The organism is Parabacteroides sp. PFB2-10, from assembly GCF_029893085.1.
GTDB lineage: Bacteria > Bacteroidota > Bacteroidia > Bacteroidales > Tannerellaceae > QVMG01.
Map to the genome: position 1 here is coordinate 173,015 of NZ_JARXWI010000005.1, position 57,671 is coordinate 230,685.

A 57,671-nucleotide genomic window follows, 5' to 3' on the forward strand; every position below is an offset into this window, starting at 1 on the left:
ATGCTGAAAGGCATCTATCTCTACAACGATAAGAACTCGACGGCTAAAGTATCTATCCTCTATGGAGAAACTACTCCCGGCTTCTCTCTGCCTAAAGAGGATTACAGTCTGAAGGCTGAAGACTACGATTCGATGGGGAAAGGAGCCGGACAACCCGGTGAACACGACTACTTCGATGCCTCAATGGACATTAACGGCTACTTAATTGACTTTGTCGCCAAGAAATATGCCTCCTTAAAAGAAGGAGATATCGTGACCCTCTATTACCTCTTTAATGAGGCAGACGGCAAGAAAGAAACCCTTACTACAAGCTTTAAAAAAGAGGCGTACGGCTGGGACAAAACGGAACTAAACAGTTTTATTGCCAGTTATTACTACACGCTTATCGCCGACGACTACAAAGAGATGGGTAATGGCACGAATGAACCGGGAGAAAAGAATTATTTCACCTCAGCCATGAATATAGATGGCTACCTGGGTTCCTTCCTGCGTATGCAGTATCCGTATGCAATTGCGGAAAAAACGGCAGTCGTTGTCTATAATTATTTAGAGAAAGGTGCGGTAATTACCAAAACATCTGTGTATGAATTCGACGGCACGAACTGGAACAGTTACGACCCATACGCTCCGATTATGACGGTTACAACCAAGATTGCCGATATGAAATACGACGGTTCCAATTGGAGTCTGAATCTGTTGATCGGTGGTAGTGTAGAGGTAACCATTAAAAAAGATGAACTGCTCTACTTGGTTGAGTGGGTAAAGAACAACAAATATGCTTATTGGGTTGACGATCTGAATGAATTCTATTACGGATCTGCCGCTAAATGGGGTGAGGTTAACAACAACTATACGAACTGGAAGGCAAACGACCCGAACAATGAGTATGCCTCCTTGTCGGACGATCAGCTTCAGGCTCTGATGGATAAGAGAATATCCGAAGGTTTTGCCTCTCATGTATTGCCGGCTCTTTATTCCGATCCTAACCCGGAATTGAGCTATGATGTTTCCTATAATGTGTACAGAGGCAACAGAGCCGGATGGAATATCGTTTCATTTATGTACGATAAAGACAAGAAGGTATTCTACGAAATCGCGGCACCTGCCAAGAGAAGATAGGCTTGTAAGCCATACGATAAACCCAAAAAGGGAGAAAACTTGTTCAGTTTTCTCCCTTTTTGGGTTTCTATTGGGTCACCCTCAGGCGAAAAGAATACGGAAACGAGTCAACCCATCGGGATAGGTACGTAGGGAGAAGGAGCAATTCAATTTTTGCAAAATCTCGCGGATAACAGTCAGGCCGATGCCCTGCCCATGCGGTTTGGTGGAGAAAAACGGGGTAAACAGTTTCGCTTCCGTCTCTTTATCAATTCCTTTTCCATTATCGATCACCTCCAGGCTGACCGGAGAAGAGGTGGTTCGTATCTCGATCATTCCGTCCGCTTCGATCGATTCCGCCGCATTTTTGATGATATTCAATAACACCTGATCGAACAGAGTTTTATCTAAAAAGACCATCGGGCAACCCTCCGCCAAGCTCATCCGGATATCGATGTTGGTATTGCGGCAGATCGTCTCCATAAAACGCTTGCTACTCATCACCACCTCGTTCAGATCATACGACTGGCATTGCGGCTCAGGTATGCGAACGACATCCGCAAAATTGGTAATGAAGTCGCTCATCCGGTAGCAACGTTCGATCGAAACGCGCAACACCTCGTTTACATCTTCCATATCTTTCATCTCACGAAACGTACTGGCGAGCGTATCCAATGTAGAGGTAATGCCGGCTGTGGTATTGTTCACCTCGTGCGCAATCATGCGGATCACCTTTTCATACGCCTTCTTTTCCGCCTTAAACACCTCCTGGGTCAGCGGCTCTATCAAATAGAAAGAGCGATGAAATCCCCGGTCTATAAAAGAAGAATGAGTACACCTGTAAATATTGGCATCATTCAATCGGATGGTTTCCGCCCCGTACAGGGGTAGTTCCATCAGTTCCGCCGCCAGCGGAGAGTCCAGATCCGTCAGGCTTTTCCCTATGAGTGTCTCCTCCTGTTGGCTATGCAATATAACCCCAGCCGCCGGATTGAGCGATTGTATCTTTCCATCCAGATCGAAGATAACAACCCCTAAAGGCGAGGCATTGATCAGGAGATCCAGAAAATGGTTCTGTTCGCGAAGGTGCAACCGCTCGTTCTTGAGTTGCTCCATCATTTTATTGAATACCTCCACCACCCTGTCGGCTTCGGTCTGCCCCACGAGGCTAAGCCGCGAACTGAAGTCTTGCTCGCGCAACAAGTCCATTCCGTTTCCGATGATGTGTAAAGGTTTGATGATTCGCCGATAGAAAACGATCAGATAAACGACGGTTAACAAGATAGCCCCCTCTACCACAAAGAAGAGCCAGCGGGTGGAGGAGTAAAAAGAGAAATAGGCTAATACGCCCAACACCGCCAATAGTAGCCCGGTCAATATCCAGAATAGTCCTTTTATCCTCATTTATTTTAGTATTGTTAGAGCTTGTCGGTCGACAGGCCATATTTCTCCATGCGTCGGTATAAGGCAGCCCGGCTGATACCCAAGGCAGAGGCTACATGCGAGAGATTCCCTTTGTAATCGTCTAATGCCTGGAGAATGGTCTGTTTCTCTATTTCGTCCAGGGTCATGCCGCTTAAGGTATTGGCTGCCGACTTTGCCTTCTCGCCACCGGCACCCTGCTGCGCCTTTAAATCGCTTGCCTGCAACAGCGTCTTTCCCGAAACAAGTATCGTACGCTCGACCAGGTTCTTTAGTTCACGGATATTGCCCGGATAGGGCTGTTGTTGCAGCCACGACAAGGCTTCCGCAGAGAATTCCACCGGCGGAAGACCGTTCAGGGCGGCTTGCTGACCGGCAAAATAGCGAGCCAACAGCGGAATATCCTCCTTCCGCTCGCGAAGAGGCGGAAGATGAATCGTAATCAGATTGATCCGATAGAAGAGATCTTCGCGGAAGCTACGCGCGGAGACCATCTCACGCAAGTCCCGGTTTGTCGCGCTCACCACCCGTATATCAACCTTCCGTGGCCGGCTGTCGCCCAACACTTCGAAGGTCTGATCCTGCAATACCCGGAGCAGCTTCACCTGACTCGACAGCTCCAGATCGCCGATCTCATCCAAAAAGATCGTGCCCTTATCCGCCATTTCAAAGCGTCCTTTCCGATCCATATAGGCATCGGTAAAGGCTCCTTTCTTATGACCGAACATTTCGCTTTCGAACAGGCTATGGGAAAGTCCTCCCAGGTTGACCTTCACAAAAGGATTCTCTTTGCGGAGGCTATGGGTATGGATCGCTTCGGCAATCAATTCTTTGCCCGTACCGCTTTCCCCGGTAATCAGAACCGACGCATTGGTTGGGGCAATCCGGGAGACAGTGCCCAATATATCCTGCAACACCGGGCTCTTTCCGATAATCTTCTCAAAAGAAATCGACGCCTCGTTTTCCATCTCTTCGGAAGAGACAGCCCGGGCATTTTTCTGCGCACTCAATTCCAATGCCGTACGAATGGTGTTGAGAAGCACCAGGTTGTTCCATGGCTTGGCAATAAAATCAAAGGCACCCGCCCGCATGCCCTGCACGGCCAGCGTGATCGAGCCCCAGGCCGTCATCAGAATAACGGGCACATCCGGATGGAATATCTTGATTTGTCGCAACAGTTGAATCCCCTCTTCCCCTGTGGTGGTCAGCGTGAAATTCATATCCAAAAGAATGAGATCCGGCCTACACGCACGAATCGCATCCAACGCCTCCTGCGGATCCGAAACCGCTTCCGGTTGATAACCGGCACGTTTCAATAAAAAAGTCAGCGAGGAGCGGACTACTGTATCGTCGTCAACAATTAGTATCATAGATTGAAATAAGTGATTCAAAGATAGAGAATTCTTTCTACCCGACGGTATTAGTGCAAAATAATCTCTTCAAAGTCAGCATCCAGCGACCTGTCGTTCAGAAAGTCATACAACGTAACGCTCCGGAGATTATAGTAATAACTCCAATAGGCATAGAGCTCCTGAATATGATTCAACCGCGCATTGTCTTTGGAATTTTGCGCGTCGTTCAGGTCCAGGATATTGATCTGCCCGATCAGAAAAGTCTCGATCGATGTGTTGTAACGCTTTTCCGCCAGGACATCCACCTGGGCAGCAATCTCCAACTGGGTCGCCTGATTATTGAAGTTTTCTACTAACAGGTATATATCCTGATTGAAATTCATTTGTTGTTGGCGTGTGCGCGACAGGACGACCTCCCGGTTCGACTCGGCCACTTTCACCTTCCCTTTGCGTTTTCCCCAATCCAATAGCGGGACAGAGACACCCACCTCTAAGATCTGGTTGTCGGTAAGCCCCCGATAGGCGTCGGCCATCATCTTGTCTTTCCCGGTATATCCGATAGAGGCAAACAGACTGATATTTCGCTGGTTGCCTTTCGCCGCCGCCACGGCATAATCCGCCTCTAAGTGTTGCCGCAGAATCCTTTTCGCCAATTTATTGTTCTCCTGCGCCTTTTCCAATACCTTTTGATACTCTATATGTACGGCAGGAGCCGTCTCGGGTAACAGAGGTTCTATCATCTCCTGTTCGCTCAACCCCAGAAAAGCGCGCAACTGAAACATCGCCGCGTTCCATGCCGACTGTGCGTCGGTACGGTTGGCTTTTGCCTGGAGCGCAGCCTGTTGCAATCGCATAAGCTCCGTTTCCGAAATATGGCCGATCTCACGGCGAGCAACAGCAATATCATACAGCTTATCGGCATTCTCCAGGTTTTGCTGTGCATTGCGCAGGCTTTCGCGCGCCCGCAACAGGGTGAAGAAATAGTCAATCGTATAAAGCGTGACCATCTCGACGCTTTCGATATAAGCGGCTTTGGCCTCCTGGTAGCGCACCGGCTCGATTTTTCGTTTCCACTTCTGGTTGTTCACCCCAAAGAGTGGCTGTTTCAAGGTCAGCCCGACCGGAACACTCATATACTCATTGTAGGCACCTCCCCCCAGTTGCCGGGTGAAGTCTAAGGAGGAATTCAGGGAGATCTGCCCTCCGGTCAGCGCAATATTCTGCGTCACAGAGAGTTCGCCAAACAAGCCCATGGAATTGTCGCGCACAAAGGTGTACGATCCGTCCGGTTGTTGGTATTTATTGAATCGCTGGTAATAACTGGGTAAACTACCCGTGAAGGTAACTTCCGGCAACTGATCAGCCTTATGCGTGCGGTATTCCCAGTAGGCTGTTTTCAATTCATTTAGCGCCACGGCCGCATCGACCGACTGCATCTGAGCCAACAGAATGGCATCCTGCAAAGTCAACTGCACCCGTTTTTCCGCTTCTTGCGCCACGAGCAAACAGCTCCAAAGCAGCAAATTCGCTATTATACCTGTTTTCTTCATTTCCTCTGTCGTTTTCCCGGCTATGGGCAAAACCTATGCCAAAAGACTAATGCATTGATAATGCAACATATAGCACTTTTTCAATTGTCCGATAATGAACACTTTGTCCGCTTTCAGAAGGCCTTAAAAGAATGAAAGAACAGAAAGGGAAGGGATGATGCCGGATAGTTTCAATCGCATTTTCATTGTTTAACGAATGTTAAAACAGCCGTTTTCGGAGAAGGCCTCAACTTACGATTTGTAATTTCGGCGGGACTTTGCGCGCAAAAAGGCGGGACTTTGGAGACAAACTCCCGGGAGAAACACTTTTTAACGTATGGATTTGTAAGTAAAACGACCTTTTTACTTACAATCGACATTTTAACATTTGGGATCGTGGGGTTTTTAGATAACATGAACACAATACTTCAGAGAAACAACAAAACCGGATTTTCCCTAAGAGTTTCAAAAGCTATATAAAAACGAAACGCCCAGACTTATCACAAGTCCGGACGTTTAACTTTTTCCTTTTTATTATGAAAAAACTATTACTCGGTACAAAGGTAGTAATTATTCTGTAAAATGAAATAGTGATGTTAGTTTTTTTAGGAAAAAGATGTTGCTCCTTTCCAAAAGAAGTACTATTATTGTGGGCATAATCAAAAAGATTGTTTATGAAACGTTTACTTTTTATTAGTTTAGCAGCTTGGATCAGCGTCTCTTCTTCCATAGCTCAGATAGTGACAGAACCTCAATATCTACTCTCCTCTTTTCAACCCGGGTTGGTGTATTATAAAAGTGGACAGGTATTTAACGTAAAGATGAATTTCAGCTTAGTCACCAATAAGTTTGTCTTTATTGATGCCTCCGATCACGACATAATAAAAGAGTTTGCCGAACCCGATAATGTCGCCACTGTGAAGGTGAATGGTCGCACCTTTGTTATCGATAATAACGGCGGCGGAGATGAGATTTTAAAAGGTGAAAACCCGCGCATCCTGGTGCGATACAAGGGAAAATTGCACGACCGCGGACAGAAATCGGCCTATGGTGGACGCTCACAGACCTCTTCCATCGAATCGATGTCTTCTTTCCAGCAGGGAGGCGCAATCTATCACTTGGAAGGCGACGACCGTTGGGTGATTCAAGGGATAGAGAAACGATACAAGGTGGAGAAAGACAAAAAAATGAAAGAATTCATAAATGAAAAGCAGTTCCTCAAAATATTCCCCAAACAAAAGGCGAAAATACAGGAATATATCCAAACCAATCAAGTCGACTTCGACAACGTAGATCAGGTTATTACGCTTTGCTTATTCGCTGACGGCCTGGAATAAGAGATCCTATTTTCCTCTTTTATCAGAGGACAAAAAAAAGAAAGACAAGCAACTTCTCAACTAAAGAGGAGTTGCTTTTGTTTTATAGTCGAATGCGTGTCAAAGACCGAAAGAACAAAAAGAGAAATATATTATATATCATTTATGGAATGGATCATTAAAACATTACAGGACTCGCCGGAACTGGCCATCTTCCTGACACTGGCCGTTGGTTTTGCTATCGGCATGATCAAGGTGAAGGGATTCGGATTGGGTGCCGTCACCAGCGTCTTATTGGTGGGTGTGTTAGTGGGGCAATTGGATATCACCATTTCCCCCGTCGTAAAATCAACCTTCTTTTTGCTCTTCCTCTTTGCGGTGGGGTATAGTGTAGGCCCTCAGTTCGTGCAAGGTCTGCGCAAAGAAGGACTGCCTCAGATTGCTTTTGCGGCGCTTGTCTGTGTAGCCTGTCTGGTGGTAGCCTGGGTAGCGGCTTTGATTGCAGGATTCGACGTGGGTAATGCCGCCGGTTTATTAGCCGGAGGAAGCACCATCTCCGCAGTGATCGGCGTGGCGACAGACACGATCAACCAACTGGCTATCGGTGCCGAACAGAAACAAACCTATATCAACCAGATCCCGGTGGCCTATGCGGTGACCTATATCTTCGGAACAGCCGGAACAGCCTGGTTCCTGGCATCGGTAGGTCCTAAACTATTAGGTAAAAATGTCGTACAACAAACCAAAGAATACGAAGCCTCTTTAGGGGGATCGATCAGTGAAACGGATGAAAGCATGGAATATGCTTATGACGGTACGACCTTCCGGGTGATCAAAGCCACCAGTGACTTCTTTCAACAGGAACGCACGGTCGGTGAGGTCGAGAAGATGTTATTGAAAAAAGGCTGGCCTGTCTATATCGAGCGTATACGCCCGGCAGACGGTGGAGAAGTTATCCAGGAGCCGCAGGCAGACACCAAAATAAACAAAGGAGATAACCTGGTATTAAACGGTCCGTTGGATACATTATTAGAAGATGAAGAGAGTATTGGTGTAGAGGTTGCCGATGTGGAACTGCTTGATTTCCGGGCAGAGGCATTGCGGGTGATGGTTGCCTCCAAAGAGGCGGTCGGCATGAGCCTGTTGCGCCTCAAAACAACGAAAGAACGCCATGGCGTTATTATCCGAAAGATTCACCGCGGCAAAGCCAATCTTCCGCTGTTGAAGAATGTGAAGTTAGAACGTGGTGATATCGTAGAAATAGAAGGTCGCAAAGCCGATGTAGATCGTTTTGCCTCTTACCTGGGCTATGCCGAACGCGCCACGAATGTAACGGATATCCTCTACGTTGCCTTAGGCATTTTCCTGGGAGGACTATTGGGTTCCTTAGTGGTGAAGGTAGGCAATGTACCATTGAGCCTGAGCGCCAGCGGGGGTGTATTGATTATGGGGATCCTTTTCGGATGGCTTCGCTCGCGACGCCCGACGTTCGGAGCGGTTCCCGAACCGGCCATCTGGCTGATGAACAACCTGGGCTTGAATGTCTTTATCGCTATTGTAGGTATTAATGCAGGACCCGACTTTATTGAAGGGTTAAAGGCCTCCGGCGTCAGCTTGTTTATTGCCGGTGTATTTGTCAGCATCGTGCCTATGTTTATCGGGCTTATGCTCGGACGTTACGTCTTCAAATTCCATCCGGCCATTACCCTGGGGGCTTGCGCCGGAGCCAGAACGACAACCGCCGCCCTCGGCGCCCTGGAAGAATCGTTGCATAGCCGTGTACCTGCCCTCTCCTACACAACCACCTATGCCATTGGCAATACCCTGTTGATTATCTGGGGGGTGGTTATTGTGTTATTGATGGGATAGGGAAGAGAATGATGAATGATGAATGATGAATTGAAAACAGCTATCTAAGCTCCCCTCCTGCCCGAGGAGGGGGTGGACCGTTGCTTGCAACGGTGGGGTGGTGGGAGAGTAAGGCGTAAAGCAATAAAGAATTAGTAATTAACAATTAATAATTAAAACCGTGAACATTGAAAAATTAAAGACCTCACGTCGTCGTGAGCAACAACTGGAACAACTGAGTCCTTTCGAACTGAAAGACAACCTGATGAAGCTGGCATCCGACCAGCAGAAAGCACCTGTACGCACTATGTTGAATGCAGGTCGTGGTAACCCAAACTGGACGGCTACCGTTCCACGCGAAGCCTTTTTCGCCTTGGGACAGTTTGCCATCGAAGAGTGTAAATTGCCGATGTATATCTCCAGCGGTCTGGCAGGTATTCCTCAAAAAGAGGGCATCGCCAAACGATTTGAAGCATTTATCAAAAAGAACCAAGGCAATGCCGGTATCGCTCTATTGGATGGTCTCTATAAATATGGTATAGAGAAACATGGATTTGATCCCGAAGCATGGGTATTTGAACTGGCCGAAGGAGTAATCGGCGACCAATATCCCAGCCCGGTCAGAATGCTGAAGCATACGGAAGTAATCGTACACGACTACCTGATTCAGGAGATGTGTGGCAACGACCCGATGCGCAGTGGCCGCTATGATATCTTTGCCACAGAGGGCGGAACGGCTGCCATGTGTTATGTATTTGACTCCCTGATCGAGAACCGCCTGTTACACAAAGGCGACAAGATTGCGATAGGCATACCTGCCTTTACGCCTTACCTGGAGATTCCCCAGCTCGAACGTTACCAATTTAAGGTAACCTACATCCGCGGATCGGCCAAAGACGAAGAGGGTGACTCTACCTTCCAGTATCCCGAGTCGGAACTCGACAAACTGGGCGATAAGTCGATCAAAGCCTTCTTTATCATCAACCCGAGCAACCCCACATCGGTAGAGGTTAGCGACAAGAGCCGAAAATACTTAGTGAAGGTGGTTAAAAACCTGAACCCGAACCTGATGATCCTCACGGATGATGTGTACGGAACGTTTGTGCCCGGCTTTAATTCGTTGATGAATGAACTGCCGCGCAATACGCTCTGTGTCTATTCTTTCTCCAAATATTTCGGAGCCACCGGCTGGCGCCTGGGAGTGATTGCCCTGTATGAAGACAATATTTACGACGATATGCTTTCGGCTATTCCCGAAAAAGAGAAAAAACACCTGGCGAAACTGTACGAAAGCCTGACACTCTATCCCGAAAAGCTGAAATTCATCGACCGCTTAGTGGCCGACAGCCGACAAGTTGCCCTCAACCATACCGCCGGTCTCTCCTTGCCGCAACAAATGCAGATGTTGCTTTTTGCCGCCTTTGCGTTGCTCGACAAAGAGAACAACTATAAAACAGACTGTAACAAATTGGTGCATCACCGATACGACCTGTTGTGGGAAGGCTTGAACATCGAGGTGAAGCCCGACCCGAACCGCGCCGGATATTATAGTGAGATCGATATCGAAGAGTGGGCCATGAAGAACTATGGGAAAGACTTTGTCGCTTTCCTGCAGAAAAACTTCGAACCGGTAGATATCGTATTCCGTCTGGCTGAAAAGTCGTCGATCGTGCTGTTGAACGGTGGTGGATTCGCCGGTCCGGAATGGTCGGTGCGGGTCTCCTTAGCCAACCTGAACGATGAAGATTACAGTGTGATCGGGAAAGAACTGGCAGAGACAATGCAAGACTATGTGGATGCCTGGAAGAGTACGCTTTAAATTTTAAAGACTTCAAAGTCCTTAAGACCCTTAAGGACTTTGAAAAAACATATAAAACAGTAAATGAACAGTCTAAATAAAAAGAATATGAAAACAATAAACATAAAAAATGCAGCCATCTTATGTATGCTGGCGCTGATTATGAGTTTTTCAGCCTATGCGGCAGAGAAACCGACCGTTTACATCCTGGCCACAGGTGGTACCATCGCCGGACAGGGAGAATCGAGTGTAACGGCAGGATATAAAGCAGGTGTGATTACGGTCGACCAACTACTCGGCGCCGTTCCCGGCTTGAGTGATATCGCAACAATAAAAGCAGAGCAGGTAGCCAATATCGGTAGCCAGGACATGAACGACCAGGTGTGGCTGACATTAGCCAAACGGGCAAACGAACTATTGAAGCGCGACGATGTGGATGCGATCGTGATTACCCACGGAACCGACACACAGGAAGAGACAGCCTATTTCCTCAACCTGACCATCAACAGCCCGAAACCGGTGATTCTGGTAGGCTCAATGCGTCCTTCGACAGCGATCGGCGCCGATGGCCCGCGCAATATTTATACGGCGGTGGCCTGTGCTATCGATCCGCAATCCAGAGATCGCGGTGTGATGGTGGTGATGGACGATAAGATCTTGGGCGCTGACGACCTGAGTAAGACCAACACCCTCTATGTGGAAACGTTCCAGAACCCGAACTACGGGCCTTTAGGCATTGTGTATAATGGTAAGCCTATCTACAGCCGGCAGTCGGTGAAACGTCATACCAGTCATTCGGAATTCGACGTAACCAACCTCACCACCCTGCCGAGAGTAGAGATTATCCTGAGCTATTCCAATGCGAGCAAACTGTTTGTTGACGCAGCCGTCTATGCCGGAGCGAAAGGAATTGTTGTCGCAGGTGTGGGTAATGGTAATATGACCACCGAGATCATGACCGCCCTGGCGAAAGCCGTCAAAGAAAAAGGGGTAGCTGTGGTAAGGTCTTCACGCATTATGACGGGACCGACGGCACAGTGGGACGAGGTCGACGACGATGCCAATGGTTTTGCTGCCTCCTGGTTTATCAATCCCTACCGGGCACGCGTACTGTTGATGCTTGCCTTGACCAAAACGAACGACTACCAGGAGATACAACGTATGTTCTCGGAATATTAATCCTCAAAACAAAACAACATGAAAAAATTATATTTTTTGCTGGGTACTTTGATATTCAGCTTAGGAAGTTACGCCCAACATCGGGATAGCGAAACAGTCTTAGAGCGCTTGATCTGGGACGACAAGATGCTGAATATCATGGTAGACACCCGTGTAGACTACCAAATGGATTTCAATAAAAGTGATTTGGAGAATGCCTTTTTCCATGGGCAAACCCTGAAGATCTGGGTAGCCGGTGAGATTATCCCGGGCATTCGTTACCGGGTGCGCCATCGGTTGAACAAACCGCAAACGCCGCTACGCGAAGGGTATTCGGGAGCGACCGACCACGCCTGGCTGGCTTTCGACGCGGGAAGTCGCTGGACATTCACCGTAGGAAAGCAATCGGTGCAATTGGGGACATTCGAATACGACTACAACCCCGCGGATATCTATGTTCCGACTATGATCTACAACGACTTCGACGGGTATAAATTGGGACTGGATGTAGCCTATAAATTCGCGAATCAAGCCCTGCACCTGCAGTTTGCCAACTCAGATACGCCTCAGTTTGCTTCCGAAGCATACAAAAACAAATCGCTGGCCATCAGCACCCTGTGGGAAGGGAATCTCTTCCAGGGCGCCTTGAAAACACGCTGGGGATACAGTGCTTTCCAGCATGAGAAGAGCAAGTTCTATCACTGGTTGACGCTCGGTACGCAACTGAATGTGGGCAAATTCACAACAGAGCTTGACTATTATCGTGGAAACCGTCATATGGATTATGGGGCAGATGTAAACAATGCGGAACTGGGTGTGCGCTATGTAGCCGACCAATCGGCTTCGCTCAACCTAAAATATGACTTCGGCAAATGGAAACCTTTTCTGAAAGGGACCTGGAACCTGCGTCACGACAAAGAATCCGACAAGGATGCGTACGAAAGCTGGGGCGTGCAGGCGGTGATGGAGTTTTATCCGTTCACCAATAAGTATGTGAAGGATCTGCGTTTCCACGCTATGTATGCCTATTCGTCCACCGAATTCGAAGAAGACTTCGCCCTATTGCCTACCAAACATAGCCATTCGCTCTTGTTAGGTACGCGTTGGTTATTCAAAGCGAAATAAAATAGAGCTACCGATACCCCCTTTTTTTCAGGTCGCCCCAACTTACGATTTGTAATTTCCGCGGGACTTTGCGCGCAAAAAGGCAGGACTTTTTTGACAAACTCCCGGGAGAAACATTTTTTAACGTACGAGATTGTAAGCAAAAGTCCTTTTTTGCTTACAATCGCTTTTTTGAGACAATCTGAAAAAGGGGGGCTAATTAGATAAAATCGGAAGATTTTACGGTCAAAATTTCTCCTCCTTAGCAAAGGAGGAGTACCCGAACGAAGAGAGGGGGAGGTGGTTTGATCTATTTATACATAAACTCCTAAGCAGAAAGAGCAAGAACTCAAACAAACCGTAAAACCACACATCAAACCTGCTCAACCCACACCAAAGGCAGGAAGAGGGATATAGCAAATGTAATTGAGTGTTATTTCTCAATTATTTGCTAACTTTACAACCAACAAGCAATTTATACAATTTATAAGTGATTATTTCTGCGCATTGTGCATTTTGAGAGTTATTGGCAAGTAGTGAAAGTACATGAAATTGAAACGTTGTTGCAAATATAGAATAGTATGAATAAAAAGAAAAAAATCATTGTCTGGTCTATTGCCATATTTCTACTAATCAACATTATTATTTTTTCTATAATACCATTTAATATAATGGGAAATATGACCGGAAAACATGTTGATTTCAAAAAAACATGGACACCAGAAGAATTTGGACTTGACGCAAAACATTTTTTCACAACAACAGAAGATGGACTTAATATTTCAACTTATGAAGTTGCTGTTGATACCCCCAAAGTCGTTATTATTTGTTTATCAGGCATTCAAAGCCCTTCTGTAACAGCATATTTTGGTCATGCAAAGCTATTTAAGGAACAAGGCTATTCTACTATACTTATTGATATGCGGGCTCATGGCAAAAGTGACGGAGATAAAATTTGCTTAGGCTATAAAGAACATCTTGATGTTAAAGCAGTGGTGCAATATATACAAGAACAACCTTTATACACAAATGTTCCTATTGTTGTAATGGGTTTTTCAATGGGTGCAGCAACAGCAATAAATTCGATTGGTAAAATTCAGGAAATTGATGGACTTATAAGTTTATCTGCATTCTCTTCTTGGGAAGAGGTTTTTTATGAAAATATGCAAAAATCCGCACCAGCTATTATATCGAAGATAGAATACCCTTTTGTCTATTTAACAACTCTCTTAAAATATGGAACAAGCTCACTCATAAAACCAAAGAATGAAATTAAAAAATTGGGGAGTCGTCCAGCTTTGTTGATGCATAGCAAAGAGGACTCACAAGTATCTTATGCAAACTATGAAAGACTGTTGAAATATGCACCTGATAATGTTGAGGAATTTGTAAGAGAGGGAAATACACATAGCATAACAGAATATTTTACAGAGCCTGAAAAGGATGAAGAATATTCTGATAAATTACTCCATTTTATTAAGAAATATTTTGTTGAAAACAGGTAAAAGCTGGTAACTGAAGGTGTCAGGCTTGTAGAAGTGCAGTTTGGAGCTTTATCTCTCCTGCGTAAGCATTCGCCTAATATCTATCTGCTGTGAAAATAAATAATCGAATCCACAAAGAAATTACTCACCTTTACACCCAGGTTATTTAGTACCTGAACTTCCTGAAATTCATTTAACAGATGAAATAAATTGAAGAAGCTACTGATTATAACCACAAACTTCTTTTTAGTGACAAAAATGAAGCAAATTATTAAAATAAACGATACATTTGCAACTGAAAATCAAGATTTGCTCACAAGATAACATAAAATAGCATGAATTACTGGCAAAAAGACATCGAGACCATGGGTCGCGATAGCCTGGAAAAGTTGCAAGTGGAACGTTTGAAAAAGACCATAGCCCAAGCAGCCAATTCCCCATTCTACCAAAAGCGGTTTGCGGAGAAAGGCATAACCCCTGATTCGATCCAGTCATTGGACGACCTGAAGAAACTACCTTTCACCACCAAAGACGACCTGCGCAACAATTACCCCTTCGGCCTGGCGGCTATCCCCCTGAAGGAATGTGTACGCTTGCATTCATCCAGCGGAACGACCGGCAACCCGACCGTGGTGCTTCATTCCGCCAAAGACCTGGAGGAGTGGGCTAATCAGGTGGCTCGTTGTATGTATATGGTGGGCTTGCGCGATACGGATGTGTTCCAGAACACCTCGGGTTATGGTATGTTTACCGGAGGATTGGGCTTCCAGTATGGCGCCGAGAAATTGGGAGCGCTGACCGTTCCTGCCGCGGCCGGGAACTCCAAACGCCAGATAAAATTCATCAAAGATTTCGGAACGACCTGCTTGCATATCATCCCCAGCTACGCCTCGCGCCTGGCAGAGATCATGTATGAAGAGGGAATCGATCCCAAACGCGATACCCAACTGAAAACCATCTGCATCGGTGCGGAGCCACATTCGGAAGAACAACGGTTGCGCATCGAACAGCTATTGGGCGTCAAGGCATACAACTGCTTCGGTATGTCAGAAATGAACGGACCGGGCGTTGCTTTTGAATGCCAGGAACAGAAAGGTCTGCATATATGGGAAGACTACGTGATTGTAGAACTGGTGAATCCCGATACCCTGGAACCCGTTGCGGAAGGTGAGACCGGCGAATTGGTATTGACAACAATCAACCGGGAAGCCATGCCGCTTATCCGTTACCGCACGCGCGACCTTACCTCGCTGATCCCGGGCGCTTGTGCCTGCGGACGGACCCACAAACGCATCACCCGCTTCAAAGGACGTAGCGATGATATGATCATTCTCAAAGGGGTGAACCTCTTCCCGATCCAGATCGAAACGATCCTGATGCAATTCCCTGAGTTAGGAGGTAATTATCTGATCACATTAGAAACAATCAAAAACAGTGACGAGATGCTTATCGAAGTGGAACTGAGCGACCTCTTCACCGATGATTATAGTGTATTGCAACGTCTGACCAAGACGATCACCCGTCAATTGAAAGACGAACTACTTCTCACACCACGTCTGAAGCTGGTTGCCAAAGGCTCTCTCCCTGTACAGGAAGGCAAAGCGGTACGAGTGAAAGACCTACGGAAGTTAAACTAAACAACAATTATGAATTATGAATTATGAATTATGAGAAAGAACTCAGGAATTCATAATTCATAATTCATAATTCATAATTCATAATCAACATGACAGTCCATCAGATCTCCATCTTCTTAGAAAACAAATACGGGAAACTAACAGAGGCGCTTGCCCTGTTGGGAAAGGACAATATCCGTATTATTGCCTCCACGATTGCCGACACAACGGAGTATGGCATCATGCGTATGATCGTGAGTGATCCGCAAAAGGCCTACACGATCTTCAAAGAAAACAACGTATCGGCCAACCTGACAGATGTATTGGCTATTGCGACCGATTCACACGCGGGCAGCTTTGCCGAAACGATTTGCCACTTCACCCAGGCGGGATTGAGCATCGAATATATGTATAGCTTCTCGGTGAAAGAGCAGGCGATACTGGTGTTGCGCACCAACAACCGGGAGACGGCACGTGAAGTGATCCGCCGGCAGAACCTCGGTTATATCTGTGAAAGCGATTTGATTAACCTTTAACACAAGTAAAATATGTTTGGCATAAATGATCCGGGCATTTGGATCGCCTACCTGATGGCGATCGGTTGCGTGGTGTTTTCCGTTTGGTTCGGAATAACCCATTGGAATAAAGAGAGTGATGAGAATGATAACCCTGAAGAACCGGAAGTATGAGTAATTTAGTATTAGGCATTATTGTCATCATTTATATGTTCCTGATCGCCTTGTTTGGCTATATCGGGTATAAACGCACCAAAGACGCGAGCGACTTCCTGTTGGGAGGCCGCAAAACCAATCCGATCATTATGGCTTTGTCCTACGGGGCCACCTTTATCTCCGCTTCCGCTATTGTCGGGTTCGGGGGCTATTCGGCCACCTTCGGGATGGGTATACAATGGTTATGTATGCTGAACATGCTGATGGGGGTGATTGTCGCCTTCATCTTCTTCGGACGTCGCACCCGGAAACTGGGCGCGAAGCATGGCGCCCGCACCTTTGCGCAGTTATTGGGATTGCATTATAAGTCGCGCACCATACAGGTATTTATCGCGGCGATCATCTTTATCGGTATGCCATTGTATGCCGCCGTGGTGATGAAAGGGGGCGCTGTCTTTATCGAACAGATCTTTCAGATCGATTTGGATCTGGCATTGCTTATATTCACCTTGATTGTAGCCGCATACGTGATTACCGGCGGCTTAAAGGGAGTGATGTACACCGATGCGATGCAGGCATTGATTATGTTTTCCTGCATGGCCTTTATGCTCTTATGGTTCTACCACACATTGGATATGGGCTTCACCGAAGCCAACCGCGAACTGACCGCCCTGGCGCCTCATGTGCCGGAGCGCTTCAAGGCGTTGGGACATCAGGGATGGACCGCCATGCCGATGGCGGGATCTCCGCAATGGTACACCTTGGTTAGCTCATTGATCCTGGGGGTTGGTATCGGATGCCTGGCGCAGCCGCAATTGGTGGTTCGCTTTATGACGGTAGAAAGCACCAAGCAATTGAACCGCGGCGTGATGATCGGCTGCCTGTTTATCTTCTTTGTCGTAGGCGTTATCTATCATATCGGGCCTCTTTCCAACCTTTATTTCTGGGAACACGACGGCAAGGTGGCGGCAGATATGGTGAACGATATGGATAAGATCATCCCGTTGTTTATCGACCGAGCCATGCCCGACTGGTTTGGGGCGGTCTTTATGCTCTGCATCCTGTCGGCAAGTATGTCAACCCTAAGCGCGCAATTCCATACGATGGGAGGTGCTTTTGGCGCCGATATATTCCCGAAACTGGGACGCCGCAAAGGAGAGAACTCCTCGATTGGCGTACGTACCGGTGTGCTTTTTGCTATCCTATTGAGTTATATCATCTGTTATGTGCTTAGCGCTAACATCATTGCCCGTGGGACAGCGCTCTTTATGGGTGTCTGCGCGGCTACCTTCCTGCCGGCCTACTTCTGCGCCCTTTATTGGAAAAAGGCTACCCGTCAGGGGGCTTTAGCCAGTTTAGGTGTCGGAGCGTTTGCCAGTATCTTCTGCATGGTCTTCCTGCATAAGGCGGAAGCTGCACCGATCGGCCTGTGCAACTGGCTGTTTGGCAAAGAGGTATTGATCGATGTCTACCCTTGGTTCGCCATCGACCCGATTGTCTTCGCCCTGCCTTTATCGGTTCTTACGATTATTATCGTCAGCCTCACAACGCAAAGAAAATGATGAATTATGAATTATGAATTATGAGATTGCAGATCAAATCATAATTCATCATTCATAATTCATAATTTATTTAAGAAAATTATCCATCTCCTCCGCATGCTCTTCCAGGCTTTGGAGCAATTTGAATTGCGCTTTGGTGCGTACGAGGTTATGCTCCGGGTAATGGATTTTGTAATAGGTATCGCCGTTGATGTAGTCGGTCAGGAAACGAACCGTCTGCATATAGGTGAGCAAACGTCCGCCATAAGCCAACAAGGATATTTCCAACGGAGTCAGGAATGATCTTGCTTTCTCCAGATATCCCTTCGCGTATGCCTCGAAAACAGGCAGGTTCACCCCTACCCGATCCAGATCCTTGTCGTCTTCCGCTCCGGTATTCGCACCCGTACGGATGAAATCCCCAATATCAGAAAGCACGAATCCCGGCATCACGGTATCCAGATCGATCACGCAAAGCACTTTCCCATCCTCGTCGAACAGGATATTATTCACCTTCGTATCGCAATGGTTCACCCGTTTCTTCAGTTTACCCTCGCGATAAAGCTCTTCCTGGATGCACATAGCCTTGGCACGTTTCTCGATCTCTTCGATCAACTCCTGCACCTCTGCCACTCGGCCGGCGGCATCCGCTGCAACGGCATCGCGGAATTGCTGCAGGCGAAACTCCATATTGTGGAAATTGGGAATGGTTTCCCCTAAGGTGCCTTCAGGGATATCAGCCAGCATCGACTGGAAATCGCCGAAAGCCAAACCCGCCTCGTACGACTTCTCCGGCGTTACCTCTTCATAGCTCTTGCTATTGGCAATCAGCAGACAAACACGCCAGTAGCTATCACCATCGAAATAATACAGTTTATTGTCTTTGGTCGGCAGGAAGGTCAACACCTTACGATCGATATCCGTCTCCCCTCTCTCCTCCAGCTTCCGGCGGATATGGGTCGTCACGACATGGATATTCTGCTGCAGCATATCCACATTCGTAAAAATCTGATGATTGATCCGCTGCAGGATATACTTCGTTTGCCCGTCGTCGGTAGTCACTTTCAAGGTGTCATTGATATGTCCGTTTCCAAACGGTTCGGCATTCACTGCCTTCCCCTCCAGCGGAAACTGGTCGAGGATCTGTAAGAGTTCTTCTTTCGTTTTCATGTATTTTAGTCTTTAGTACTTGGTCGAATAACAATGACAAAGATAGTTTTTTTAACCGACAGATAACAGATAGCCACCCGCCGTTAAGTTTTTTTGGGAACGATCGTCACAAAGGAGTTAATTTCTAATGAGCAACCTTCGTTTCAGGCCACAGATAAGGGTTATTATTCAAGTCATTTGCAATACTATCAAACGTAGTAAGCGCAGCATAGTCAACCCGCAAAGCTTCTTCAATATCTCGCATTTTTTTATTGAATTCAAAGAAAGGCTTGTCCTTTTCTATCGTTATCATAAACAGTTGTTCATAAATCTGAATCTTTAAGTTTCCTGTTATCTCCTGCGGAATAGCTAATAGAGTCTTTCTTAGTTCCGGTGTCAGGATATTCCGCACGGCAGCTTCGTCGGTAGCTTTAATCGCAAAACGCCGTTCAAACGCTGCATCATCCACGCTTATCCCTCCGTTACTCTTCCCGCCTGACGATGGACTGATAGTTATCCGTGTATCAAAATGCCTTTTCATAAAAGCAAAACACAGAACACCCCGAAACAACAAATCCCTCCTATAATCACCTCCATCTGCATCGTGCGCTTCAAATTCCCCCCAAGTATCTATATTACAAAGACCAAAAGAAGCATTCCCCACCTTTCCTTCGATATAGTCCTTACAAGTATAGTGATTAGATTCCTTCAACAACGTATGCTTTCTTACATATTCACCTGATATTCCCATCTTGGGTTCATACACCCCACCCTCAAATAATATCTCCACCATCGAAGGAATGATTCCCTGTTTGTAAATCTTCTTCAATTTGGAAGAGGAACTTTTAACAATTACCCAAAGAACTATTATCAGGAGAAGAGCTATAACAAAAAACTTATTAAAAATATCCCCGAACACCACTTCAAGAATCAATAACAACACAATAATCATCCTGATAAGCGAGCTTATCTTTCTTATTGCAATTAGACTGTTGAACTCTTTTAATGGTTGCTCTAATGCGAGCATCAGCTCGTCAAAGGTTGGATTTGTTTTCATACAATTGAGTTTGTTAAGAGTTAATATATACAGCAAACAAATATAATAAAAGGATACTATTACATCGGACAAACGGAAAATTTCTCCTACTCCAACGGTTAACTTATGTTAATCCGTCGATTTCCCCCAAAGAGCAGGATTGCTGTCTAACTCGCCTGCAATGGTGGTAAATGCCGTAATCAACATACAATCTTCCTCCAAAGCCGACACTATTCCCTCTACAGAGCCATATCGCTGAAAATAACGCCTTGGCACGGTGATCATAAACTGATGTTCATATATTTCAATACGTAACTGATTCACTATACTCTCCGGAAGAGAGATCAATACGTTTCTTATCGGTTTCGTAATCACCTCCCAGGCTTCGGAAAACTCACCAAAAACCGGCCTGTCGGATGGCCCCTTAGTGACTTCCGGCTGTTGATCCTCATTCTTTTTCACCAACGCTGGAAACCATACTGTTATCCGCGTATCGTAACGCTTTGCAAGATTTGCGACAAACAAAACACCTTGAAAAGATATTCTACTTTCTTCCCCGCTACTTTCCTTTATTATTATATTCGCGATAGAATAGGAGACTTTTCCTATCCTTCCCTCTATTAAATCCGAGCTCTTGTAGTTGTCGTATTTACTCAGGAATGTATTCTTCATGGCCATATTTTCGGGCATTCCTCTTTTTCCTTTGTATGTCCCCGCCTCGATCAATCTGTTCAGTATTGGCGAAACAATCGTGTCCCCCCAAAATTTATCCTCTTTCCGGGAGGAGCTTCCCCCTAACATGCGCATAAGGACGAGTAGGATCCCCACAATAAAAAGGGAATGCTCTTTGTATTCACTCACATACACTATAATAATAATAATCAGCAAACCTATAATAATTCTCCTTATCAATCTCTGCCGTTTCTTTCTTTTCTGCAATTTTTGAAATTCTTTCAAAGGTTGCTCTAATGCGAGCATCAGCTCGTCAAAGGTTGGGTTTGTTTTCATACAATTGAGTTTGTTAAGAGTTAATATATACAGCAAACAAATATAATAAAAGGATACTATTACATCGGACAAACGGAAAATTTCCCCCGTCCCAATGGTTAATTTATGTTAATTCATCGGTTTTCACCCAAAAGCCCAACTATCATTTTGACATTTTCGCGGGAGTTCGCGCGCAAAATGGCAGGAGTATTTTGACAAACTCCCGGGAGAAACATTTTTTAACGTATCATATTGTAAAGCAAAATGCCCTTTTTGCTTACACTTTGTATTTTAACATTTAATAGAAAAAGATGCCTTCCTGGTTACTGTTTAGCGATTCGTGTTGATCTTTGAATTGTGTAAGATTGGAAGATTTTAAAGTCCGCAAGGACTTAGATGTGGATAACCCCGTGCAAGCCGTTAAGGCGCAGCTCGGGGTGGGTAGTCACAGAGGTACGAGCTCCGTAGGGGCTCAACAGTTGACCTCCTACGGAGCTCATTATATAGATATTACGTCTACCCCGAGCTGCGCCTGACGGCTTGCACGGGGTTATCCAGGTTGAAGCCCTTTCGGACTTGCTGGAAACTTTCAAAATAGTGTAATATTGGATTTTTAGTAACAAAGTAGTATCCAATCCTTTCCGATTGGAAGAAAAGCCCTGTGTAATCTGTGTAATCTGTGCCAAAATTACCTTCCCGTCTCCTCCCTGTTTTTCACCTATATACACAAAAAAAGGTTTTGGCTACATTGCCAAAACCTTTCCTTATTTATTGTATTACCAACAAAGGGTGTCGGTAAATCGAATCCGTTGCTTTATCTTATTTCTTGTTGCGGTTGCCATAACGGCTCATGAACTTATCAACACGTCCGGCGGTGTCAACCAATTTAGCCTTACCGGTATAGAACGGGTGAGAAGTATTGGAGATTTCAATCTTAATCAATGGATAAGTAACGCCATCGATTTCGATGGATTCCTTTGCATTGATCGTAGAACGAGTGATGAATACATCTTCGTTTGACATGTCCTTAAATGCAACCGGACGATAGTTTTCAGGATGAATACCTTTTTTCATTGCTTTATATTTGTTTTAATTTATACTCCTTTTTAAGCAGTCTGGTAACCGGTAAATTGGGATGCAAAGGTATCGATTCCATTTGAACAAACAAAGAAAAGCCATTTATTTTTTCTTTACTCGCTGATTTTGTGTTATTTTAATGGTTTATTTTATGTTATATGACATGTTTTTAGCGTGATTCTTCTTATCTTTGTTCCAGTTTTTAAATCACCAACATTATAATCATACTACAATGGTAAGTTACAAAGAATTAGGTCTTGTGAACACCAAAGAAATGTTCAAGAAGGCCATGGAAGGCAAATACGCTATTCCTGCATTCAATTTCAACAACCTGGAGCAAATGCAAGCGATTGTTCAGGCTGCAGTGGAAACCAAATCTCCTGTGATCCTTCAGGTATCAAGCGGCGCGCGTAAGTATGCCAACCAGACTCTTCTCCGTTACCTGGCTGAAGGTGCTGTTGCCTACGCGAAAGAGCTGGGATGCGACAAACCGCAAATCTGTCTGCACCTCGACCATGGCGATTCTTTCGAACTCTGCAAAAGCTGTATCGACACTGGTTTCTCTTCTGTGATGATCGACGGTTCTCATCTTTCTTATGATGAAAACGTTGCCCTGACCAAGAAGGTAGTTGAATATGCTCACCAGTTCGATGTAACGGTAGAAGGCGAATTAGGCGTACTGGCCGGCGTGGAAGACGAAGTAAGCTCTGACCACCACACCTACACCGAACCGGACGATGTGGTTGACTTCGTAACCAAAACCGGTTGCGACTCCCTGGCTATCTCTATCGGCACGTCTCACGGAGCTAACAAGTTCACACCGGAACAGTGTACCCGCGACGAGAACGGCAACCTGGTTCCTCCTCCATTGCGTTTCGACATCCTGGAAGAAATCGAGAAAAGAATCCCCGGATTCCCTATCGTATTGCACGGAGCTTCTTCTGTTCCACAGGAAGAGGTGGCAACCATCAACAAATACGGTGGCGCACTGAAAGACGCAATCGGTATTCCGGAAGAGCAATTGCGCAAAGCAGCCGCTTCTGCTGTATGTAAGATCAATATCGACTCTGACAGCCGCCTGGCGATGACCGCTGCTGTTCGTGAAGTATTAGCCACTAAACCGGGCGAGTTCGATCCACGTAAATACATGGGTGCAGCTCGCGACAACGCGAAGAAACTCTACAAGCACAAAATCGAAAACGTGCTTGGCTCAGGCAGCAAATGTTCTTGTCTGGATTAATCCGAGTCAGGAGATAAACGTTATTAATATAAAAGCCCGTGAGATCACTCACGGGCTTTTTTTATGTTTTGGCGTTGTTTATTTCTCGATACGGATACGAGCATCCACCGCAAACAACCCGCGTTCGGTCGAAAGCAACGGATTGATATCCATCTCCTTAATTTCTGTCGCAAAACGAAGCATCGTAGAAAGGCGCACAATGATGTCGGCATATTGCTGCTCATCAACCCCTTTCTGCCCACGTGTTCCTTTGATAATATCATATCCACGCAAAGAGCGTATCATCGAGAAGGTCTCTTCATAGGAAAGCGGAGCCAAACCATAAGAGACATCTTTCAACACCTCTACGAAAATACCACCCAGACCGCAAAGCACCACATGTCCGAAGCGTTCTTCATATTTCGCTCCCAGGAATAATTCCTGCCCTTTCAACATCGGCTGGATCAGTATACCCGTCACCTCCGGCAGTTTCATCATCCGCTCGATCTCGAACAACAGATGCTCTTCGCCACGAATATTCAAAGCTACCCCGCCGATATCGCTCTTATGCACAGGACCTACCACCTTGGCAACCACCGGATAACCCACCGTTTTCGCAAAAGCGGTCAGCTCTTCCCGATCCGACGAAGTAAACTCTTCCGCTAAAGGAATATTGGCAGCCTTCAGCAATATGCGTACATTCTCCGGACTCAAATAGCCATTCGGCAGCGTGTCGATAATGCGACGTATCTCCGGTATATCCACGCCATACAGCTGAATATCCGCGCCTGCCGGCTTGGGCGTATTGATAATCCGGGAAAGCGCCGCCCCCAGGGTCACCTCATCCGAGAAGTTCACATGTCCCTTCTTCACAAACGCTTTCGTTTCGGGGCCTGCCGTAACGATAGAAGGAAGAACCGGCAAGATCGGTTTTTTGCATTCTTCCATCTTCTTATGCAATACCTCGTATGCGTCATACACCTTTACCAATCCCGGGTTACCGAAAATAACCATCATCTGATCGATCTGATCGAGCCTATTTTCGCAAAAATCGATGGCTGCTGCCAGGTGTTCCGGTGTTCCCGTCCCGACAATATCGATCGGGTTACCCACAGCTGCTCCGGGGAAAAGTTGTGATTTGAGTTCAGCTGCCAATTTGCCTTCGATAGGTGGCACGTTCAGATCGCCTTTCGACAAGGCGTCGGCCAGCATCACCGCCGGTCCGCCGGCATGCGTAATGATCGCACAATTCTTGCCCTTCACCTCTTTCAGGGTAAAGATACTGGCGACCGTGGTCAACTCCTCACGGCTGTAACAGCGCACAATACCCGCCTTACGGAACAAGGCCTCCACCGCTGAGTCCGAACTGGCAATCGCGCCGGTATGCGACGAAGCGGCACGCTGTCCGCTATCGGTGCTACCCGACTTGATAGCCGCGATCTTACATCCTTTGCGTATCAATGAAGAGGCATGGAACAATAATTTATCAGGATCCTTTACCTGCTCGATGTAAAGCATCTTTATTTTGGAAGAGAGAACCGGATCAAAGGTCTTGTCCATATGAGCCAATACCTCTTCCACCCCAATCTGTTTGGAGTTACCTACCGTCCATACGGAAGCGAAACGCAAACCTTTGGGCAACGCCGACTCCATAATGAAGAGAGCCGTTCCACCCGAACTGGAGATAAAGTCAACCCCTTCAGGATGGAACTCCGGAACAGGCCGGGTGAACACCCCATGATAGTTCACATTCATCACACCAATACAGTTGGGACCAATCAGAGAGGCTCCTCCCCTATTGGCAGCTTCCAACATCTGGTTTTCAAGCACAGCCCCCTCTTTGGTCTCTTCACCGAATCCGGCAGAGATCACAATGATGGATTTCACATTTTTCTGGTTTACCAATACATCGACCGTTTCCGGACAGGCTGATGCCGGAATAGCCACGATAGCCAGGTCGGCTTCCGGCACGTCGTTGACCGACGGATAGGCTTTGATGCCCTGCACATCCGCCTCTTTCGCGTTTACCGCGTAGATCGTTCCTTTATACTTTCCGTCCAATAAGTTACGCATCAGACGGCCACCCGGTTTATGCACATTGTTGGATGCCCCAACTACAATAATACTTTGCGGGTTAATTAATCCTTGGTTAATCATATCATTTTGCTCGTTTAGATAGTTCGTTATGCGGCAAATATACTGTTTTCTTTGTCAAAAAACCGATTTTTCGACCATTTTATACTCATTATGTCAGATGTTAAAGAACACAGGTGATAATCACTAACCAGGAAACGCCCCTCAATTTTCATTTTGTAAGCAAAAGGCCATTTTACTTTACAAAACGATACATCAAAAACCAACAATCGTTTAGCCGGAGGCGTAAAGCTATTTGAAATTGCTCCCCTTTGGGTTGTGAATGTTGTTTCGCTTAACGAGCGAAACGAAACGCAAAAGGCTTTCTATATTGAAAAAAAAATTGATTCGCCCATTTCAATTCCTACAGTTTAAAATGTCCCGCAGGCGTTCCGAATGATTATTCATTACTTCCCATAGTGAGTGGTATGAGAAGACAAAAAAAGAGTGCCCTCCTGTCGAGGACACTCTTTTATTATTCGGATTTCGGATCGTTTCCTATTTATAAACCTTTCCCGTGGCAGGATTTATACTTCTTGCCGCTTCCACATGGGCAGGGGTCGTTGCGACCTACCTTCTTTTCGGTGCGGATCGGTTCCAGTTTTTGCTGCTGTTGCTGCGCCATCGCTCCGGCATTCGGGTTGGGAACAGCCTGGCTGCTGCCACTGCCGATCTCGGCCTTCTCGGTGCGGTAACGGCTCATGTCCTGACGACGTTCCGGGGCGGCCTGTTGCACGGCAATGCGGCGCGATGCGGCTGCGGCTGCCTGCTGTTGGGCTGATGGCTGCTCTTCGCGAACAGGAATTTGTCCACGCATCAGGATGGCAGCAGTCTTCTTGTTCATCACATCGACCATCACCTTGAACAGGTTGAACGATTCCAGTTTGTAGATCAACAGAGGATCCTTATTTTCATAACTGGCGTTCTGTACCGAATGACGCAGTTCGTCCATCTCACGCAGATGCTCTTTCCAGGACTCATCAATCGTATGCAGCGTGATAGCCTTCTGGAACGCTTTGGCAATCGCCTTGCTTTGTGTTTCGTAAGCCTCTTTCAGGTTGGCTTGTACGTTGTACATCCGCTTTCCGTCGGTAATAGGAATCAGGATGTTTTCATACATCGCACCTTGGTTTTCATATACCTGTTGGATTACCGGGTTAGCCACCTGCACCATGCGATCCATACGGCGTTTGAAGGTTGCCAATACCTCGTCGAAGAGGCGATCGATCAGATCGTTTGCCCGGGTCGACTTGAATGTCTCCGGATCGAAAGGCGACTCCATCGCGAAGGTGCGGAAGAGTTCCAGTTTGAATCCTTCAAAGTCTACGAAGTCTCCGGTATGTTGTTCGATCAGGCTGGTAGAGGTATCGAACAGGGTGTTCAATACGTCCAGGCCGATACGTTCACCCATCAGGGCATGACGGCGACGGGTATAGATCACGTTACGTTGCGAGTTCATCACGTCGTCGTATTCCAACAGACGCTTACGGATACCGAAGTTGTTCTCTTCCACCTTCTTTTGTGCCCGCTCTACGGATTTACTCAGCATATTATGTTCCAATACTTCTCCTTCCTTGAAGCCCATGCGATCCATCAATCCGGCAATCTTTTCGGAAGCAAACAGACGCATCAAATCGTCTTCCAGCGACACGAAGAATACCGAAGAACCCGGGTCACCCTGACGTCCGGCACGTCCGCGCAACTGACGGTCGACGCGGCGGCTTTCGTGACGTTCGGTACCGATAATGGCCAAACCACCGGCAGCTTTCACCTCCGGCGAGAGCTTGATGTCGGTACCACGACCCGCCATATTGGTTGCGATCGTAACCATTCCTTTTTGTCCGGCCTGAGCAACGATCTCTGCCTCGCGTTGGTGCAGTTTCGCATTCAATACATTATGGGCGATCTTGCGCATGCCAAGCATACGGCTTAACAATTCAGATATCTCAACCGAGGTAGTACCCACCAGTACCGGGCGTCCGGCATCGACCAAGCGGTTGATCTCTTCGATCACGGCAGTGTATTTTTCCCGTTTAGTCTTGTAGATACGGTCGTTCATATCGTTACGGGCAATCGGGCGGTTGGTAGGGATCACCACCACATCGAGTTTGTAGATGTCCCATAACTCACCCGCTTCCGTTTCTGCCGTACCGGTCATACCCGACAGCTTGTGGTACATACGGAAGTAGTTCTGCAAGGTGATGGTCGCAAAGGTCTGCGTAGCGGCTTCTACCTTTACGCGTTCTTTGGCTTCGATCGCCTGGTGAAGACCGTCGGAATAACGGCGTCCGTCCATGATACGGCCGGTTTGCTCGTCGACGATCATGACTTTATTGTCCATCACCACATATTCATCGTCTTTCTCAAACAAGGTGTAGGCTTTCAATAGCTGGTTGATCGTATGAACACGCTCGCTCTTTACGGAGTAGTTAGCCAGTATTTCGTCTTTCTTGGCCTGTATTTCCTCTTCCGTTCCCTGCATATTGTCTAATTGGGAGAGTTCAGAAGCGATATCCGGCAATACGAAGAACTGCGGGTCGTCCGATTTACCTGTCAACAGGTCGATACCCTTATCGGTCAGTTCGATGCTGTTGTTCTTCTCGTCGATCACAAAATAAAGATCGTCGGTTACCAGGTGCATATTGCGCATATTCTCCGCCATATAGAGAGCTTCGGTCTTCAACATCTGTGTTTTAATGCCCGGTTCGCTGAGGAACTTAATCAACGCCTTGTTGCGTGGAAAACCTTTGAAGGAGCGATAGAGTAAGAGGGAACCCTCTTCCTGTACCTTCGGGTCGTCGCTCGCCATTTTCTGTTTGGCTTCGGTCAGTAATTTGGTTGTCAGGTTCTTCTGGGCGTTCACCACCACCTCCACATTGGGGCAGAATTGTTCGAACAACTGCTCCTCACCGCGTGGGATCGGACCGGAGATGATCAACGGAGTACGCGCATCGTCAATCAATACCGAGTCGACCTCATCGACAATCGCGTAATTGTGTTTGCGTTGCACCAGGTCGTTCGGGCTGATAGCCATATTGTCGCGCAGGTAGTCGAAACCGAACTCATTGTTGGTTCCGAAAGTAATATCGGCATTGTAAGCCGCGCGGCGGGCATCGGAGTTGGGTTGATGCTTGTCGATACAATCCACCGACAGCCCATGGAACATATAAAGCGGTCCCATCCATTCCGAGTCACGTTTCGATAGATAGTCGTTCACCGTTACCACATGCACCCCGTTGCGTGTCAGTGCGTTCAGGAATACCGGCAGGGTTGCCACCAGGGTTTTTCCTTCCCCGGTCGCCATTTCCGCGATCTTTCCTTTATGGAGTACCACGCCACCAAACAACTGCACATCATAATGTACCATGTCCCAGGTGATTTCATTACCACCGGCTACCCAGTGGTTGAGGAAGATCGCCTTGTCACCTTCGATGCGCACAAAGTCATGTTTGGCAGCCAGGTCGCGGTCGAAGTCGGTAGCCGTAACCACCGTCTCTTCGTTTTCCTTCAGGCGGCGTGCCGTATCTTTCACGATCGCGAAAACTTCAGGAAGCACCTCTTCCAGAATCACCTCCATCTTCTCGGTGATCTCTTTTTCAATTTTATCTACTTCAGCCCAGATCGTTTCGCGTTCTTCCAGTTCTTTGTCGTCGATGCCTTCACGAAGCTTGGCAACCTGTGCCCGTTCGTCGGCTACGTAGTCCTGGATCTTTTGTTTGATAGTTTCGGTGCGCGCACGCAGTTCATCGTTGCTGAGCGCCTCGATCGACGGATAAATAGCCCGGATCTTGTCCACATACGGAGTGATTTCTTTCAGGTCCCGTTGCGACTTATTGCCGAGTAATTTCGTCATGAATTCATTAAATCCCATAATCGTTTATTTAGTTGATAATGGATAGTTGATGATGGATACTTGGCGATCAGCCAATGTGCAACTAAACAATTATCGTTCGTTAATATTCTTTTTGTAATGTATGGCAATAACTATGCCAAAAGGTGTGAGTGGTTTTACGTTTCGCCAAATGATATCAATTATCCATTATCAATTGTCCATTAGATAACGTCAGTTGTTCATCAGTTCGAAAAGCGGAACGCTTTGGGACGCGTTCGGTGGCCGGATACGAAGTACATGGGTGACGGAAGGAGCTACCTCCGTTGCCTTTACTTCGCGGTAGATATGTTGTGGTTTCACCCCGTTTCCTAAGAAAACAAGCGGGGTTATCACGGCGTTGTGGCGTACGACTTTTGCTTTTTCACCCGGATTCTCCAGATTTACTTTCCAGCCCGGTTGCAATTCAATGATCAGATCGCCCCGGCCCAGGTGGTGTGTGCCATGGCGGAATTTGGCGGTTCCTTCGTTCCATTCACCAATAAGCAATGAACGATCGGTGGTAACCAATTGTACCCCGCTGAACTCTTGCACAAACTCGGCTGATTTCTGCTGCACCTCTGCCAAATCGAGCTTAGCCGTTTCAATGGCTTTCCGGTTCAGGAATATCTGTTGGTTGTAGTAGCCGGTTACCCAGTTCTGCTCCTGTCCGTAGACGGCCATCAGATACATATTCAACAGGGCGATACAGCGTTTCGGATGAAAGTCGCCTCCCCCCAACAATAACCCTTCCGGATACTCCTCTTCGCTGCGGAAATAGCCGGTTCCGGTGAATACAATCAAGGTGTTTTGCAGTCCGACCTTCTTGTCGATCGCATCCAATAATTGTTCCAGGTCTTTGTCTAATTGGTAATACAGATCCTGTATCTCCCGATTGTATTCCTTGTTCATCAATGGACGATAGTTGCCGGCATAATAGGTCAGCGCCAGCATATCGGGGGTAGACCGCGTTCCGAACGCCGCATATTCCAGAAACTGCAATGCCAGGCGGTTGATCTCTTTATTGATAAACGGTGTTGTCTTCAGATTCAGATAGACATTGGCTGTCTTCTCATTGAAGGTATATTTGAAAGGAATATCATCTAACAGATAAGGGAACCCGTTGTATTGGTCGAGCGAAAGCGATGGAGTCCATGTCATTTGGTTCAGACGTGCCGACAGGGCTTCTGTGCCATTGTTGTAGCGATCCACATACCAGGGTACCCCTTTATAATAGGTGGTCGTTGCCCATTTTCCATTGTAATTATCCATCCAGAAAGCCCCATTGGCAGCATGTCCGGCCGAGATAATCGCGCTTTCTGCGTCGGGAGCGATCGCGAATACATCGCTTCTGCCTTTGGAAGCGATCTTCAGTTCGTCGCCGATGGTGGAGCTGATCAATGCTTTGGGTGAATAGTTATCGCGTGTATAGTTGCCTAAGAATTCCGAATCATACAGGATAGAGATCTCTCTCTCCTTTTCGAAATCATATATTCGGTTGCTGTGAATGCCATGAAAAACCGGATTCGAACCGGTAAACAGCGTAGCGAAGGCGCTGGCCTGGTCGATATCGGAAAACTCAAAACGGATGTTCTGGTACACTAATCCCTGATTGAGTAATCGTTTGAATCCCCGTTCGCCGAATGTATTGTAGAAATAATCGATATACTCTCCCCGCAACTGGTCTACCGTGATGCATACCACCAGTTTAGGTGCCTGCAGTTGGGCATCCATATTGGTGACAGCCAGTAAAAGTATTAACGAGGATAATATCTTTCTCATCTTATTTTTTTGCTCTTTTTCTGTTGAATATCCCCTGTCCTGAGCGCATCCATAGGATAAGGATAAGCGGGATAAAAGCTGCGTTCATTTGTTGCGGGATGAAAAACCACCCAATAAGCAACAAAGAAAGCACCGCAAAGTTAATAAAATGATACCAATATGCCGCTTTATTAGTCTTTTTTACGGAAAACAAGATAACCCCCACAAAATGTAATGGATGCAACCACACCACCGACCAGTTAGGCCAGATGCAGGGATGAACCGACACGAAGCAGAGGAAAAACAAAACACATCCGCCTATTCCCGCCAAAGAGAAGAGCAATATATCCAATCCGTTATAGGCTCTTTTTTGCTTCCAGCCCCGGTAGGTAATGAAGAAAACCAGGAAGAACAATAGCCATCCGCATAACATAGGCGTCAATAGATCATCCAGAAGATCAAACTCGTCATCCTCTTCAAAGGCTTTGGTCACCCGCGTTTCCGATACCATTTCGCGTTCTTCGCCGTCTGCCGCAAGAATAGAGGCATGTTCATACGCCTGCATTACGAAAGAGGGCAGAAACATCATCTCATGCGGAGTGGCCACGCGGTCGGCCGGACTACCCAATGCCAGGTCGATGCCAAAGGTAAGCCAGGCGCGATGGCGGGTACAATCATGTACCATTTGCCGGAAACTCTGAGGGGCAGGCGGATTGTGATAGATCACCTCTCCCTGAGTGTATCGTTCTACCATTGCCGGTAGGCGGGTCGCGCAATTATCAAAAAAGAAATTGTAGCGATAGGTTCTGTTTTCCGGTTGTGCATTGACGAGCAACGCCTCGTATAAGTCTTGTTTCTCATACTGCGTCAGGTTTAGTACCTGTTCCGTCACATCACTTCCCCGCATCTGGTAGTTAACGATATATTGCTTGTAGTCGTTTATTCCAAGGATGTAATCCGTATGTCCCAGCGCAAACCGCCACACAAAATTAGAACTGGAGAAATCGAATATCCCGTAGTTGAATACACCGTCAAATCCGCTAACCGGATCATGTACCCGAATAGCCGCATGCCCGAAAACCGTAAAAGCCGCCTCGTCGTAAGGTGCAGATATCAGGAAACTGATCTCCGCCTGATCGCTTAAAACCGCCTGAGCCGACAGGCGGGTCGGCGTCCCCAGCAGTATCACAATACAGAGGCCTACCCACCAGGACAGCCTTCTCTTATTTCCTTGTCTCTCTTTCTTTTTCATCCTGTTTGCTTCTGGAAAGGCAAAGATAGTGAAATAACTCCTTGCGGACTCTTACTAAATAATCAGCGAAGCTTTACGTCGGCGTGAATAAATGTTAATTTGGTCATTTTCGGCGAAACCCAAAAATAACGATTTGTAATTTCAGCAGAACTTTACGCGCAAAAAAGCGGGAGTTTGAAGACAAACTCCCGGGAGAAACACTTTTTAACGTATGGGATTGTAAGCAAAACGCTCGTTTTGCTTACAATCCGTATTTTAACATTTTGGTATTTGCCCGTACGAAAACCGACGGCAAACAGGTTAAATCAGGGACGCTTTTACACAAAAGGCAAAAACTATTTCCCTAAAAAATTAGCGGGTATTGGTTGTGCGGCAGGCTGCACCTCCTTGTCTGCGATTCCGAACAAGGCAAAATCAATCACTCCCAAAGGTGATTCTTTTGGCCAATCGGTCATTACCAATCGGGCGAACCGGCATTTTACAGGCGGGATCTCTTCGTAAATGGTGTTTCTTGAAATTTTGTTATTCGACTGATCCAGTACGGTTGTCCATTTTTCACCATCCATTGAAACCTCTATTTTATATTTAAACACAAACGTTTGTGCAGGTGCAGGCGTGTTCGCTGCAGGTCTTACAACACTTCTTCTTCCGCCTGTAAACATCAGCCGAACACCGTCGACATGATACAGTTGCACAACGTCGAAACGAGTAGCCGGAGATAATTCAATCATAAGCGTTGGAGTTGGGTCGTTTGGATCTGGTTCCCACCATGTTCCGCTATAATTGTCCACCGCATAAGCTGCATCTCGACCTGGTTGCTCCGAACTCACTTTCGAAAGTGTATTCATGGCGCGCATCTTATTGGTCGTCACCTGGGTAGAGCCACTATTGCCTTTTGTCGGATCTTTAATTTTACCTGGAGCCCATTGCGGCACATCGGTTATCTTTACCGACATATTGCCCTGATTATCGAAAACAACCCGGTCCATACCAATTCTTCTTCCGCCCGGAGGGTTGGAAAGAACGGTCGTGTAAAACTGCCAGTAATTATTATCGGGGCCTTTAATAATACATCCATGAGCCGTACCGGAAACCATCCCTACCGTATTCAGGGTTAAGGGATTATTCGGCGCATAGGTATACGGGCCTAAGGGTGATTTGGACGTGTAATAGCCATTTGCATAGCTCTTCCATTGTGTTCCTGAAGCAGAATATTGCAGGTAGTAGGTACCATTAATCTTGTTTACCCATGGTCCTTCTATCCAGGCCACATCAGGATATTCATTCATTTCACCATAGCGTTCCCATATATGTTCGTTATTGAACGTAATAAGATGTTTTGTCGTGCCAATGAATTTTGTCAAATCTTTCGGATCAAGTTTACTTGCATAGATACCACTGACTCCACCTCCCGACCAATAGAGATAGGGGGTGTTATCATCATCCACATAGATATGTACATCAAAGGCGGTTCTCCATCCACCTTCTAAGCCCGGCGTGTTTTTCCATGGGCCAAGATCCTTATAAGGTCCTAATGGATGATCAGCACTATAAAGCGGACTATCATTCCCGCACAAGTAGTATTTCCCGTTAAATTTTGAAATATCAGGGGCAGTAGGAATTCTGCCTGTTCCTTCAAATGTAACGAGTTGATATTTCCAATTATACATATCGTCTGAAACCCATGCGCCACCGCCGGTACAAACCATATAGTACTTCCCGTTGTCATTTAATACGGTGACGTCGCCAGACGCATTAGCTCCCGGTCCAATTTCCATAGGCAGCGGATTGCAATAACGAGGGGTAACCCCAATGACCGGATTCTGTGCCTGTAATGCAGAAGAATCATTACATGCCCAAAAGCACATAATAGATAATAAAATCGATGTTGAAATGATTACTTTTTTCATTGCATATGAATTATTTGTTAATAAAATGTTGTTTATGGTCGAGTATACGAATGACTCACGACCAGAGATATTTATCTCCAGAGCGGATGTTGTTCCAGTAGTGAGTTTGCATTTAACTGGTTTTGATGATAGGGTAAAACCTGGTACTTCTCTTGCCAGCCTAATCCTTGCGGTCTGGGTTCTACACGAATATCCCATTCCGTTGTGCCTTCTTTGTATCCATAGAAATAGACATACGTTTTACCCTTGTCTTTTAACTTTTCTGCCGCATCGCCCCAGCGTATAAGGTCGAAATAGCGTTCGCCTTCGCCCCAGAGTTCCGCGCGACGTTCATCTTTTATATCCTGGTAAGTCATACTGGCAAGTACCGGTATCTCGGCTCTACGGCGAACCTCATTCAGTGCTTTAAGACCTGATCCGTCGGCATCGTTGTTTACAAGGAATTGTGCTTCGGCATACATCAACAACACTTCGGAATAACGGATGTAATATTGATTTGCCTTACAGGGTCTATTCACCGACGCGACATCCCAAAAAACATCTTCATAATGCATCAATGATTTTCTATGGAAATAGCCGTCGCATGCCGATATGGGCGGAGAAAAAATGCCGGGAGCGGTGACCGATTTTTCATAATCCAATTCCATCACCTGATCGTAGGTAAGAATGGTGCCTTTGAAACGAGGTTTTTCGATGCCGCCTTCATGCGCTTTAAGGAAATCGCCAAAGTCGCCTGTAGGAGGTTGCCATCCCCAGCCATTAGCGTAGAATTGGTCGGGTATAGAGATTTGTTCACTGCGCCATGTAAACCATATATGCCTATTATCTCCCTGGTTGTTTGGAAAACCGTTGGAAGGGGCAGCGTTATGTTCCCAAATATATTCTTCGCAAAAATCAGTCTGCTGACGAAAAAGGTTGGAGAAATCGTCAATTAATCCGTAGAGATTTGACTGAATAACCGCTTTAAGTGGCTCAACAGACTGAGCGAGGATCTCACTATTGTTATATCTTGTTCCGTACCAAAGCGCCATTTTCCCTTTGACTGCCAAAGCAGCATGTTTTGAAATTCGGGCACCAAACGCCTTCTGTTGTCCTTTCCCTGATATGGCCGGAAGGGCATCAACCGCTTCTTGCATACGTGTAAGGCACCACGCAATTATTTCAGCATGATCGCCGTTGGGAAGATCTAATTCATCACTGCCGAGCACACGATCTACAAAGGGAGGGTTACCCCACCAACGCATCAGGTTGAACATCACTAAAGCTGAGAAGAATTTGGCTTCTGCTTTCGCGCGAACAACCTTTTCATTCGTGCTTTCAGGTACTTTCTCAATAATAAGATTCGCCCAGTAGATGATCTTATATGACTGTACGTAAACCGTATTGAGACTGGTTTGCGAAGCCGGGGATATGTCGAGCATCGCCGCTGAATTCAAGAAATTGGCATTGTCGGAATAACTGGAGCCTCCCCCGTAATGGTCGTCGCTTAAGACATTAAGGAAAAGTTTATATATAAAACCATCCAATTGAGCGAAATACTGATTATGTATTGCTACGATCAGCGCTTCAGCCTCATCAGGGCCGGCGGTTGCGTAGTATTCCTCTAAACCGAGCACATTCAATTGTTCAATTTCAAGTCGATCCTGGCTACACGAAGCCATAAAGAGTAACCCGACAACAAGTATTATTACCTTTTTTATTGATTCTTTCATGATTACTAATTTTTGAGGTTAAAATGATACGTTTAAGCCGAGTGTGGCTTTTTTCGAGATAGGATAATTGCCGTAATCAATAGCAAGTGCCGACGCCGCTGAAGTAGCAGTCATACTGTTGGTTTCGGGATCAATGCCTGGATATTTTGTGAAAACAAACCAGTCTTCCAAGGAGACATAAGCTCTCAGCTTCGACATACCAATCTTTCTTGAAATACTTGACGGGACGGTATACCCCAGCTGAATCTGTTTGATTTTGAAAAATGATCCACTAAAAACCATTAGATCAGAGGTTCTATAGAAAATGTCATTCGCATGAAGGATGGGATATTTTGCATTTTTATTTTCCGGCGACCACATGTTTTCATAAAATGTCGTAAGTGTATTCGCTTGTGGGAAGTCGCCGCGCGTTGCTCCATACAGTATTTTATTTCCCCCAACGCCGCTGCCATAAACAACTAAATCAAAGTTTTTGTAACCGAAAGTAGCTGTTAGGCCATACGTGTATTTCGGAATAGCGTTGCCTGCATATTTACGATCCGACTCTGTGATTGAGCCATCCTTGTCGAAATCGGTATATATGGCACGACCGTTCTCCGGATTAATACCTGCGAATTCGTAGGTTCTCAGGTACCATACCGGATAACCCTCTTCAAAATAAGTAACAGTTCCTGAATATTGAACCCCGGAACCGGCTAATGGCGTTTTAGAAATATCTTCGATGACTTCGTTTTTCAGAAATGCTATATTCCCGTTTACATTGTAAGAGAAATCGCCGTGGCTGTTTTTCCATCCGACTTGCGCTTCCAAACCTTTGTTTTTTACCTTTCCTGCATTTATATACACACTTGAGGCGCCTGTATGTGCGGGAGCAACCGTGCTGATTAAAAGGTTATGCGTGGTTTTGTCGAAATAATCTAATTCAAAAGTCAGGCGATCGCGCAGAAAACGACCATCTAATCCGAAGTCTACCTGGCGGGAAGTTTCCCATGTCACCTTTGGGTTGGGCAACCGCGTTGATGGGTACACGGCAATTACCTGTCCGCTCTGTCCGGTACCATAACCAAAGTCATAGCCGGTTCTGGCATTTGTGGACAACGTTGAATTGTACTGGTAGTTATTCAAAACATCTACGTTCCCGTTAATACCGTAGGAAACACGGAGCCTTAACATCGACATATTAAGCGTAGACTTAATGTTTTGCATAAATGATTCATTGCTGATTGTCCATCCTCCCGATATAGAAGGGAAATAGCCCCAGCGATGATCTTTGTCGAGTTTCGAAGTGTCGTAGGCATCGGCTCTGAAACTGGCCTGGAGATTATATCTATTCCTGTAAGACCATCCGATACGTCCGTAATACGACATATTGGCAGCAAACGATGGCGCCCCATCTACTGACATTTGACTTGAATTAACAGCGCTATTCAGATATCGGAAATTGGGATCATCGCTCGAAAGCGTATTCGCATTGGCGTAGGTGAAATTACTTTCACTGCGCTGGTAGGCCATACCAGCCATTGCAGTGAAATTGTGCGCCTTGATGTTAAACATATAATTGGCAAAATTCTCCCATTGATAAAACAAGTTGTAACTTGTCCTTCCGCTAATGGACATCGGCTGGTTTGCTGTTGAATTTATAAACACGTTGTGGTTATACGTACTATTATGGCGATACCCCGTGCGGTAGCCTAAACGAGAAGTGATAACAAGCCCTTTTATCGGTGTCAGGTTTACGAAAGCGGTTCCCCTTATATTGAACTGTCGATTATCGGAATCTGTCATATTGCGCCTAACCATGGGGTGATAAATCATGGAATTCCCACCGAATATGGAAGAACCATAAATAAGATCGTTCTCGTCGCGGAGTAATGCCTGACCTTGATCCACAAATGCTTGAATACGTGTCGGTAGATTATTCGGATCATATGTCCATGGCGTGATGGGATCATAATAAAAAATGGAGCCGAACAACGTAAAGCCCCCTGCACCGGCTTCACTAACACTTCTTGATTGATTTTTTTCCAGCGATGTGTTAACACCGACGGTGAGCCAATCTTTAATTTTATAATCAGCATTTATCTGACCGGTTAAACGTTTAAAAATATCTTTGTTACCGATAACTATCCCATTATTATTCATGGAAGAAATCGAAACATACAGATTGCCCCGATCGTTACCGCCTTCAAATCCAATGGTGTGGCGTTGCATGATTCCTGTTTCAAACATCTGTTCGCCCCAGTTTGTGTCTGAAATACCGTCGTATTGGAACTGTTCCTCGTTGACAACTCCTCCGGTTCTTAATTGATAATCCATGTATTGTTTAGCATTCAATACGGGAGGCATATTGACAATACTCTGGAATGTGTGCTGCATATTGTAGAAAACTCTTCCTTTTCCGGAGGCTGATTTTCCGGATTTTGTGCTTATCAGGATTACACCGTTTCCGGCTTCTATCCCATATATTGCCGCTGACGCTCCGTCTTTCAAAATTTCTATTGACTCTACATTCTCCGGATCAAGATAATTTAAGTCAGTCACTTTTAATCCGTCAACAATAATAAGAGGGCTTGTTCTTGAATTAGAAGAGTATCCACGAATTTGTATGGAAGATTGTGACCCCGGAGCCCCCGATGTGTTGAGGATTTGAACGCCGGCGGCTTTGCCCTGAAGCGCTTGTGCCACATCGCTAACGGAACGGTTCTCTATCTCATTGGTTTTGACCGATGAGATAGAACCGGTAACGTCGCTCTTGCGTTGAACACCGTATCCAATGACAACCACCTCGTCGAGTGCCTGTGAGTCTTCCCTTAGCGTGATGGCAAAGGTGCTTCTTCCGCTTACGAGCATCTCCTGCGTTATATAGCCAATATAGGAGATCTGCAACGTAGCGTTTTCTGCCACAGTAAGGGCAAAGTTCCCATTAATATCCGTTACGATCCCGTTGGTAGTTCCTTTCTCCACCACATTGGCGCCCACAACAGGATCTCCCAATTCATCGGTGATCGTTCCGGTAATGCTGCGTGTGGATTGTTGAGGAATGGCAGGAGCCACCTCAAGATTTTTAGGAATTAAGAGAATATTCTTGTTCTCAATGGAGAATGTGCAGTTGGTCAACACCCGGTGAAGGATGTTTTCTACCGTTTCTTTCCGGGCATAGACATCTACCACACGATCGAGGTCGATCACTTCATCGTTGTAGAAGAAAGTGTAATCGGTTTTCGATTCAATTTCTTTAAAGAGTTGTTTTAGAGTAGATTGCTTTACGTCCAGGTCTATTCGTGTATTCTGATCATACGGGGAGGCAATAGATTGAAATGCACATAAGATTAGCATTAAACAGGTATATTTCAGAATACGAATGTTTTTTTCTGTTAAGAAAAAACACAATAAGCTTCTTCCAAATGATTTATTCATAACTTTGCATGGGTTTTTCATTAATGATAAGCATTGCTCTGGGGAGAGGAATGTTTGTTAATTTAAAATCTTTGTGATAGGAGGATGTTCGCGCATTCGCCTATCTTTTTTTATACATTCTTTCTACATAGGCTATTTTGTTTTAATTGTTAGTATTTGTTTTTCATATTTCACTACTCGTTTTTCGGATGCAGATGTAATACCTTCCCTCTCCATTCAAAGGTTATCGGCGAGGTCAAAGCCATATAAGAGAGTAGCTCGTCGAGCGACTCCCGACGGACAGTGAACGACATATGCGTGTTATGCATCAACTCGGGAGAAGCGACAATCTCGATATCGAACCATTTTTCCAGGTTGACGACCACATCTTCGAGGTTAGTGCTGTCGAATATGAGTTTAGAATGGATCCAATTAGTGTAGTGATCTGTGTTGACTTGCTGCACTTGAGTTTGTTGCAACTGCTTGTTGTAGGTTAATAATTCTCCGGGATGTAGTATCCGGTTTGTTGAAAAGTAATCTCCGCTGACCTGTATGCTCCCATTGACCAAAACGGCTTCTACCCTATTTTTGACGGGATAGTTATGGACTAAGAAACGGGTACCCGTTGCCTCGATATTGATTCCTCCCGTTTCCACAAAAAAAGGATTCCTTTTGTCTGCCTTGACTTCAAACAGGGCTTCTCCCTCCAGGTAGACGCTTCGTTTCCCTCCGGTAAAGATTTCAGGATATTTCAATACACTATTGGCATTAAGCCATACGGTTGAACCGTCAGGTAAAGTATAAACTCCTTTTCCGTCTACACCGGTCAACAGGTGATTGTAAACGATTGTCGGCCGTTCATTCCGGTCACCCAGTTGGTATCCACCATATCCGACAGCCAATAAAAGGAGGATAGAAGCGGCTATATACAGGAAGGAAAAACGGGAGAAGGGAATACGTTTTGGGATTTCTTTTTGTTTAGATGTCTGTTTTTTCAGACGTTTCCAGGCTTTTTCCAACTCTGCATCTTCAATCCGGATAGCGTTTGCATGCAGCCAGAGGTCGTATATTTCCCGGAATTGTATTTTGTTTTCCTCTTTTTCTTCCAACCACTGAAGAAGATGTTCTTTTTCTTCTTCTGAAGCAGAGCTATTCAGGTAGTTGCAGATGATATCTTTTATCTTATACATGATTACTTCTATGTTTCTTTAAGTAAAACAAGTGATAACGTAAAATACCCTACCTCCGAGAGGCATTTTTATAAAAAAAGTGGGAGCAATAAAAGAAGTTCGGCATCTTTCAGTAAGATGCGCAGGGTTGAGAGGGCTTTTGTGATATGTTTTTCAACCGTTTTTACGGATATTCCCAGACGTTTGGCAATCTCCTGGTTTTTCAATTCTTCGTTCCATCTGAGGAGAAACACCGTTCGGCACTGTTCCGGCAACGTATTGATCGCCTGTGTTACCTCTTTCTGTAATTCTTTATAAATCAAGGAGTCTTCCTGGTTGGATGTGTGAGATTGCCAATAGATTTGCTGGATGCGGCCTTCGGTCGTTTGTTCAAATGGTTCCTGCTCTGTATAATTCTTGCTATTCAGATAGTTGAGCGTCTTTGTATAAATGGCGCGGAAAAGATAATATTTAATAGCCTCTTCCATCACCAGTTCATCTCTTTTCCTCCACAATTCATAATAGACATCCTGCACCAGGTCTTCTGCCACATTTTTGTCTCCGGACAAACGATAAGCGTATGCACGGAGGATTTTGTAGTGCTTTCTAAACAGCTGCTCTACAGTATGGATCGGGTTAACATCGTTACTACTCATGGGGGAGTCAGATCTGTTTCACAAAAATAACAAAATAATTGAATGATTCATTTATGTGCTGTTTCCGGAGAGGTAAAAAATGATCTGACAGACGACATCTCATACATCTTCTAAAAGATCGCCGGGTTTCAAAACGTTTGACAATTGTCAACGCTTTAATTGACAATTGTCAATCAATTAAACGATAATTATCAACGAATTGATTGATAATTGTCAATCAGTTGGAAATTCAGCGGGAATCTCCTGCCATTTGCCACCCGATTGGTCACTTTGACAGTGAAGTATTTTCTTTTCTACAAATAAACATTAAATAACCGACGGGGCGTAAACCTGATAGTTTTCGTACCTTTGCAGTCGTTTCAGCATAAAACGCGTTATAAATGATGAATCGCTACTTTATATATCTGGGGTATAACGGAAAGAATTACTGCGGTTGGCAGCGGCAACCCAACGGCACGACCGTACAGGAATCGCTGGAGGAGGCGCTGGCCACCTACCTGCGCAAGCCGGTTTCGGTCACGGGAGCCGGGCGAACCGACACAGGCGTGCATGCCCGTCGGATGGTGGCTCATTTTGATTGGGAAGAGTCGTTCGACGACCTCGCTTCACTGGCCGATAAGCTAAACCGTCTGTTGCCCAAGGACATCGGGGTGTACCGCATCGTGCCTGTTACGCCCGAAGCACATGCCCGTTTCGACGCAACCTCCCGCACCTACCGCTATTATGTCACCTTCGAAAAGGATCCGTTTCGTTTCGACTGGCTTTGCCGGATCTATGGCACACTCGATTTTGAGGCGATGAACAAAGCCTGCGAATGGCTTTATACCTATACCGACTTCACCAGTTTCAGCAAATTGCATACCGACGTAAAGACAAATAATTGTCGCATCACTCATGCCGGTTGGGAACAAACCGATGGCCTTTGGGTCTTCACCATCACCGCCGACCGCTTCCTGCGCAATATGGTGCGTGCGATTGTGGGTACCCTGTTTGAAGTGGGACGAGGCAAACTCACCCTGGATGGTTTCCGCGGGGTGATCGAAGCGAAAGACCGCGGAGCAGCCGGCACCTCTGCACCCGGACACGCCCTTTTCCTGGAAGATATCACCTACCCCAAAGAAATAATGGAAAATGGATAATTGATAATTGATAGATTCTTCGATTCATCATTCATCATTCATCATTCATCATTAAAAAAAATGTGGCTCGCTTTAGCTTTCCTTTCCGCTTTCCTGTTGGGTTGTTACGACGTTAACAAGAAGGCATCGCTGACGGATAACGCGGTTATTCCGGTCTTGTTTCTGAACATACTTATAAGCAATCTGATCTTGCTTCCGTTCATTCTTTTCTCCTATACAACCAACTGGTTGGACGGAACCATGTTCTACCTGCCGCGCGTATCCTTAGAAACACATCTGGCGGTATTCCTGAAAGCGGTGATCGTGTTGTCGTCCTGGTTGTTCGGCTACTTCGGCATCAAGCATCTGCCGCTCACCATTACCGGCCCAATCAAGGCAACCCAACCGGTACTGACCCTGATATGCGCCATGCTGATCTTCCAGGAACGGCTCAATATGTATCAATGGATAGGCGTATTGTTGGCCATCGCCTCTTTCTACCTACTCTCCACAACCGGAAAGAAAGAGGGAATCCGTTTTGCCCATAATAAATGGATCTTCTTCACCGTCATGTCGGTCATTACCGGATCGATAAGCGGATTGTACGACAAACACCTGATGAAGACCTTGGATGTGATGACCGTACAGGTTTGGTTCAATGTGTATCAATGCCTGATGATGATCTTTATAATGCTTTTCCTCTGGTATCCGCGCCGGAAAAAAAGTACCCCCTTCCGGTGGACATGGCATATCCCTTTGGTTTCGATCTTCCTCTTATTGGCCGACTGGATCTATTTCTACGCATTGAGTTTCCCTGATTCGATGATCTCTATCGTCTCCATGATCCGCCGCAGCAACGTATTAGTCACCTTTATCGCCGGTGCCCTCTTCTTCCATGAGAAGAATCTCAAGAGCAAAGCCATCGATCTCTTTTTAGTCTTATTAGGAATGATATTCATTTATTTGGGAACCCGATAAAGGTTATTTATTACCTTTGTATCAGAATTCATAACTACGAGTATGCGATTATATATTGTTTCCCTTCTGTTTTTTCTTTCTTTTATGGGAGTGAATGCCCAGAATATGGCTACGCTCTTCACCGATATGCCCGATTCTTATATCCCACAATTAGAAAGTGCCTGGCGGAAAGACCTGGTAAATCTCTATCAAACAGAGAAAGAGGCACGTGTACAAAACCTGATGGGAGGGTTTACGGTATTGAAAGCGTTGACTTCCGACTATATGTTATTACAGGTTTCGGAGCGTAGCACGGTGGAGATTAAGCTGTTTCCGTTGGTCAATAATACACCCATTATCTGTTTGGTTACGACAGTTTACGGGCCTGCTCCCGACAGTCGGATAGATTTTTACTCGCCCGACTGGAGTCCATTGGATACCAAAGAGCTGTTTACTCCGGCGCCAACCACTTGGTTCCTGAAAGAAAAGATATCGGAAGCAGATCGTTTTGCCTATAACGAAGCCTTGTCGTTATTGGATATCGAACTTATCCACTATCAGTTGAGTCCGGATTCGCTTACACTGACGGCGACCTATGCCACCCCACTCTACCTGAGCCGGGAGGAAAGGGAAAAGGTATTGCCTTTTGTCAAAGAAGAACCGAAGGTGTACACCTGGAAAAAGTTCCACCTGCAGTAAACTCCGGCAGACATGCCTACTAATATGATCAATCCATAATTTCATTACTCTATACCGGAAAATGTCAAAATCGAAGTTCTATGTTGTTTGGAATGGAGTAACCCCAGGGATATATGATAACTGGACCGATACGAAATTGCAAATAGAAGGGTTTGCCGGAGCAAAATATAAGTCATTCCCCACCCGGGAAGAGGCGGATGAGGCCTATCAGAATGGCTATTTCGATTACCTGAAACAAAACGCTTCTCCCCAGGCAGTCAAGAAGATCCGCCAAGGTTCGGAGCCCGACCTACACAATAAAGATATCATATGGAACAGCCTGTCGGTCGATGCCGCCTGCAGCGGTAACCCGGGAGATATGGAATACCGCGGCGTCTATACGGCAACAGGACAGGAGATCTTCCACGTCGGCCCGATGAAAAAGGGGACAAACAATGTAGGAGAATTCCTGGCATTGGTGCATGGTCTGGCGCTTCTGCAGCAGAAAAACAGCGACCTGCCCATCTATACCGATAGTGTGAATGCCATGAAATGGGTAAAGAATAAGAAAGCAAAAACCCTGTTGGAGCGGCTTCCGGAGAATGTACAACTGTTTAATCTGATCGAACGTGCCGAACATTGGCTCAAGACCCACACCTATAAAACTCAAATTCTAAAATGGAACACAGCGGAATGGGGAGAGATCCCGGCAGACTTCGGGAGGAAATGAACTCAACACCTCTGGTCAACATACTTATCCCTATCTACAAGCTTCCGTTATCCGAGTATGATCGGATATCATTCAATCAGGCATACAAGGTATTGGGGGATTATTCCCTGACGGTAATCAAACCATCTTCCTTAGATCTGAAAACGATAACCGATGAATATCCACGCGTAGAAACAGTCTCTTTCCCTGATCATTATTTTTCCGGCATCGCGGGATATAACCAGTTGATGATGTCTTCCGAATTCTACGGGCGTTTTTTGGATTCGGACTATATACTAATCTATCAATTAGATGCCTATATATTCCGGGATGAACTACTACAATGGTGCGAAAAAGGATATGATTATATTGGTGCTCCCTGGTTAAAGAAAAGAATATATCAATACCCACCTCTCTCCTGGTGGGTTGATTTCCAATATAAAAAGGAAAAACGAAGTGGCAATCCTTCCAAATATGGTTTGCATAACAAGATTGGCAATGGTGGTTTCTCCTTGCGTAAGGTAAAAAGCCATTACGAGGCTACCCTGCGTTATCGTGAAGTGATTGAAGATTTCTTATCACATCGGATGCATCTTTACAATGAAGATGTGTTTTGGGCTACCCAAGTATCGGAATTCACATACCCTGATGTATCTGAGGCTTTACTTTTTTCTTTTGACAAATACCCCTGGTATAGTTATAAACTAACGAAAAGACAATTGCCATTCGGTTGCCATGGCTGGTATAAACGTAAAATGAAGAAATTCTGGAAACCAATCATTGGCTTTTAATAAGTACCGATAGCAGGTTATTCAAATTCAAACGGTATATCATGCTTCAACGCAAACTGCTTCCAAAAGAGTTTTCGCTGCTTTAGTACCCACTGCACACACTCCTCTTCATTGGCTCCGCGTCCTTTGGCATATTCCTTTGCCAACAGAACAAAAACATCCTCTTTGCCCCATAATCGGGCGAAATTACTACATCCTTTCTGAACGGAGACCGGAGAACCAAACTCCATCCGGTTGATATCGACTAAGCAAAAGCGATAGCCGTCGTCCTGCTTTTCATACAAAACATTACCCGGAGAAAAGTCTTTATGAAAGATACCGCTCTCATGCAAATAGACGGCAAATTGGGCTAAATCCTTTATAAAGGGCTGGATTTCTACGGCCGGTCTTTGCAATATATCATACATGGCTTGGTAAGTATCCAGTTGCTTACTGATAAAATAGCTGTAATAAAGGACTCCCCGCCGGTAGATAGTGATCGTGGCAATAGGTTCCGGTGTATACACCCCCTTCTCATGTAATATAAAACCATATTGATAGGAGCGCTTTGCCTTGGAGGGGCGAATAAAGGTATAGGCAATCCGGTTAATCAGGTGAGGAACCTGGAAGCGCTTTACATTGATCAGTTCGCCATCGACCTCAAACACCTTGATTTCATTACGTGCCTTATAGATCGTTTCTCCTTCCTTTTCAAAGCGTTCACGCACGGAATGGACAAACGGACTAAGATACTGATACTTGGGATTAATTACTATTTCTGTTCTCATCTTCGCTTAACAATTTATGTTCAATAGCCGCATAAGCAGTTAGGAAGAAGTGCCCTTCGGCAACCAATTGGCTTATTCGTTGGATATTCTCTTTCATTTGTTTGTAGTCCTCCCGGGTTACGGAGCGAATTACTGACTCCAGTTCCTCCAGGCTGTCGATGCCGATGCCAATATGTTCCTTTTCTATCAAAGGATAGATGGCCAGCTTTTTCCAAACAATCATGGGTACATGGCAACGGATATAGAGGGAAGGTTTATGTGGTGTCGTGATTTGCATATATTCACCAAACACCCCGTCGACCTCCTGGTAGGAATGTCCGTACCAGATCAGGGCAAAGTCACCCTCGGCCGTAGCGATCAATTCGTCCGGACGAACGAAACCTTTCTTTATATATCGGTCGGAAGATCTCACCATCTCTTGGTCAAAATCACTACCATAGAGCACAAACCGCACCGGAACCTCCTCCATCGCCTTGTCGTATGCATACAGAAAGCTATGTTTTCGTGGGCTTAATGAACCGGCATGCATCACTTTGTCAAACCGATCGGGCAAAGGCTTCTCCATGGGTTGGGCATCCGACAGATAATCCCATAAGCCCGTCACCTCGATCGGCTGGGTATAACCGTGTGCGATCAGCCAGTTCTTCTCGGTTTCATTCAGGGCAAGAATCCCATTCGTACGGGAAAGCCGACGTTTCTCCTGCGCGATGGTCAGCTTTTTCCGTCGGAAACAGCCCAAATCGTGGATCAGGGTGACGGTTTTCGCTCCCTTCCATTGGGCAAAGCGGCAGACAAGCGAATAATATTTCTTGAGAGGATATTGCAACACCAAGACATCCCCCCGACGAAGAGAGAAAAAAGATTTCATCACACTGCAAAAAGTATAGATAAATCCCCATACTTCGTTCGAAGAATAAGAAATAGGCAAACCAACATTCACAAAACCATGCGTTTGCATGATCTTCTCTATATCTGTCTTCGCCTTATTCCCGGCACTATTAATCTCTTTGTAGTTTTTAGACAGGTAACACCTTCTCATCTTTTATCTTTATCTTACTCCAATGCTTTATATACCTTTTCAACGATCATTTCCGGTAACAATTGCGTCATGCAGGCCCAGTCTCCGCGGTAACAATTCTTTTGTCCGTAAACGGAGCAGGGGCGACAAGGCAAATCGACCTGAATCGCATACTCGGGATGCTGCCTGTAACCATAGAATCCGGCATAGGGATGCGTGGCTCCCCAGATAGAAACGACCTCCGTTCCCACCAGCGAAGCAAAATGCATATTAGCCGAATCCATACAGAGCAACAGGTCTAACTGGCTGATCAATGCCAACTCGCTATCCAGCGAATACCTTCCCACCACACTTTTCACCCGTGGGTACTGATAGGCCCATTCTCCCAGAACGGCCTCTTCATAGCCCCTTCCTCCAAACAGAAAAAGGGTGATATCTTCTCGTTCGGACAAGGATTGCACCACCTTCTCCATCGATTCGATCGGATAGATCTTCCCCCGGTGCTTGGCAAAAGGGGCAATGCCGATCCAAAAGCCTTTCTTTTCTCCGGCAAAATCCGTTATCCGGTTATGGTCAATATCTTTTTCTTCGTATAATGTCGTGAAAGTATCGCGGAAGGAAAAGCCGGCTTTAAGAAATGCTTCCGCATAGTCTTCAAGGACCGGCCGCAGAGGTACCAATTCTTTGTTTTCGCGGCGCGTCAGTTTCCTACGGCTTCTGCTATTGCGGTTGTAAACAATCACCGGCACCCCTCTCAGTCTAAAAAAGGATCGTATCACCTGCGAACGGAACACATTGTGCAGGTCGATCACCATATCGTAGTTATATTTAACCAATGCCGAGGTGAACCGAATCAGGCCTGAAATACTCTTTTCCGATGCTTTGGTGTTGATGCCCAATACTTGCACATTGGCCGGCTTATTGATGAAGACAGGCAGGAGGAATGTTTGCGTCAGAATCGTAAAGGTATCCTCCGGATAGGCCTTCGCCACCGAATAGACTACCGGAATGGTCATCGCCACATCACCAATAGAAGAGAGTCGTATGATCAGTATTTTAGCCATTCTTTTTTCCGTATAACACCGGATTCAAAGCAGGATCATTATACATTTTCATCTGTTTGTACATCTTCATCTGTTTCCGTCCGTTTTCAATATCGTCGATCAACTGATTGAGCGCCAGCGAGAGATCTTCCCGTTGTTCCAACAACACGTTCAACTTTCGCTGACAAAGTGCCTTGTGTTCTTCCGATGCGTCCGGACGAATCGCCTCCTGTTGCATATGATATATCTTCAATACCAGGATAGAAAGGCGGTCGACAGCCCAGGCCGGTGTTTCCGTATTGAGGGTTGCACCGGGAAGAGGAGCCACCTCTTTATAGGTCTCCATCAGGAAACTATCGATCCATTCCACCAGATCCGTACGATCCTGGTTGGATTTGTCTATTCTACGTTTGATCTTTAAAGCTTCATCCGGATGAATGGAGGGATTACGAATGATATCCTCCAGATGCCATTGCACAGCATCGATCCAATTCTTCTGATAAAGAAAAAACTCAATGGTCTGCTCCGGATAAGGGTTTGTTACCATTGTATCCACATCGTCTGTTATGTGGTATGTCTCCGTTGCCTGTTCAAATATACGAAGACACTTTTCACTCCATTTCATATCGTTATTGTTTTTAGTAAGAGAAGTATGCAAAGACGCACCCTATCTTATGCAAAGATAATGAAAGTTGAATGCAGAGCCAAACTTGTTTGCATAACATATACAAACAAAGGCTTCGGCATAATCACCCGGCTGAATAAAAGCAAAGACAGAGGAGATCACAACACCTCTTCCACCCTCTCCAATGCCATACCGCGAGAGCCTTTGATAAGGATGGTATAACCTTGCAGGGGATGCTCGCGAAGCTCGGTTATAAGGGCTTCGGTGGTCTCGTAATGTTTGTATTTTTCACCGCCCATGCGCGCGAAATGTTCGCCACAAAGGTAGATCCTGTCGAATCCACCCCACGCGAGCTGCTCCACGATCTCGGCATGGAGGCTGTCGCTCTCGGCTCCCAACTCGAACATATCACCCAGGATCACTGCTTTCGGCGTGGCCGACATACCGGCAAAGTTATCGAGAGCCGCTTTCATACTGGTAGGATTCGCATTGTAGGTGTCGACCAATAGGGTGTTATGAGCTGTTTTCTTCAGTTGCGAACGTTTGTTGGAAGGCGCATAGCCTTCGATGGCACGATTGATGCGTGCGGAAGGGATTTTGAAATAACGACCGATCGTAACGGCTGCCAGCACATTGTCAATATTGTAGTCGCCAATCAGTTGTGTTTCCACCACATTGTTCTTTCCCTGTTGTTTCCATTGGAAAACCAGATAGGGATCGCTCCCGATAATCTGCCCCGAAGCAAAAGAGCTGTCGCCATAGCCATAGGTGATCTGCTCGATCCCTTGAGCGATAGCACGCAAGGGTTTGTCTTCTTTTTTGACAAAAACAATTCCTTTCGTCCGGCGTATATAATCATAGAGTTCGCCTTTTGTTTTCAATACATTCTCGAACGATTCGAACCCCTCCAGGTGGGCGCGTCCCACATTGGTGATAAGTCCGTATTCCGGTTGTGCAATCTCCACCAATTCTTTGATATCGCCGGGATGGCTGGCGCCCATTTCGATCACCGCCATTTCGTGTTCGTGGTTCAGGCGCAACAGTGTCAGCGGAACCCCAATCTGGTTATTCAGGTTTCCTTCCGTATAAAGCAGATTGAATTTCATGGAAAGCACAGCGGCAATAAGCTCTTTGGTGGTCGTCTTTCCATTCGTTCCGGTGATGGCAAGGATAGGCACCCCTACCACTTTGCGATGACGCTGGGCTAAGAGTTGCAAGGAGGTTAAGACATCATCGACTAAAATGGTCCGTTCGTTCTGATAGTAGTCAGGGTTATCAATGACGGCGTAATTACTTCCTTCGGCTAACGCTTTCGCGGCAAACTGATTGCCGTCGAACCGATCTCCTTTTAAAGCAAAAAAGATGGAGCCGCGGGGACAGTGACGGCTATCCGTAGTTACGATCGGGTTGTGGATAAATAGTTCATAGAGTTCCGGTATTGACATAATTAAAATCCTCCGTATAATACTTTCATGTTATTTTCTGACAAATGTAACAAAACTTCATTCGATATGCTCCATTCTTCCAAAAGAAAGTTCTTTTTATTGATTATATGCCTCATTCGGTCAGTGAGAATTGAGGATCCTGCTTCAAGACGATTTGACATTTTGTCAAAACCGCGAGAGTTTTTTTCCAAAAAGGCAGGACTTTGGAGACAAACTCCCGGGAGTTAGTATTTGTTAACATTTGAAATGTAAGCAAAACCAGCTCGTTTTGGCCAAAACTGACCTTTTTTGCTTACACTTCGATTTTTAAGTTTTGTGTAGTTATTAGAAAATCGTACTTTTGTGCAAAACGAAAAGAGATGATTGATAAGACGCTCAATCTGAATGGCAAATTGGTTCCACTGACTACTCCGTTGGTCATGGGTATTCTTAATGTGACGCCCGACTCTTTTTATGCCGACAGCCGGAAACAAACGGAAAAATCAATCGAAGAACGCATCCAGACCATCTATCGGGAAGGAGGCGAGATCATCGACCTGGGAGGCTATTCTTCCCGCCCCGACGCCGTAGAGGTGACCGCCAAAGAGGAGATGCAACGCCTGAGGTTTGCCCTCGACATTATCAACAAACACTATCCGGAAGCCATCGTGTCGGTCGACACTTTCCGCGCGGATATCGTCCGGGAGTGTGTGGAAAAACATGGCGTGGCGATCATCAACGATATCTCCGGCGGGCAAATAGACAAAGCGATGTTCCAGACGGTGGCCGAACTGAACGTACCGTATATCCTGATGCACATGCGGGGAACACCTCAAACCATGCAGCAGTTCACCACCTACCGGGATATGATGGAAGAAATTATGCTTTATTTCTCTGAAAAAGTCAATCAACTGCGCCTGCTGGGCGTCAACGATATTATCCTGGATCCCGGCTTTGGTTTTAGCAAAACGACTGAGCAGAATTACGAGCTGATGGCTCATCTCGACGAATTTGCCTCGTTCGACCTGCCTCTTTTGGTTGGGATCTCCCGCAAAAGCATGATCTACCGCTTCTTCGGAGGAACGCCCGCGGAGAGCCTCAACGGCACATCCATACTCAACACCTACGCCCTGTTGCACGGCGCCAACATTCTCCGTGTACACGACGTAAAAGAAGCGGTCGAAGCGGTTAAGATAATTGGGAAATTGAAAATTGAAAGTTGATAATTCATAATTCATAATTGACACCATGTGGATAGACTTCGGCATAAAAGACCTTATTGATGTATTGATGGTAGCCTTCTTCCTCTACCAGATCTATAAACTGATGAAGAATTCCGGTTCCCTGGCGCTGTTCAGTGGCATCGTTTCTTTCTTGGTGATATGGATCCTGATCTCCCAGGTGTTGGAAATGAAGCTGATGGGGTCTATCTTAGATAAGTTTATCAGTGTCGGCTTCTTAGTTTTAGTCATTTTGTTTCAGGACGAGATACGGCGCTTCCTCTTAGCCGTTGGTTCGCATAAAGGTTGGAAATTCATCAGCAATCTCTTTTCACGCAAAGGCGATGGCGAGGAAAATAAGGTGAAATATGTTGCGCCGGTGGTATTGGCCTGCATGAATATGGCGCGCAAAAAGACCGGTGCCCTGATTGTTATCCAGCAAGACGTCGATCTTTCGGTCTATATTCATACCGGAGAGATGTTCAACGCAGATGTAAACGCGCGACTGATAGAAAATATTTTCTTCAAGAACAGCCCATTGCACGATGGTGCTATGATTATTGCCGACAACCGGATCAAAGCGGCCGGTTGCATCCTGCCGGTAGCCCAAAACGCCACACTGCCCAAGGATATGGGACTTCGTCACCGTTCCGCATTCGGCATGTCGCTCGAAACGGATGCCTTTATTGTGATTGTTTCCGAAGAGAGAGGGAAAATATCGGTCGCCCAAAATGGAAAAATAGCTGTAAATGTCTCCGCGGAAGACCTTCAACAAATTCTTTCCGGCGAAAAAGAGGTGATTAACTTTAGTTAAAACTTCTGAAATTGCCAACTTGTATTGATAATTTATCGCTCATTTTGCAAACTCAATATAGCAGAATGAGTACCTTTGTCGACAAATCAGGCTTACATGTATTAATAAATATAAAAAAATCTCATTTGTCATGGATTTAATGCAAGACATTATCGAACGCGCTAAAGCTAACAAACAACGCATCGTGCTTCCGGAAGGAACGGAAGAAAGAACCCTTATCGCAGCAGACCAATTGCTGCGCGACGGAGTAGCTCACATTATTTTATTGGGTAACCCGAAAGAGATCACCGCCCTGGCGTCTCAGTACAAATTGGAAAACATTGATAAAGCAACGATTGTTAACCCGCTTGACCATGCCAAAAAAGAGGACTACATCAACCTTTTGGTTGAACTTCGCCAGAAAAAGGGTATGACTCCCGAGAAGGCAGCCGTGTTGGTGGAAGATCCTCTGTATCTGGCCTGCTTGATGATCAAAGCAGGTGATGCCGACGGTGAAATCGCTGGCGCCCAGAACACCACCGGAGATGTGTTGCGCCCCGCGCTTCAGATTATCAAAACAGCACCGGGTATCAGCGTTGTTTCCGGCGCCTTCCTGATGTTCGTTCAGGACAAGAGCTACGGAAAAGACGGCGTATTGGTATTTGCCGACTGCGCTGTGATGCCGAATCCGAATGCGAAAGAGCTGGCGGAGATTGCTGTCGCTACGGCACGCACCGCACGTGACATCGTAGGTGTTGACCCACGCGTTGCTATGTTGAGCTTCTCAACCAAAGGAAGTGCATCGCACGAGATGGTCGACAAGGTGGTAGAAGCGACTCGCCTGGCGCAGGAGATGGCACCTGAATTTAAGATCGATGGCGATTTGCAAGCAGACGCCGCCCTGATCGCTTCTGTCGGATCGAAGAAAGCGCCGGGAAGCGAAATAGCCGGCCAGGCCAATGTGCTTGTATTCCCCTCACTCGAGGTGGGCAACATTGCCTATAAACTGGTTCAGCGCCTGGGCAATGCCGAAGCGGTAGGCCCGATCCTGCAAGGCATGGGAGCGCCGGTGAACGACCTGTCGCGCGGATGTTCCGTAGATGATATTTACAAAATGGTAGCGATTGCCAGCAACCAGGCGATAGGACTTAAATCAGCCCAATAACAACGGATCTAAAACAATCAAAATAAGATGAAGATATTAGTATTAAATTGCGGAAGTTCTTCCGTGAAGTACAAACTGTACGACATGGAAAGCCATGATGTCATGGCACAGGGAGGTGTTGAAAAATTAGGTTTACCGGGATCATTCCTGAAGTTCACCCAGCCAAACGGCGAGAAGGTCGTACTGGAAAAGGAACTGCCGGAGCACACGATTGCCATCGAGTTTATCCTGAGCATTCTCACCGATGAGAAATATGGCTGCATCAAATCGTATGAAGAGATTGACGCCGTTGGCCACCGTGTGGTTCATGGCGCGGAAGAATTCAGCAGCAGCGTACGGATCACGCCGGAGGTAATCGGCAAAATGGTGGAATGTATCGACCTGGCTCCACTACATAACCCCCCCAACCTGAAAGGGATCCGCGCTATGGAAACCCTGTTGCCGGGCGTACCCCAGGTAGGTGTGTTCGATACAGCCTTCCATCAGACGATGCCCGACTACGCCTATATGTACGGACTTCCCTACTCCTATTATAAGAAATACGGCATACGCCGTTACGGTTTCCACGGGACGAGTCATCGCTACGTGTCGAAACGGGCTTGTGAAGTGTTGGGAGTGCCTTACGAAGAACAACGCATCATCACGGCTCACATCGGTAACGGCGGTTCTATCGCCGCCGTAAAGAACGGCAAGAGCATCGATACCTCTATGGGACTTACGCCGGTAGAAGGGCTGTTGATGGGTACCCGTTGCGGTGATATCGACGCCGGTGCGCTGTCGTTCCTGATGGGCAAAGAGAACTTAGACGCGAATGGTCTGTCGGATCTGATCAACAAACGCAGTGGTGTTTGGGGATTGTCGGGTATTTCTTCCGATATGCGCGAGATAGAAGCAGCCGTAGCCGAAGGAGATCGCCGTGCTACCTTGGCATTGAACGTCTACAACTACCGCATCAAGAAATACGTAGGGGCATACGCAGCTGCCATGGGTGGTTGTGACATCCTGGTATTCACCGGCGGTGTGGGCGAGAACCAATGGGCGACACGCGAATATGTATGCCGTGATATGGAATACATGGGCTTGAAATTTGATGTAGAGAAAAACGATGGAATGCGTGGGGAAGAGATGGTAATCAGCACGCCGGATAGTAAGGTTACGGTGATTGTCGTACCTACAGACGAAGAATATACGATTGCTTCCGATACGTTGGAAATCCTGAAAAATAACTAATCCTTCTTCACAGCTTACAACAAAACATTAGGATTAGTGTTTAAACTGCTCTGGCATCAGCCGGAGCAGTTTTTTTATGCCTCTTCTTCGAACTGCTTCAGGGCGAGTGTCTCGCCATCCCACTCCACGTATGAGAAAAGATGCATCCAATCGCCAACCACCAATACGCGGGAGGTGCGGCTAAGCATCAGGTCGAGCATGATATGACGATGCCCAAAAAGGAAGAAATTAATTTCAGGATGGGTTTTCAGGTATTCTTTGGCAAAAGCAACCAGGTATTCCGCTTCTTCGCCGGCATAGGCTTCACTGTTCTTTTCTTTGAGACCCTTTTTGCGGCTGTTCAGCGACCAGCCTAAGGCAAAGCCAAATGTCCAGCGGGGATGAACGCTTCCATACAACCATTGAGCGAAGCGGTTACGGAAAAGCGAACGAATAAAACGGAAAGAACGGCTGCGATAATCTACCTCATCACCATGGGCCAGAAAGAAATATTTGCCCAATAGCTCGACAGTAACCGGTTCCCGGTGGATAATAGCGCCTATCTCCTTCGGCAGGTAGTCGAACATCCAGATATCATGGTTGCCAATAAAGATATGTATTTCTATGCCGCTGTCGGAGAGTTCCGCCAGCTTCCCGAGGAAACGGGTAAAGCCTTTGGGTACAACATATTTGTATTCGTACCAGTAATCAAACATATCGCCCAATAACCAAACGGCGGAAGCATCCGCTTTGATACTATCCAACCAACGCACCAGCTTCTTTTCAACAGCCAATGGGTCTTTGTGGAACCGGGCGCCCAGGTGGGCATCGGCCGCGAAATAGATCTTCTTACACACACCTTCCATGACGATCCGTTTAGAGGAAACCCAGTTCCAGTTTGGCCTCTTCCGTCATCATATCCTTATCCCAGGGCGGTTCGAAAACCAAATTGACATCGACGCTCTTTACGCCTTCTACCGATTCGACCCGCATACGCACATCTTCCACAATAAAATCGGCCACCGGACAGCCGGGCGCCGTCAGGGTCATATCGATCGTCACATGCTTGTCGTCGTCTATATCTATCTTATATATCAATCCCAAATCGTATACATTCACCGGTATCTCCGGGTCGTATACCGTCTTCAGCATCGATACGATCTTTTCTTCTGTTTGGAGGAATTCGTTATCCATAACCTTATCGTTTTATATGCAAAGATATAATTTATTATCACAATCGCCCCTCATCGGCATAGCTGTAATAGCCGTTGTCGGCTATAATGATATGATCCAACAGGGAGATACCTATCAGCCCGGCGGACTTCTTTAGGCGTTCGGTCAACAGATCATCATGGGGGCTTGCCACCCTGCTTCCGGAGGGGTGGTTGTGGTAAAGAACAATACCGGAAGCCAGGCCAATGATGGCTTCTTTCAGGATCAGACGCAGATCGGCCACCGTTTCTGTTGTACCGCCCTGACTCACCTTTACCTTTCCGATCACCTTTCCCGCGCGGTTAGTCAACGCTACCCATAATTCTTCATGGGGCAGATCGCAAAGCACGGGGTGCATCAGTCGATAAGCATCCTGACTGCATTGGATAATAGGCCGTTGGGGCACATCCGATGCCCCGCGGCGCTTACCCAATTCCAGGGCAGCAATAATGGCCACCCCTTTGGCTTCTCCTATTCCTTTGAATGTAGCAACAAGCTCTTTTACCGTCAGCTTCCCCAGGCTATTCAGATTATGATCTACATAAAGCAGTATCCGTTTAGCCAGATCCACCGCCGACTCTTCCGCATGCCCCGAACCGATCAGAATGGCCAGCAGCTCCGCGTCCGTGAGCATGGCAGCGCCTTTGGTAAGCATTTTCTCCCGCGGGCGGTCTTCTTCCGCCCATTTCTTGATAGAAATAGACTGGTTGGTTTTCATAGTAGGTGTTGGTTTGATTTGTGTAATACGAGATCTCTCGTCGATTACTCTTTCGAGCGGCCTACATACGAGCCGTCACGGGTATCGATTTCAATCTTTTCGCCTTCGTTGATGAAAAGAGGAACCCGCACTTCCGCACCGGTCTCAACCGTAGCCGGTTTCAAGGTGTTGGTTGCTGTATCTCCCTTCACACCGGGCTCTGTATAGGTCACTTCCAAAACCACGTGAGCGGGCAGTTCGCAGGTCAGGATTGTCTCGCTGGCAGCATGCACCATCGCTTCTACCATGTCGCCCTCTTTCAGGAACTGAACACCGGTAATGCTTTCGCCCGGAATAGAGATCTGCTCGAATGTTTCGGGATGCATAAAGTTATGCCCCATTTCATCTTTGTAAAGGAATTGGTATGGACGGCGTTCGATACGTACCTCTTCAACCTTCACGCCCGAGTTCCAGGTTTTATCCAATACACGCCCTGTAGTTACGTTTTTCAGTTTCGTACGCACAAAAGCCGGTCCTTTTCCTGGTTTTACATGAAGAAATTCAACGATAAAGAAATAGTTTCCATCAATATCGAGACACATTCCGTTTCTAAAATCAGCTGTCGTTGCCATATAAGTCTATTATATTTTAATTAATAATTTTTCGATAGGCTGCAAAGGTAGTGTATTCCTGCTAAATACGCAAGAAAGGGATCACTGCAGAATGTGGTGGATCTGAAATATAAAGGAGAAGATACTATCTAAAATGACAAAAGGGGAACCGACATCACGTCGCCACCCCTCCCTTAACTTAAACGCCAAAACTAAATCTAAACAAAAAACACAAATAATGATATCTTTACTTATTGTTATTCTTATTTTGCTCTCTCCTGTGGCCTTCACCTCTCGGACCACCTTCCTGCATAATTTGCCGGGCAAACTTCAATTCGGCTTCCCGGTATTTATAGAGTTTTTCCGGAGAAA

At 46.2% G+C, this 57,671-nt stretch carries 47 protein-coding genes (2 of these 47 running past the window's edge); 21 read left to right on the forward strand and 26 right to left on the reverse strand.

The window, feature by feature from the left end; translation table 11 throughout:
• Positions 1 to 1,119 carry the 3' portion of a hypothetical protein gene (locus tag M2137_RS06330; protein ID WP_280765616.1) on the forward strand. Its footprint begins 198 nt before the window's first position, so 1,119 of the gene's 1,317 nt are visible here — the last part of the coding sequence; its start codon lies off the left edge, out of view; the stop codon is at positions 1,117 to 1,119.
• A gap of 81 nt (positions 1,120 to 1,200) precedes the next feature.
• Here M2137_RS06330 and M2137_RS06335 read toward each other — a convergent pair whose 3' ends face one another.
• The 3 genes from M2137_RS06335 to M2137_RS06345 are packed head-to-tail and all read right to left on the reverse strand — an operon-like array spanning position 1,201 to position 5,422.
• On the reverse strand, positions 1,201 to 2,502 hold the full coding sequence (locus M2137_RS06335) for an ATP-binding protein (RefSeq protein WP_280765617.1): 1,302 nt from the start codon (positions 2,500 to 2,502) through the stop codon (positions 1,201 to 1,203).
• Between the two features lie 14 nt (positions 2,503 to 2,516).
• Positions 2,517 to 3,890, reverse strand: coding sequence for a sigma-54 dependent transcriptional regulator (locus M2137_RS06340; protein ID WP_280765618.1), 1,374 nt, complete (start codon positions 3,888 to 3,890; stop codon positions 2,517 to 2,519).
• A gap of 50 nt (positions 3,891 to 3,940) precedes the next feature.
• Positions 3,941 to 5,422, reverse strand: a complete 1,482-nt coding sequence (locus M2137_RS06345; RefSeq protein ID WP_280765619.1) for a TolC family protein — start codon at positions 5,420 to 5,422, stop codon at positions 3,941 to 3,943.
• Between the two features lie 653 nt (positions 5,423 to 6,075).
• Between M2137_RS06345 and M2137_RS06350 the strand changes: the two genes are divergently transcribed.
• From M2137_RS06350 to M2137_RS06395, 10 genes are all read left to right on the forward strand, one after another.
• Positions 6,076 to 6,738, forward strand: a complete 663-nt coding sequence (locus M2137_RS06350) for a hypothetical protein (protein ID WP_280765620.1) — start codon at positions 6,076 to 6,078, stop codon at positions 6,736 to 6,738.
• A gap of 144 nt (positions 6,739 to 6,882) precedes the next feature.
• Positions 6,883 to 8,586 carry an aspartate-alanine antiporter gene (gene aspT, locus M2137_RS06355; protein ID WP_280765621.1) on the forward strand — a complete coding sequence of 568 codons (1,704 nt, stop codon included), beginning with the start codon at positions 6,883 to 6,885 and terminating at the stop codon, positions 8,584 to 8,586.
• Positions 8,587 to 8,746: 160 nt separating this feature from the next.
• The gene (aspD, locus tag M2137_RS06360; protein WP_280765622.1) at positions 8,747 to 10,384 is read left to right on the forward strand and encodes an aspartate 4-decarboxylase; all 1,638 of its coding nucleotides are present in this window, start codon (positions 8,747 to 8,749) and stop codon (positions 10,382 to 10,384) included.
• A gap of 126 nt (positions 10,385 to 10,510) precedes the next feature.
• Positions 10,511 to 11,542, forward strand: coding sequence for a type II asparaginase (locus tag M2137_RS06365; protein ID WP_280765687.1), 1,032 nt, complete (start codon positions 10,511 to 10,513; stop codon positions 11,540 to 11,542).
• An 18-nt stretch (positions 11,543 to 11,560) separates the two neighbouring features.
• Positions 11,561 to 12,646, forward strand: a complete 1,086-nt coding sequence (locus M2137_RS06370) for a porin (protein WP_280765623.1) — start codon at positions 11,561 to 11,563, stop codon at positions 12,644 to 12,646.
• A 560-nt stretch (positions 12,647 to 13,206) separates the two neighbouring features.
• Positions 13,207 to 14,130, forward strand: a complete 924-nt coding sequence (locus tag M2137_RS06375; RefSeq protein ID WP_280765624.1) for an alpha/beta fold hydrolase — start codon at positions 13,207 to 13,209, stop codon at positions 14,128 to 14,130.
• Positions 14,131 to 14,444: 314 nt separating this feature from the next.
• Positions 14,445 to 15,746, forward strand: a complete 1,302-nt coding sequence (locus tag M2137_RS06380; RefSeq protein ID WP_280765625.1) for a phenylacetate--CoA ligase — start codon at positions 14,445 to 14,447, stop codon at positions 15,744 to 15,746.
• An 89-nt stretch (positions 15,747 to 15,835) separates the two neighbouring features.
• Complete coding sequence (locus M2137_RS06385; RefSeq protein ID WP_280765626.1) at positions 15,836 to 16,261, forward strand: acetolactate synthase; 426 nt, start codon at positions 15,836 to 15,838, stop codon at positions 16,259 to 16,261.
• Positions 16,262 to 16,273: 12 nt separating this feature from the next.
• Positions 16,274 to 16,414, forward strand: coding sequence for a symporter small accessory protein (locus M2137_RS06390; RefSeq protein ID WP_280765627.1), 141 nt, complete (start codon positions 16,274 to 16,276; stop codon positions 16,412 to 16,414).
• Entirely contained in the window at positions 16,411 to 17,958 is a 1,548-nt protein-coding gene (locus M2137_RS06395; protein ID WP_280765628.1) for a sodium:solute symporter family protein, read from the forward strand. Before M2137_RS06390 ends, M2137_RS06395 begins: the two co-directional genes overlap by 4 nt.
• A gap of 66 nt (positions 17,959 to 18,024) precedes the next feature.
• Here M2137_RS06395 and M2137_RS06400 read toward each other — a convergent pair whose 3' ends face one another.
• The 4 genes from M2137_RS06400 to M2137_RS06415 form a co-directional block, all read right to left on the reverse strand.
• A complete protein-coding gene (locus tag M2137_RS06400) occupies positions 18,025 to 19,107 on the reverse strand; it encodes an aminoglycoside phosphotransferase family protein (protein ID WP_280765629.1) in 1,083 nt (360 codons plus the stop codon).
• Positions 19,108 to 19,231: 124 nt separating this feature from the next.
• The gene (locus tag M2137_RS06405) at positions 19,232 to 20,143 is read right to left on the reverse strand and encodes a DUF3137 domain-containing protein (RefSeq protein ID WP_280765630.1); all 912 of its coding nucleotides are present in this window, start codon (positions 20,141 to 20,143) and stop codon (positions 19,232 to 19,234) included.
• A 108-nt stretch (positions 20,144 to 20,251) separates the two neighbouring features.
• The gene (locus M2137_RS06410) at positions 20,252 to 21,130 is read right to left on the reverse strand and encodes a hypothetical protein (RefSeq protein WP_280765631.1); all 879 of its coding nucleotides are present in this window, start codon (positions 21,128 to 21,130) and stop codon (positions 20,252 to 20,254) included.
• Between the two features lie 798 nt (positions 21,131 to 21,928).
• Complete coding sequence (locus M2137_RS06415; RefSeq protein WP_280765632.1) at positions 21,929 to 22,183, reverse strand: type B 50S ribosomal protein L31; 255 nt, start codon at positions 22,181 to 22,183, stop codon at positions 21,929 to 21,931.
• 235 nt (positions 22,184 to 22,418) lie between these two features.
• Here M2137_RS06415 and M2137_RS06420 point away from each other — a divergent pair, with 235 nt between their 5' ends.
• Positions 22,419 to 23,426: a class II fructose-bisphosphate aldolase gene (locus M2137_RS06420; protein ID WP_280765633.1), complete on the forward strand. Its 1,008-nt coding sequence runs from the start codon at positions 22,419 to 22,421 to the stop codon at positions 23,424 to 23,426.
• A gap of 78 nt (positions 23,427 to 23,504) precedes the next feature.
• On the opposite strand, the gene M2137_RS06425 is transcribed toward M2137_RS06420, so the two are convergent.
• The 9 genes from M2137_RS06425 to M2137_RS06465 form a co-directional block, all read right to left on the reverse strand.
• Complete coding sequence (locus tag M2137_RS06425) at positions 23,505 to 25,562, reverse strand: acetate--CoA ligase (RefSeq protein WP_280765634.1); 2,058 nt, start codon at positions 25,560 to 25,562, stop codon at positions 23,505 to 23,507.
• Between the two features lie 478 nt (positions 25,563 to 26,040).
• Positions 26,041 to 29,409: a preprotein translocase subunit SecA gene (gene secA / locus M2137_RS06430; protein ID WP_280765635.1), complete on the reverse strand. Its 3,369-nt coding sequence runs from the start codon at positions 29,407 to 29,409 to the stop codon at positions 26,041 to 26,043.
• 192 nt (positions 29,410 to 29,601) lie between these two features.
• Positions 29,602 to 31,188, reverse strand: coding sequence for an alkaline phosphatase family protein (locus M2137_RS06435; protein ID WP_280765636.1), 1,587 nt, complete (start codon positions 31,186 to 31,188; stop codon positions 29,602 to 29,604).
• A 1-nt stretch (position 31,189) separates the two neighbouring features.
• On the reverse strand, positions 31,190 to 32,419 hold the full coding sequence (locus tag M2137_RS06440) for a DUF4105 domain-containing protein (RefSeq protein WP_280765637.1): 1,230 nt from the start codon (positions 32,417 to 32,419) through the stop codon (positions 31,190 to 31,192).
• A gap of 335 nt (positions 32,420 to 32,754) precedes the next feature.
• Positions 32,755 to 34,287: a family 43 glycosylhydrolase gene (locus M2137_RS06445; protein ID WP_280765638.1), complete on the reverse strand. Its 1,533-nt coding sequence runs from the start codon at positions 34,285 to 34,287 to the stop codon at positions 32,755 to 32,757.
• A 113-nt stretch (positions 34,288 to 34,400) separates the two neighbouring features.
• Positions 34,401 to 36,041, reverse strand: a complete 1,641-nt coding sequence (locus M2137_RS06450; RefSeq protein WP_280765639.1) for a RagB/SusD family nutrient uptake outer membrane protein — start codon at positions 36,039 to 36,041, stop codon at positions 34,401 to 34,403.
• Positions 36,042 to 36,059: 18 nt separating this feature from the next.
• Positions 36,060 to 39,377 carry a TonB-dependent receptor gene (locus tag M2137_RS06455; protein ID WP_280765640.1) on the reverse strand — a complete coding sequence of 1,106 codons (3,318 nt, stop codon included), beginning with the start codon at positions 39,375 to 39,377 and terminating at the stop codon, positions 36,060 to 36,062.
• A 254-nt stretch (positions 39,378 to 39,631) separates the two neighbouring features.
• Positions 39,632 to 40,627, reverse strand: coding sequence for a FecR family protein (locus M2137_RS06460; protein ID WP_280765641.1), 996 nt, complete (start codon positions 40,625 to 40,627; stop codon positions 39,632 to 39,634).
• 68 nt (positions 40,628 to 40,695) lie between these two features.
• Positions 40,696 to 41,262, reverse strand: a complete 567-nt coding sequence (locus tag M2137_RS06465) for an RNA polymerase sigma-70 factor (protein WP_280765642.1) — start codon at positions 41,260 to 41,262, stop codon at positions 40,696 to 40,698.
• Positions 41,263 to 41,645: 383 nt separating this feature from the next.
• On the opposite strand from M2137_RS06465, the gene truA reads away from it, so the two are divergent.
• From truA to M2137_RS06490, 5 genes are all read left to right on the forward strand, one after another.
• Positions 41,646 to 42,401, forward strand: a complete 756-nt coding sequence (gene truA, locus M2137_RS06470; protein ID WP_280765688.1) for a tRNA pseudouridine(38-40) synthase TruA — start codon at positions 41,646 to 41,648, stop codon at positions 42,399 to 42,401.
• A gap of 60 nt (positions 42,402 to 42,461) precedes the next feature.
• Positions 42,462 to 43,358: a DMT family transporter gene (locus M2137_RS06475; protein WP_280765643.1), complete on the forward strand. Its 897-nt coding sequence runs from the start codon at positions 42,462 to 42,464 to the stop codon at positions 43,356 to 43,358.
• A gap of 42 nt (positions 43,359 to 43,400) precedes the next feature.
• A complete protein-coding gene (locus tag M2137_RS06480; RefSeq protein ID WP_280765644.1) occupies positions 43,401 to 44,036 on the forward strand; it encodes a DUF3256 family protein in 636 nt (211 codons plus the stop codon).
• Positions 44,037 to 44,097: 61 nt separating this feature from the next.
• Entirely contained in the window at positions 44,098 to 44,745 is a 648-nt protein-coding gene (locus tag M2137_RS06485; RefSeq protein WP_280765645.1) for a viroplasmin family protein, read from the forward strand.
• The gene (locus M2137_RS06490; RefSeq protein ID WP_280765646.1) at positions 44,742 to 45,515 is read left to right on the forward strand and encodes a DUF5672 family protein; all 774 of its coding nucleotides are present in this window, start codon (positions 44,742 to 44,744) and stop codon (positions 45,513 to 45,515) included. Before M2137_RS06485 ends, M2137_RS06490 begins: the two co-directional genes overlap by 4 nt.
• Before the next feature lie 17 nt (positions 45,516 to 45,532).
• Here the strand turns inward: M2137_RS06490 and M2137_RS06495 are convergent, their stop codons facing one another.
• From M2137_RS06495 to murF, 5 genes are all read right to left on the reverse strand, one after another.
• Positions 45,533 to 46,282, reverse strand: a complete 750-nt coding sequence (locus M2137_RS06495; protein WP_280765647.1) for a lipopolysaccharide kinase InaA family protein — start codon at positions 46,280 to 46,282, stop codon at positions 45,533 to 45,535.
• Positions 46,260 to 47,321: a galactofuranosyltransferase gene (locus M2137_RS06500; RefSeq protein ID WP_280765648.1), complete on the reverse strand. Its 1,062-nt coding sequence runs from the start codon at positions 47,319 to 47,321 to the stop codon at positions 46,260 to 46,262. The genes M2137_RS06495 and M2137_RS06500 overlap by 23 nt, the downstream gene beginning before the upstream one ends.
• A 14-nt stretch (positions 47,322 to 47,335) precedes the next feature.
• Complete coding sequence (locus tag M2137_RS06505) at positions 47,336 to 48,364, reverse strand: glycosyltransferase family 9 protein (RefSeq protein WP_280765649.1); 1,029 nt, start codon at positions 48,362 to 48,364, stop codon at positions 47,336 to 47,338.
• On the reverse strand, positions 48,357 to 48,968 hold the full coding sequence (locus M2137_RS06510) for a DUF4254 domain-containing protein (RefSeq protein ID WP_280765650.1): 612 nt from the start codon (positions 48,966 to 48,968) through the stop codon (positions 48,357 to 48,359). Before M2137_RS06510 ends, M2137_RS06505 begins: the two co-directional genes overlap by 8 nt.
• Positions 48,969 to 49,126: 158 nt before the next feature.
• The gene (murF, locus tag M2137_RS06515; protein WP_280765651.1) at positions 49,127 to 50,413 is read right to left on the reverse strand and encodes a UDP-N-acetylmuramoyl-tripeptide--D-alanyl-D-alanine ligase; all 1,287 of its coding nucleotides are present in this window, start codon (positions 50,411 to 50,413) and stop codon (positions 49,127 to 49,129) included.
• A gap of 359 nt (positions 50,414 to 50,772) precedes the next feature.
• Between murF and folP the strand changes: the two genes are divergently transcribed.
• The 4 genes from folP to M2137_RS06535 all read left to right on the forward strand — a co-directional run bounded on the left by folP (position 50,773) and on the right by M2137_RS06535 (position 54,800).
• On the forward strand, positions 50,773 to 51,615 hold the full coding sequence (folP, locus tag M2137_RS06520; RefSeq protein ID WP_280765652.1) for a dihydropteroate synthase: 843 nt from the start codon (positions 50,773 to 50,775) through the stop codon (positions 51,613 to 51,615).
• A 25-nt stretch (positions 51,616 to 51,640) separates the two neighbouring features.
• Positions 51,641 to 52,426 (forward strand): diadenylate cyclase CdaA, encoded by a 786-nt coding sequence (gene cdaA, locus M2137_RS06525; RefSeq protein ID WP_280765653.1) that lies wholly within the window; start codon positions 51,641 to 51,643, stop codon positions 52,424 to 52,426.
• Positions 52,427 to 52,556: 130 nt separating this feature from the next.
• Positions 52,557 to 53,570 (forward strand): phosphate acetyltransferase, encoded by a 1,014-nt coding sequence (pta, locus tag M2137_RS06530; RefSeq protein WP_280765654.1) that lies wholly within the window; start codon positions 52,557 to 52,559, stop codon positions 53,568 to 53,570.
• A 27-nt stretch (positions 53,571 to 53,597) separates the two neighbouring features.
• The gene (locus M2137_RS06535; protein ID WP_280765655.1) at positions 53,598 to 54,800 is read left to right on the forward strand and encodes an acetate kinase; all 1,203 of its coding nucleotides are present in this window, start codon (positions 53,598 to 53,600) and stop codon (positions 54,798 to 54,800) included.
• Between the two features lie 74 nt (positions 54,801 to 54,874).
• Here the strand turns inward: M2137_RS06535 and M2137_RS06540 are convergent, their stop codons facing one another.
• The 5 genes from M2137_RS06540 to M2137_RS06560 all read right to left on the reverse strand — a co-directional run.
• Positions 54,875 to 55,645 (reverse strand): UDP-2,3-diacylglucosamine diphosphatase, encoded by a 771-nt coding sequence (locus M2137_RS06540; RefSeq protein ID WP_280765656.1) that lies wholly within the window; start codon positions 55,643 to 55,645, stop codon positions 54,875 to 54,877.
• A gap of 10 nt (positions 55,646 to 55,655) precedes the next feature.
• The gene (locus M2137_RS06545) at positions 55,656 to 55,973 is read right to left on the reverse strand and encodes an SUF system Fe-S cluster assembly protein (protein WP_280765657.1); all 318 of its coding nucleotides are present in this window, start codon (positions 55,971 to 55,973) and stop codon (positions 55,656 to 55,658) included.
• Between the two features lie 37 nt (positions 55,974 to 56,010).
• Entirely contained in the window at positions 56,011 to 56,709 is a 699-nt protein-coding gene (gene radC, locus M2137_RS06550) for a DNA repair protein RadC (protein ID WP_280765658.1), read from the reverse strand.
• A 44-nt stretch (positions 56,710 to 56,753) separates the two neighbouring features.
• The gene (efp, locus tag M2137_RS06555; protein WP_280752144.1) at positions 56,754 to 57,320 is read right to left on the reverse strand and encodes an elongation factor P; all 567 of its coding nucleotides are present in this window, start codon (positions 57,318 to 57,320) and stop codon (positions 56,754 to 56,756) included.
• A gap of 226 nt (positions 57,321 to 57,546) precedes the next feature.
• Positions 57,547 to 57,671, reverse strand: the end of a protein-coding gene (locus tag M2137_RS06560; protein ID WP_280765659.1) for a hypothetical protein. The gene runs 379 nt beyond the window's last position; 125 of the gene's 504 nt are visible here — the last part of the coding sequence; its start codon lies beyond the right edge, outside the window; it ends in the stop codon at positions 57,547 to 57,549.

Coding starts and splice junctions, on each gene's coding strand:
- M2137_RS06350 (WP_280765620.1), top strand. CDS start 6,076: ATGAAACGTTTACTTTTTATTAGTTTAGCAGCTTGGATCAGCGTCTCT.
- radC (WP_280765658.1), bottom strand. CDS start 56,709: ATGAAAACCAACCAGTCTATTTCTATCAAGAAATGGGCGGAAGAAGAC.
- efp (WP_280752144.1), bottom strand. CDS start 57,320: ATGGCAACGACAGCTGATTTTAGAAACGGAATGTGTCTCGATATTGAT.
- M2137_RS06405 (WP_280765630.1), bottom strand. CDS start 20,143: ATGAAAACAAATCCAACCTTTGACGAGCTGATGCTCGCATTAGAGCAA.
- pta (WP_280765654.1), top strand. CDS start 52,557: ATGGATTTAATGCAAGACATTATCGAACGCGCTAAAGCTAACAAACAA.
- M2137_RS06465 (WP_280765642.1), bottom strand. CDS start 41,262: ATGAGTAGTAACGATGTTAACCCGATCCATACTGTAGAGCAGCTGTTT.
- M2137_RS06535 (WP_280765655.1), top strand. CDS start 53,598: ATGAAGATATTAGTATTAAATTGCGGAAGTTCTTCCGTGAAGTACAAA.
- M2137_RS06490 (WP_280765646.1), top strand. CDS start 44,742: ATGAACTCAACACCTCTGGTCAACATACTTATCCCTATCTACAAGCTT.
- M2137_RS06480 (WP_280765644.1), top strand. CDS start 43,401: ATGCGATTATATATTGTTTCCCTTCTGTTTTTTCTTTCTTTTATGGGA.
- M2137_RS06455 (WP_280765640.1), bottom strand. CDS start 39,377: ATGCTAATCTTATGTGCATTTCAATCTATTGCCTCCCCGTATGATCAG.
- M2137_RS06400 (WP_280765629.1), bottom strand. CDS start 19,107: ATGAAAACGAAAGAAGAACTCTTACAGATCCTCGACCAGTTTCCGCTG.
- M2137_RS06460 (WP_280765641.1), bottom strand. CDS start 40,627: ATGTATAAGATAAAAGATATCATCTGCAACTACCTGAATAGCTCTGCT.
- M2137_RS06335 (WP_280765617.1), bottom strand. CDS start 2,502: ATGAGGATAAAAGGACTATTCTGGATATTGACCGGGCTACTATTGGCG.
- M2137_RS06420 (WP_280765633.1), top strand. CDS start 22,419: ATGGTAAGTTACAAAGAATTAGGTCTTGTGAACACCAAAGAAATGTTC.
- cdaA (WP_280765653.1), top strand. CDS start 51,641: ATGTGGATAGACTTCGGCATAAAAGACCTTATTGATGTATTGATGGTA.
- aspT (WP_280765621.1), top strand. CDS start 6,883: ATGGAATGGATCATTAAAACATTACAGGACTCGCCGGAACTGGCCATC.
- M2137_RS06425 (WP_280765634.1), bottom strand. CDS start 25,562: ATGATTAACCAAGGATTAATTAACCCGCAAAGTATTATTGTAGTTGGG.
- M2137_RS06415 (WP_280765632.1), bottom strand. CDS start 22,183: ATGAAAAAAGGTATTCATCCTGAAAACTATCGTCCGGTTGCATTTAAG.
- M2137_RS06510 (WP_280765650.1), bottom strand. CDS start 48,968: ATGAAATGGAGTGAAAAGTGTCTTCGTATATTTGAACAGGCAACGGAG.
- M2137_RS06485 (WP_280765645.1), top strand. CDS start 44,098: ATGTCAAAATCGAAGTTCTATGTTGTTTGGAATGGAGTAACCCCAGGG.
- M2137_RS06365 (WP_280765687.1), top strand. CDS start 10,511: ATGCTGGCGCTGATTATGAGTTTTTCAGCCTATGCGGCAGAGAAACCG.
- M2137_RS06500 (WP_280765648.1), bottom strand. CDS start 47,321: ATGAGAAGGTGTTACCTGTCTAAAAACTACAAAGAGATTAATAGTGCC.
- M2137_RS06435 (WP_280765636.1), bottom strand. CDS start 31,188: ATGAGAAAGATATTATCCTCGTTAATACTTTTACTGGCTGTCACCAAT.
- M2137_RS06475 (WP_280765643.1), top strand. CDS start 42,462: ATGTGGCTCGCTTTAGCTTTCCTTTCCGCTTTCCTGTTGGGTTGTTAC.
- folP (WP_280765652.1), top strand. CDS start 50,773: ATGATTGATAAGACGCTCAATCTGAATGGCAAATTGGTTCCACTGACT.
- M2137_RS06385 (WP_280765626.1), top strand. CDS start 15,836: ATGACAGTCCATCAGATCTCCATCTTCTTAGAAAACAAATACGGGAAA.
- M2137_RS06450 (WP_280765639.1), bottom strand. CDS start 36,041: ATGAAAGAATCAATAAAAAAGGTAATAATACTTGTTGTCGGGTTACTC.
- M2137_RS06340 (WP_280765618.1), bottom strand. CDS start 3,890: ATGATACTAATTGTTGACGACGATACAGTAGTCCGCTCCTCGCTGACT.
- M2137_RS06345 (WP_280765619.1), bottom strand. CDS start 5,422: ATGAAGAAAACAGGTATAATAGCGAATTTGCTGCTTTGGAGCTGTTTG.
- murF (WP_280765651.1), bottom strand. CDS start 50,413: ATGTCAATACCGGAACTCTATGAACTATTTATCCACAACCCGATCGTA.
- M2137_RS06370 (WP_280765623.1), top strand. CDS start 11,561: ATGAAAAAATTATATTTTTTGCTGGGTACTTTGATATTCAGCTTAGGA.
- secA (WP_280765635.1), bottom strand. CDS start 29,409: ATGGGATTTAATGAATTCATGACGAAATTACTCGGCAATAAGTCGCAA.
- M2137_RS06390 (WP_280765627.1), top strand. CDS start 16,274: ATGTTTGGCATAAATGATCCGGGCATTTGGATCGCCTACCTGATGGCG.
- M2137_RS06395 (WP_280765628.1), top strand. CDS start 16,411: ATGAGTAATTTAGTATTAGGCATTATTGTCATCATTTATATGTTCCTG.
- M2137_RS06410 (WP_280765631.1), bottom strand. CDS start 21,130: ATGAAAACAAACCCAACCTTTGACGAGCTGATGCTCGCATTAGAGCAA.
- M2137_RS06540 (WP_280765656.1), bottom strand. CDS start 55,645: ATGGAAGGTGTGTGTAAGAAGATCTATTTCGCGGCCGATGCCCACCTG.
- M2137_RS06445 (WP_280765638.1), bottom strand. CDS start 34,287: ATGTGCTTTTGGGCATGTAATGATTCTTCTGCATTACAGGCACAGAAT.
- M2137_RS06495 (WP_280765647.1), bottom strand. CDS start 46,282: ATGAGAACAGAAATAGTAATTAATCCCAAGTATCAGTATCTTAGTCCG.
- M2137_RS06375 (WP_280765624.1), top strand. CDS start 13,207: ATGAATAAAAAGAAAAAAATCATTGTCTGGTCTATTGCCATATTTCTA.
- M2137_RS06380 (WP_280765625.1), top strand. CDS start 14,445: ATGAATTACTGGCAAAAAGACATCGAGACCATGGGTCGCGATAGCCTG.
- truA (WP_280765688.1), top strand. CDS start 41,646: ATGAATCGCTACTTTATATATCTGGGGTATAACGGAAAGAATTACTGC.
- M2137_RS06545 (WP_280765657.1), bottom strand. CDS start 55,973: ATGGATAACGAATTCCTCCAAACAGAAGAAAAGATCGTATCGATGCTG.
- M2137_RS06440 (WP_280765637.1), bottom strand. CDS start 32,419: ATGAAAAAGAAAGAGAGACAAGGAAATAAGAGAAGGCTGTCCTGGTGG.
- M2137_RS06505 (WP_280765649.1), bottom strand. CDS start 48,364: ATGGCTAAAATACTGATCATACGACTCTCTTCTATTGGTGATGTGGCG.